At 42.8% G+C, this 57,209-nt stretch carries 58 protein-coding genes (1 of these 58 running past the window's edge); 27 read left to right on the top strand and 31 right to left on the bottom strand.

All coding sequences use genetic code 11. The features are described from left to right. From AB6E30_RS14260 to AB6E30_RS14250, 3 genes are all read left to right on the top strand, one after another. Window positions 1-1,632: the 3' portion of a protein-disulfide reductase DsbD family protein gene (locus AB6E30_RS14260; protein WP_372104049.1), read on the top strand. The gene continues 432 nt to the left of window position 1, outside the view; 1,632 of the gene's 2,064 nt are visible here — the last part of the coding sequence; the start codon falls outside the window, past its left edge; its stop codon occupies window positions 1,630-1,632. Between the two features lie 3 nt (window positions 1,633-1,635). Further along, complete coding sequence (locus AB6E30_RS14255) at window positions 1,636-2,205, top strand: protein disulfide oxidoreductase (protein WP_229647366.1); 570 nt, start codon at window positions 1,636-1,638, stop codon at window positions 2,203-2,205. A 127-nt stretch (window positions 2,206-2,332) separates the two neighbouring features. Then, entirely contained in the window at window positions 2,333-3,052 is a 720-nt protein-coding gene (locus AB6E30_RS14250; RefSeq protein ID WP_372104040.1) for a DsbA family protein, read from the top strand. Between the two features lie 314 nt (window positions 3,053-3,366). Here AB6E30_RS14250 and AB6E30_RS14245 read toward each other — a convergent pair whose 3' ends face one another. Next, the gene (locus AB6E30_RS14245; RefSeq protein ID WP_102398588.1) at window positions 3,367-4,383 is read right to left on the bottom strand and encodes a succinylglutamate desuccinylase/aspartoacylase family protein; all 1,017 of its coding nucleotides are present in this window, start codon (window positions 4,381-4,383) and stop codon (window positions 3,367-3,369) included. A 376-nt stretch (window positions 4,384-4,759) separates the two neighbouring features. Here AB6E30_RS14245 and AB6E30_RS14240 point away from each other — a divergent pair, with 376 nt between their 5' ends. The 3 genes from AB6E30_RS14240 to AB6E30_RS14230 all read left to right on the top strand — a co-directional run bounded on the left by AB6E30_RS14240 (window position 4,760) and on the right by AB6E30_RS14230 (window position 7,490). Continuing rightward, window positions 4,760-5,758 carry a porin gene (locus AB6E30_RS14240; protein WP_102321347.1) on the top strand — a complete coding sequence of 333 codons (999 nt, stop codon included), beginning with the start codon at window positions 4,760-4,762 and terminating at the stop codon, window positions 5,756-5,758. Window positions 5,759-5,913: 155 nt separating this feature from the next. Continuing rightward, a complete protein-coding gene (locus AB6E30_RS14235; RefSeq protein ID WP_017062738.1) occupies window positions 5,914-6,804 on the top strand; it encodes a DMT family transporter in 891 nt (296 codons plus the stop codon). A gap of 68 nt (window positions 6,805-6,872) precedes the next feature. Then, window positions 6,873-7,490, top strand: coding sequence for a glutaredoxin domain-containing protein (locus tag AB6E30_RS14230; RefSeq protein WP_017062739.1), 618 nt, complete (start codon window positions 6,873-6,875; stop codon window positions 7,488-7,490). A gap of 153 nt (window positions 7,491-7,643) precedes the next feature. On the opposite strand, the gene AB6E30_RS14225 is transcribed toward AB6E30_RS14230, so the two are convergent. The 3 genes from AB6E30_RS14225 to AB6E30_RS14215 form a co-directional block, all read right to left on the bottom strand. Beyond that, entirely contained in the window at window positions 7,644-7,778 is a 135-nt protein-coding gene (locus AB6E30_RS14225) for a hypothetical protein (RefSeq protein WP_010431176.1), read from the bottom strand. A 285-nt stretch (window positions 7,779-8,063) separates the two neighbouring features. Continuing rightward, window positions 8,064-8,414, bottom strand: coding sequence for a hypothetical protein (locus AB6E30_RS14220; RefSeq protein ID WP_017057980.1), 351 nt, complete (start codon window positions 8,412-8,414; stop codon window positions 8,064-8,066). A gap of 100 nt (window positions 8,415-8,514) precedes the next feature. After that, entirely contained in the window at window positions 8,515-9,720 is a 1,206-nt protein-coding gene (locus AB6E30_RS14215) for a multidrug effflux MFS transporter (protein ID WP_372104037.1), read from the bottom strand. Between the two features lie 108 nt (window positions 9,721-9,828). Between AB6E30_RS14215 and AB6E30_RS14210 the strand changes: the two genes are divergently transcribed. Then, window positions 9,829-10,725: a LysR family transcriptional regulator gene (locus AB6E30_RS14210; protein WP_017068382.1), complete on the top strand. Its 897-nt coding sequence runs from the start codon at window positions 9,829-9,831 to the stop codon at window positions 10,723-10,725. Between the two features lie 142 nt (window positions 10,726-10,867). Next, window positions 10,868-12,712: a bifunctional diguanylate cyclase/phosphodiesterase gene (locus AB6E30_RS14205; protein WP_104216192.1), complete on the top strand. Its 1,845-nt coding sequence runs from the start codon at window positions 10,868-10,870 to the stop codon at window positions 12,710-12,712. A gap of 106 nt (window positions 12,713-12,818) precedes the next feature. Here the strand turns inward: AB6E30_RS14205 and AB6E30_RS14200 are convergent, their stop codons facing one another. The 3 genes from AB6E30_RS14200 to AB6E30_RS14190 form a co-directional block, all read right to left on the bottom strand. Beyond that, on the bottom strand, window positions 12,819-14,129 hold the full coding sequence (locus tag AB6E30_RS14200; RefSeq protein ID WP_136982191.1) for a peptidoglycan DD-metalloendopeptidase family protein: 1,311 nt from the start codon (window positions 14,127-14,129) through the stop codon (window positions 12,819-12,821). 276 nt (window positions 14,130-14,405) lie between these two features. After that, complete coding sequence (locus AB6E30_RS14195; RefSeq protein WP_009845720.1) at window positions 14,406-14,705, bottom strand: isoamylase early set domain-containing protein; 300 nt, start codon at window positions 14,703-14,705, stop codon at window positions 14,406-14,408. Window positions 14,706-14,829: 124 nt separating this feature from the next. Next, window positions 14,830-15,483 (bottom strand): hypothetical protein, encoded by a 654-nt coding sequence (locus tag AB6E30_RS14190; RefSeq protein ID WP_372104034.1) that lies wholly within the window; start codon window positions 15,481-15,483, stop codon window positions 14,830-14,832. A 32-nt stretch (window positions 15,484-15,515) separates the two neighbouring features. Here AB6E30_RS14190 and AB6E30_RS14185 point away from each other — a divergent pair, with 32 nt between their 5' ends. From AB6E30_RS14185 to AB6E30_RS14170, 4 genes are all read left to right on the top strand, one after another. Further along, complete coding sequence (locus AB6E30_RS14185; protein WP_170926836.1) at window positions 15,516-15,998, top strand: GFA family protein; 483 nt, start codon at window positions 15,516-15,518, stop codon at window positions 15,996-15,998. 175 nt (window positions 15,999-16,173) lie between these two features. Next, window positions 16,174-16,848, top strand: a complete 675-nt coding sequence (locus AB6E30_RS14180; protein WP_372104031.1) for a YoaK family protein — start codon at window positions 16,174-16,176, stop codon at window positions 16,846-16,848. Between the two features lie 227 nt (window positions 16,849-17,075). After that, a complete protein-coding gene (locus tag AB6E30_RS14175) occupies window positions 17,076-18,446 on the top strand; it encodes a YjiH family protein (RefSeq protein WP_372104029.1) in 1,371 nt (456 codons plus the stop codon). A gap of 435 nt (window positions 18,447-18,881) precedes the next feature. Then, a complete protein-coding gene (locus AB6E30_RS14170; protein ID WP_017062748.1) occupies window positions 18,882-20,753 on the top strand; it encodes a methyl-accepting chemotaxis protein in 1,872 nt (623 codons plus the stop codon). A gap of 128 nt (window positions 20,754-20,881) precedes the next feature. On the opposite strand, the gene AB6E30_RS14165 is transcribed toward AB6E30_RS14170, so the two are convergent. Beyond that, the gene (locus AB6E30_RS14165) at window positions 20,882-22,288 is read right to left on the bottom strand and encodes an alpha-amylase family glycosyl hydrolase (RefSeq protein ID WP_017062749.1); all 1,407 of its coding nucleotides are present in this window, start codon (window positions 22,286-22,288) and stop codon (window positions 20,882-20,884) included. A 447-nt stretch (window positions 22,289-22,735) separates the two neighbouring features. Between AB6E30_RS14165 and AB6E30_RS14160 the strand changes: the two genes are divergently transcribed. Together AB6E30_RS14160 and AB6E30_RS14155 are read left to right on the top strand one after the other, a co-directional pair. Further along, window positions 22,736-23,665 carry a hypothetical protein gene (locus tag AB6E30_RS14160; RefSeq protein WP_372104026.1) on the top strand — a complete coding sequence of 310 codons (930 nt, stop codon included), beginning with the start codon at window positions 22,736-22,738 and terminating at the stop codon, window positions 23,663-23,665. Window positions 23,666-23,677: 12 nt separating this feature from the next. Continuing rightward, entirely contained in the window at window positions 23,678-24,241 is a 564-nt protein-coding gene (locus AB6E30_RS14155) for a hypothetical protein (RefSeq protein ID WP_372104024.1), read from the top strand. A gap of 231 nt (window positions 24,242-24,472) precedes the next feature. On the opposite strand, the gene AB6E30_RS14150 is transcribed toward AB6E30_RS14155, so the two are convergent. The 11 genes from AB6E30_RS14150 to ppiC form a co-directional block, all read right to left on the bottom strand. After that, window positions 24,473-24,742: a hypothetical protein gene (locus tag AB6E30_RS14150; protein ID WP_372104022.1), complete on the bottom strand. Its 270-nt coding sequence runs from the start codon at window positions 24,740-24,742 to the stop codon at window positions 24,473-24,475. Beyond that, window positions 24,730-25,128, bottom strand: a complete 399-nt coding sequence (locus tag AB6E30_RS14145) for a hypothetical protein (protein ID WP_372104020.1) — start codon at window positions 25,126-25,128, stop codon at window positions 24,730-24,732. Before AB6E30_RS14145 ends, AB6E30_RS14150 begins: the two co-directional genes overlap by 13 nt. A gap of 105 nt (window positions 25,129-25,233) precedes the next feature. Continuing rightward, the gene (locus AB6E30_RS14140) at window positions 25,234-25,452 is read right to left on the bottom strand and encodes a hypothetical protein (protein WP_372104017.1); all 219 of its coding nucleotides are present in this window, start codon (window positions 25,450-25,452) and stop codon (window positions 25,234-25,236) included. Beyond that, complete coding sequence (locus AB6E30_RS14135; protein ID WP_372104015.1) at window positions 25,452-26,156, bottom strand: hypothetical protein; 705 nt, start codon at window positions 26,154-26,156, stop codon at window positions 25,452-25,454. The genes AB6E30_RS14140 and AB6E30_RS14135 overlap by 1 nt, the downstream gene beginning before the upstream one ends. After that, the gene (locus AB6E30_RS14130; RefSeq protein ID WP_372104012.1) at window positions 26,146-26,430 is read right to left on the bottom strand and encodes a hypothetical protein; all 285 of its coding nucleotides are present in this window, start codon (window positions 26,428-26,430) and stop codon (window positions 26,146-26,148) included. Before AB6E30_RS14130 ends, AB6E30_RS14135 begins: the two co-directional genes overlap by 11 nt. Window positions 26,431-26,705: 275 nt before the next feature. Further along, window positions 26,706-27,290, bottom strand: coding sequence for a recombinase family protein (locus AB6E30_RS14125; RefSeq protein ID WP_372104010.1), 585 nt, complete (start codon window positions 27,288-27,290; stop codon window positions 26,706-26,708). Between the two features lie 132 nt (window positions 27,291-27,422). After that, entirely contained in the window at window positions 27,423-29,267 is a 1,845-nt protein-coding gene (locus tag AB6E30_RS14120; RefSeq protein WP_372104008.1) for a helicase-related protein, read from the bottom strand. A gap of 851 nt (window positions 29,268-30,118) precedes the next feature. Continuing rightward, window positions 30,119-31,570 (bottom strand): hypothetical protein, encoded by a 1,452-nt coding sequence (locus tag AB6E30_RS14115; protein WP_372104005.1) that lies wholly within the window; start codon window positions 31,568-31,570, stop codon window positions 30,119-30,121. A gap of 353 nt (window positions 31,571-31,923) precedes the next feature. Next, on the bottom strand, window positions 31,924-32,919 hold the full coding sequence (locus AB6E30_RS14110; protein WP_372104003.1) for a hypothetical protein: 996 nt from the start codon (window positions 32,917-32,919) through the stop codon (window positions 31,924-31,926). 204 nt (window positions 32,920-33,123) lie between these two features. Next, complete coding sequence (locus AB6E30_RS14105; RefSeq protein ID WP_372104000.1) at window positions 33,124-34,650, bottom strand: recombinase family protein; 1,527 nt, start codon at window positions 34,648-34,650, stop codon at window positions 33,124-33,126. A 138-nt stretch (window positions 34,651-34,788) separates the two neighbouring features. After that, window positions 34,789-35,109, bottom strand: coding sequence for a peptidylprolyl isomerase PpiC (gene ppiC, locus AB6E30_RS14100; RefSeq protein WP_372103997.1), 321 nt, complete (start codon window positions 35,107-35,109; stop codon window positions 34,789-34,791). Between the two features lie 170 nt (window positions 35,110-35,279). Between ppiC and AB6E30_RS14095 the strand changes: the two genes are divergently transcribed. Continuing rightward, the gene (locus AB6E30_RS14095) at window positions 35,280-36,194 is read left to right on the top strand and encodes a chemotaxis protein (protein WP_017062751.1); all 915 of its coding nucleotides are present in this window, start codon (window positions 35,280-35,282) and stop codon (window positions 36,192-36,194) included. A 94-nt stretch (window positions 36,195-36,288) separates the two neighbouring features. Here the strand turns inward: AB6E30_RS14095 and AB6E30_RS14090 are convergent, their stop codons facing one another. From AB6E30_RS14090 to hutW, 4 genes are all read right to left on the bottom strand, one after another. Then, on the bottom strand, window positions 36,289-36,849 hold the full coding sequence (locus tag AB6E30_RS14090) for an ATP:cob(I)alamin adenosyltransferase (protein WP_372103995.1): 561 nt from the start codon (window positions 36,847-36,849) through the stop codon (window positions 36,289-36,291). A gap of 113 nt (window positions 36,850-36,962) precedes the next feature. After that, window positions 36,963-37,493, bottom strand: a complete 531-nt coding sequence (gene hutZ / locus AB6E30_RS14085) for a heme utilization protein HutZ (protein WP_004731858.1) — start codon at window positions 37,491-37,493, stop codon at window positions 36,963-36,965. Between the two features lie 155 nt (window positions 37,494-37,648). Then, on the bottom strand, window positions 37,649-38,170 hold the full coding sequence (hutX, locus tag AB6E30_RS14080; RefSeq protein WP_372103992.1) for a heme utilization cystosolic carrier protein HutX: 522 nt from the start codon (window positions 38,168-38,170) through the stop codon (window positions 37,649-37,651). Window positions 38,171-38,218: 48 nt separating this feature from the next. Further along, entirely contained in the window at window positions 38,219-39,628 is a 1,410-nt protein-coding gene (gene hutW, locus AB6E30_RS14075) for a heme anaerobic degradation radical SAM methyltransferase ChuW/HutW (protein ID WP_372103989.1), read from the bottom strand. Window positions 39,629-39,789: 161 nt separating this feature from the next. Here hutW and AB6E30_RS14070 point away from each other — a divergent pair, with 161 nt between their 5' ends. From AB6E30_RS14070 to AB6E30_RS14045, 6 genes are all read left to right on the top strand, one after another. After that, a complete protein-coding gene (locus AB6E30_RS14070) occupies window positions 39,790-40,581 on the top strand; it encodes an energy transducer TonB (RefSeq protein WP_102321339.1) in 792 nt (263 codons plus the stop codon). Window positions 40,582-40,583: 2 nt separating this feature from the next. Further along, window positions 40,584-41,285: a MotA/TolQ/ExbB proton channel family protein gene (locus AB6E30_RS14065; RefSeq protein ID WP_065583702.1), complete on the top strand. Its 702-nt coding sequence runs from the start codon at window positions 40,584-40,586 to the stop codon at window positions 41,283-41,285. Continuing rightward, entirely contained in the window at window positions 41,282-41,695 is a 414-nt protein-coding gene (locus tag AB6E30_RS14060; protein WP_017062756.1) for a biopolymer transporter ExbD, read from the top strand. The genes AB6E30_RS14065 and AB6E30_RS14060 overlap by 4 nt, the downstream gene beginning before the upstream one ends. Before the next feature lie 148 nt (window positions 41,696-41,843). Next, a complete protein-coding gene (locus AB6E30_RS14055) occupies window positions 41,844-42,731 on the top strand; it encodes a hemin ABC transporter substrate-binding protein (RefSeq protein ID WP_017062757.1) in 888 nt (295 codons plus the stop codon). Window positions 42,732-42,834: 103 nt separating this feature from the next. Next, complete coding sequence (locus AB6E30_RS14050) at window positions 42,835-43,872, top strand: FecCD family ABC transporter permease (RefSeq protein ID WP_372103986.1); 1,038 nt, start codon at window positions 42,835-42,837, stop codon at window positions 43,870-43,872. Further along, entirely contained in the window at window positions 43,872-44,654 is a 783-nt protein-coding gene (locus AB6E30_RS14045) for a heme ABC transporter ATP-binding protein (RefSeq protein WP_372103983.1), read from the top strand. The genes AB6E30_RS14050 and AB6E30_RS14045 overlap by 1 nt, the downstream gene beginning before the upstream one ends. Before the next feature lie 300 nt (window positions 44,655-44,954). Here AB6E30_RS14045 and AB6E30_RS14040 read toward each other — a convergent pair whose 3' ends face one another. Next, entirely contained in the window at window positions 44,955-45,416 is a 462-nt protein-coding gene (locus tag AB6E30_RS14040) for a TetR/AcrR family transcriptional regulator (protein ID WP_004731875.1), read from the bottom strand. A gap of 530 nt (window positions 45,417-45,946) precedes the next feature. On the opposite strand from AB6E30_RS14040, the gene AB6E30_RS14035 reads away from it, so the two are divergent. Beyond that, entirely contained in the window at window positions 45,947-46,246 is a 300-nt protein-coding gene (locus AB6E30_RS14035; protein ID WP_017062761.1) for a YfcZ/YiiS family protein, read from the top strand. 36 nt (window positions 46,247-46,282) lie between these two features. Here the strand turns inward: AB6E30_RS14035 and AB6E30_RS14030 are convergent, their stop codons facing one another. Beyond that, window positions 46,283-46,579, bottom strand: coding sequence for a YnjH family protein (locus tag AB6E30_RS14030; protein ID WP_372103980.1), 297 nt, complete (start codon window positions 46,577-46,579; stop codon window positions 46,283-46,285). Window positions 46,580-46,682: 103 nt separating this feature from the next. On the opposite strand from AB6E30_RS14030, the gene AB6E30_RS14025 reads away from it, so the two are divergent. After that, window positions 46,683-47,282 (top strand): hypothetical protein, encoded by a 600-nt coding sequence (locus tag AB6E30_RS14025; RefSeq protein ID WP_372103977.1) that lies wholly within the window; start codon window positions 46,683-46,685, stop codon window positions 47,280-47,282. Between the two features lie 141 nt (window positions 47,283-47,423). Here the strand turns inward: AB6E30_RS14025 and AB6E30_RS14020 are convergent, their stop codons facing one another. Beyond that, window positions 47,424-48,530 carry a 1-acyl-sn-glycerol-3-phosphate acyltransferase gene (locus AB6E30_RS14020; protein WP_122081188.1) on the bottom strand — a complete coding sequence of 369 codons (1,107 nt, stop codon included), beginning with the start codon at window positions 48,528-48,530 and terminating at the stop codon, window positions 47,424-47,426. Window positions 48,531-48,705: 175 nt separating this feature from the next. Here AB6E30_RS14020 and AB6E30_RS14015 point away from each other — a divergent pair, with 175 nt between their 5' ends. Next, window positions 48,706-49,332 (top strand): hypothetical protein, encoded by a 627-nt coding sequence (locus AB6E30_RS14015; protein ID WP_017067957.1) that lies wholly within the window; start codon window positions 48,706-48,708, stop codon window positions 49,330-49,332. 133 nt (window positions 49,333-49,465) lie between these two features. Here the strand turns inward: AB6E30_RS14015 and AB6E30_RS14010 are convergent, their stop codons facing one another. Together AB6E30_RS14010 and AB6E30_RS14005 are read right to left on the bottom strand one after the other, a co-directional pair. Then, window positions 49,466-49,951, bottom strand: coding sequence for a hypothetical protein (locus AB6E30_RS14010; RefSeq protein ID WP_017067958.1), 486 nt, complete (start codon window positions 49,949-49,951; stop codon window positions 49,466-49,468). Between the two features lie 27 nt (window positions 49,952-49,978). Beyond that, window positions 49,979-50,500, bottom strand: a complete 522-nt coding sequence (locus AB6E30_RS14005) for a nicotinate-nicotinamide nucleotide adenylyltransferase (protein WP_372103974.1) — start codon at window positions 50,498-50,500, stop codon at window positions 49,979-49,981. Between the two features lie 109 nt (window positions 50,501-50,609). Here AB6E30_RS14005 and nadE point away from each other — a divergent pair, with 109 nt between their 5' ends. Continuing rightward, window positions 50,610-51,440, top strand: coding sequence for an ammonia-dependent NAD(+) synthetase (gene nadE, locus AB6E30_RS14000; protein ID WP_372103972.1), 831 nt, complete (start codon window positions 50,610-50,612; stop codon window positions 51,438-51,440). 100 nt (window positions 51,441-51,540) lie between these two features. Here the strand turns inward: nadE and AB6E30_RS13995 are convergent, their stop codons facing one another. After that, on the bottom strand, window positions 51,541-53,397 hold the full coding sequence (locus AB6E30_RS13995) for an MOSC N-terminal beta barrel domain-containing protein (RefSeq protein ID WP_372103969.1): 1,857 nt from the start codon (window positions 53,395-53,397) through the stop codon (window positions 51,541-51,543). Between the two features lie 209 nt (window positions 53,398-53,606). Further along, entirely contained in the window at window positions 53,607-54,371 is a 765-nt protein-coding gene (locus tag AB6E30_RS13990; RefSeq protein ID WP_017062770.1) for an EAL domain-containing protein, read from the bottom strand. Between the two features lie 269 nt (window positions 54,372-54,640). Between AB6E30_RS13990 and AB6E30_RS13985 the strand changes: the two genes are divergently transcribed. Then, a complete protein-coding gene (locus AB6E30_RS13985) occupies window positions 54,641-55,597 on the top strand; it encodes a helix-turn-helix domain-containing protein (protein WP_102321328.1) in 957 nt (318 codons plus the stop codon). Window positions 55,598-55,693: 96 nt separating this feature from the next. Next, on the top strand, window positions 55,694-56,704 hold the full coding sequence (locus AB6E30_RS13980) for a helix-turn-helix domain-containing protein (RefSeq protein ID WP_102321327.1): 1,011 nt from the start codon (window positions 55,694-55,696) through the stop codon (window positions 56,702-56,704). Window positions 56,705-56,959: 255 nt separating this feature from the next. Here AB6E30_RS13980 and AB6E30_RS13975 read toward each other — a convergent pair whose 3' ends face one another. Then, the gene (locus AB6E30_RS13975) at window positions 56,960-57,184 is read right to left on the bottom strand and encodes a hypothetical protein (protein WP_372103966.1); all 225 of its coding nucleotides are present in this window, start codon (window positions 57,182-57,184) and stop codon (window positions 56,960-56,962) included. Window positions 57,185-57,209: the final 25 nt, after the last annotated feature.

The raw sequence follows: 57,209 nt of genomic DNA, 5'->3' as shown, positions 1-57,209 counted from the left end.
ATCTGTGTGTTAACCGATTACGATATCGAACTGCCGATTGACCCACAAACTTTAGCGCTCGATGAAGAAGCGATGTTCTTGTTCAACCAAGGCATGAGCCAATCTCCACGAGAAGCTAATCGCACTTCAGTCAATGGTCTATTTTGGGACAAGAGCAAGCAGCAACTGGTTACTCAGCTGACAAGTAAAAATGGCTGGGATAAGCCGATGGTGTTGATTGACGGGCAAGAAGTGATTGATGACTTCTTCTCTCAACCAAGCGTCCACATCACAGACAATACAATGACGGCCGTATTTGATGTGAGCAACTGGATAGGTGAAGTCGACTTAACGGACCGTAACGTGAGTGTCACCGTTTCAGACACTAATTTCGCCGAAGAGATGACGACCAAAGTTGGCTCAGAACCGATCGCTTACCAAACAAGCAACAACGGCTTTTTGGCGATGATAGGCTTCGCTTTAATTGGTGGTTTGATCCTCAACATCATGCCATGTGTGTTGCCAGTCTTAGGAATGAAATTAAACAGCATCATTCAAAACCAAGGTGCATCTAATCGTCATATTCGACTCTCATTCTTAGCTTCTGCTTCAGGTGTCATTACATCATTTGCGCTGTTAGCCCTAGGTATGACCGCTCTAAAAATGGGTGGTAATGCAATTGGCTGGGGAATCCAGTTCCAAAATGTTTGGTTCATCGGGTTCATGCTGATCATCACTTTGCTGTTTTCGATTAACCTGCTTGGGTTATTCGAATTCAGACTACCATCAGGTTTAAACACCTGGATGGCAACCAAAGGCGATGACTCACATTCAGGCCACTTTGTTCAAGGCATGTTTGCAACGCTGTTAGCAACGCCGTGTAGCGCGCCATTCCTAGGAACCGCTGTCGCGTATGCACTTGGATCAAGCTACCAAGAGTTATGGGCTATCTTCATCACGCTTGGTATCGGTATGAGTGCGCCTTGGTTGATCTTTGCGCTATTCCCAAGCCTAACCAAATTGCTTCCAAAGCCTGGGGCGTGGATGTTCAAAGTTAAGCTGGTATTTGGCTTAATGATGTTCATTACCAGCCTATGGCTAACAAGCCTCCTTAGCCCATTCATTGGTAAATTCCCAACTATCCTGCTGTCGCTATTTATCGTGATTTCAGTATTGATTTGGATTGGCCGTAAGTTGGGTCGCAAGGTGCTTATTCCTATCGTCGCAACCACAACCTTGGTGTTTGGTGCTGCATTGATCGTCGGTAGTGTCACCGCTGATAACTGGGCGACTCCGATTGTTGACGATCTCGCTTGGCAAAAGCTGGATGCGAAGCAAATCCCTCAGCTCGTTGATGAAGGCAAAACGGTGTTTGTTGATGTGACTGCTGATTGGTGTATCACTTGTAAAGCCAACAAGATCGGCGTCATCCTTCAAGACCCTGTCTACAGTCACCTACAGCAAGAAGACATTGTTTTGATGAAAGGTGATTGGACAACACCAAGTGAAAGTGTCACTCAATACTTACAAAGTAATGGGCGATTTGGTGTGCCATTTAATATCGTCTACGGCCCGAGCTATAAAAGCGGTATTCCACTGCCTGTCATTCTCAACAGTGACACTGTCGTTCAAGCCATCGACGCTGCGAGATAACTGATGAAGACTCCCAACAATGAAGATAAATCTAGCACGATTGAAGACGACGCTGTAAAGGGTGAGGCCAAAAAGCCAAGTCGTCTTAAGAAGTGGGGAAAGGAACTGGTTTCAATGATATTGATCGTTGGCGTGGTTTCATTTGCGATGGACTTTTATCACAGCAGAAGCATGCCTCAGGGCGACGCGATTCCAATTGTGGGTCAATCGCTCCAAGGCGAAGATATTGATGTTATCGAGCTAAGCAAAAATGGTAAGCCAGTCATTGTCTATTTTTGGGCGACTTGGTGTGGCGCCTGCAAATTTGTGAGCCCAACCGTCAATAGCTTCAGTGATTCCCATCAGGTGGTTTCGGTCGCTCTATCGTCTGGTCCAGACGAACGTGTCCAGCGCTACTTAGAGGCGAAAGAGTATGACTTCCCTGTGATCAATGATCTCTCTGGATCGATCAGCAGAAGTTGGGGCGTTAATGTCACGCCAAGTATTGTCATCATCAAAGATGGAAAGATTAGCAGTATCGCAACCGGCGTTACATCCCCTATCGGCCTGTGGTTAAGAACCTACTTTGCCTAAATCGCTCACAAAGAAAAACAGAGCAAAGCTAAGTGAATAAACCGACTCAGCCAGTTTAACAAACAATATTAATGTGAGCGCAACCTAATAAGCGCTCACGATTATCACGAATTTGAGAAAAGACAATATGAAAAAGCATCTGATAAGCGCACTGATTATAGGCTCATTAATGAGTACTAATGCCTTCGCAGAATTAAACAAAGAACAAACTCAACAACTTGAAGAAATTAATCAATTCCTGAAGGAAAACCCATCGACGATCTCTGGATTGCATACCAGTTTAGAGCAGTACGTAGCAGGTCAAGAGCAAGCGAAGAAAGCCCAAGCGGAAAGCCATGATTGGTTATACAACAATGACGCTCACCCGATCCTTGGCAATCCAGATGGTAAATCGGTCATCATTAACTTTACCGACTATAACTGCCCTTACTGTAAGCGCTTGGAAAAAGGCTTGGTTCAATTAGCCTCTGAAAACAGCGACATTAAAGTGATCAACGTGTACTTATCGTTTAAGCAACAACAAGTTGCGGGGCTAGACACCAACGCGGCGCTATACGCGATGAAAGTATGGAAAGATAACCCAGAAGCATTCCCTGAAGTTGATAGATTGCTGATGGCGAAAAGCGGTATTCACTCGAAAAGCTCACTAGAAGCCGTTGCCAAGAAGACGGGAACAGAGGCGGAACTAAAAACAACTCAAGAACAAAACCAGGTTCTAACCACTAACCATCAAACGTTCAGTGCACTCGGCTTAACGGGCACTCCAACCATGATGATGAACGGAAATGTTTTACCAGGATATGTGCCTTATGACCGATTAAAAGAGATCGTGGACGACGCTTTTTAATCGACTGTAGATAGAGATAAAAATTCGAAAGAGAAGTGAATAAAAAGCCGACCTGCGTAACTCACAGTCGGCTTTTGATGAGCTTAAGGTAATGTTTTCAATATTATTTTTGAAACAGAAAAGCAGTCGAAGTGTCACTATCTTGCAATGGATTCTTAATCTAGCCTCGCTACTCTAAAAGCAGTTCTCTCGATGAGTCCAAGACGTGCTTACTCTAGACAACTGTCCTTTGACCGAGCCTAGCTCGGTCTTTTTTTACGTGTTTTAGATAACAACACAGTGCATTAACACGGAAACGTCAAACCGACTGAGCCTTAACTTAGCAAACGACAAACAAGCGCACCCGGCTCCCTTAACGCATCCACGTTATAGCTAAGGACACGTCCGGCAGACGGCGCGTGATAACGGCGACACTCATTACCAAAAGCGTCATATTGAATAGCCAACAGATCATCTTGCTCTACGCTCTGCAGAAGCTCAACCTGCGGCAATACGAAACCACCAATATCAGCGCGGATAGACACGACGTTGTTGCCTTCTATCCAGTCCATACTTGGCAGCTGCATTTTCTCGGGATGATTTATTTCAACCTCGAACATTTCATAATAAGATAGCATGTTAAAAACACCGTCTACCGCTCGTTGAATCATGTCAGGCTGAGTAAATTTCCCCATCCCAACTTCCACCGTGATGCTCGGAATTCCACTTCGATTCCAAACCGTTTCCAAAATACCTGGGTCACCAGGGTCATTCAGAACACAATCGGGCTGCATCAGCCTCGCCATCTCCAAACATTGCTCAACTCGGTAATCAGCAAATACATAAAGTGGATAAACTGCGCCACGAGTTTGAGTGTGGAGATCAACGGCGAAGGTGGCATTATGCTTAAGCAAACGCTCCCACAAAGACGCAACAAAGCGCTCCGCTGCCAAGCCATTAGCATCACCCGGAAAGAGTCGATTAAGATTAGCAGGACAAGAGCCCGGATCCGAAGAGATGAAATCACGGCTATGGTTCAGCAAGCCAGACAAATTCACAGTAGGCACAATCGTTACCGTACCTTTGAGCGTTTTACCGACTAAGTCCCTGATAATTTGCTGTGCAGCCAACACTCCGTTTAGCTCATCACCGTGAATACCGGCGGTGATCATCAACTTAGGACCTTCTTGACTGCCTTTGAAAACAGAAACCGGCATGTTCTTAGGTTGCCCTAGCCCATCACTGGTGACTTGAAACCAAAACTGGTGCTCTCCAACGGGTAGGTCTTCAACATTCAAGGAGCCAATAACCTGCCTACCTTGTAAAACATCGCCTAAGTACTCTGTTTTCATCCAACCTCTCCATATTGTTGAGCAGAATCTATTCTCTTCTAAGTTTTTGCATCATAGAGGATATCCTTACCAGTACAAGCAGTTAATCAGATTAACAAGCTCTCAGCGCAGCCAAAATTCACCACCATCGACATACGTGATTCCAAGGTAAAACTTGCTAATGTGACCTTTGAAATACACGCAACTTGTATAACTATTCATAGAACACTCAGTCGCATGAAATAAAAGTGCAATAAAATCAACACTTAAAAAAGTTCCCCATTCACGAAAATGTAATTTTATGGAAATGAAAGCTTAATTTATCTGCTCTAAATTAGCTTCATATCGAAACGGAGAGCACATTGCTCACGGATTTTAAAATACAAGGTAAGTGATTATGAAAAAGGCAGTTCTAGCTTCTGCAGTGGTAGCGGCACTAGTTTCAGGTTCATCTCTAGCAGCAACAGTTTACAGCTCTGATGGCACAGAACTTAAAATTGGCGGTCGTGCGGAATTCCGTGGTGATTTCATTGGTTCAGGTGGTGCTGAAATCGACGGTACGATGAAAAACAAAAGCCGTGTTCGTTTGAATGTGGGTGGTACTACAGAAATCACTAGCGACCTATCTGGTTTTGGTTTCTACGAAGCAGAACAAAGCGTGAAATCTTCTGCTGATAACAGTAAGACTGAAAACTTTAAGCAACGTTACATGTATGCAGGTTTTGAAGGTAACTTCGGCGCAGTATCAGTAGGTCGTCAAGATACAGCTGCAGCTCAAATCTCAGAAATGTCGGATGTTACTATCTACTCTGGTGACCAAAAAGCATTCATCAATGCAGGTGACGAGCAAATCAATAACACGTTTGTATACGCTTACGACGCAGACGCACTTTCTCTTAAAGCAAGTTTGATTGCTGGTGAAGACAAAGATACTGACGGTTACGGTATCTCTGGCATTTACACACTACCGATGGGCTTAGGTTTCGGTCTTGGTTACTCAGGTAACGACAACGGTACTGGTAATGGTTCAGCTACAGCATTGATTGCTGGTATTAACTACAAAATGGATGCTTTATACCTAGGTGCAACCTACACAATGGGTGACCTAGACGACAAAGCAAAAACTGAGTTCTCTGGTGTGGAAGTTGCTGCTAAATACAAGCTAACAGACCAATTTGAACTGGCAGGTTTGTACCAAAAACAAGAAAAAGACGCGACACAGAACTTAACTGTAGACACAGCTGACTTCTTTGAGCTGACTGGTACTTACAAGTTCAACAAATCTATCCGTACATACGTTGCTTACCAATTAAACAATCTAGACGACGTAAAAGTTGCAGGTTTAGAAACACAAAGTGAAGACTCTCTTCGCCTAGGTGTACGTTACGACTTCTAATCTAAATCGACTTTAGATACAGACTAAAAAGGTTGGGCAATGGCTCAACCTTTTTTCATATTCAAATATTCTGACTGACTTCATCAATGCTTTTTCTGGTTAAGTGGTGCTAAATCCGTATCATAGGTGAACCACATCAAATAATTAGAAGCATCATGTCACAACACCATCCGATCCAAGGCGCTAGCTGGATGCTAACCGCAGGCCTAGCCTTTGCCGTTATTAACAGCCTAACTCAAATTGCTAGCATTCATTTCGGACTTACTTCTACCACCGTTGCCGTCATTCAATACGCCATCGCGTTATTCGCTATTCTTCCTTACCTAAAAACGCTGGGTATTCGCCGCGCGCTAAAAACCGACAACCTCAAATTGCACGTATTCCGTGTCTTCTTGTCTGTTATTGGTATTCAACTTTGGATATGGGCACTGGCTTACCCAGTACCAATTTGGCAAGGCATTGCCCTTCTCATGACATCGCCATTGTTTGCAACCATTGGTTCAGGGCTTTTCTTAAAAGAGAAAGTTGGGGCTGCTCGCTGGGGCGCGACCTTAGCAGGCTTCGTGGGTGCGATGGTGATTCTAGAGCCGTGGGCTGAAGATTTTAACTGGGCAACGTTATTACCAGTCGGTGCCGCTTTCTTCTGGGCATGCTACTCACTGATGGTGAAAAAACTCTCTTCGCAAGACAGTCCTTCAACCATGGTGGTCTATCTTCTACTATTAATCACACCATTTAACATCCTGCTTGCTGCGCCAGATTGGCAAACGCCAAGCGGCGGTACAATCTGGGCTATATTGATTGTTATCGGTGTTATGACGGCACTCGCTCAATGGGCGATAGTAAAAGCCTACTCGGTCGCTGATGCTTCGTTTGTGCAACCTTTTGACCACGCCAAATTACCGCTAAACGTTTTAGCAGGTTGGATTGTATTTAGTTGGGTTCCACCGGGTCGTTTATGGCTAGGGGCTGCTATTATTATTGCGTCAGTTGCATTTATAACGCACTGGGAAACTAAAAAACCTTCAAAAGTGAAGAAAGTTTAAGGTTGGTGAAATAAATAGTTCGACAGTCCGTTCTATATGGATAAGAGAATTCAAACGAGGCCGTAACCATGAAGAAACCAGTCAAGATTACACTATACCGTTGGGCAGGCAGCTGGGGTCCATTTAAAGTTAACATCCCATGTGGAGAATGTACCCTTACCAAAGACATTCTGAAGGATACTTTTGAGAATGAGTTGGCCGATGTCGATGTCGAACTGGAAGTGAAAGATTGGTTGTCTCACTGGTGGGAGCCTCTAAAACTGGGCTCTTGGCACGCCCCAATCCTTGTTGTTGAAGGCAAGGTTGTCAGCCAAGGTGAAGCGCTTAATCGCGGTGTGTTAATCCAATCCGTGATCAAAGAGTGGACCAAACGAGACAGCCTAAAAGGCAACATCGTTTATGGTAAGGCGACCTGCCCATTCTGTGTTAAAGCGAAGAAAATGCTGGATGAAGCGGGTGTTGAATACCAATACCACGATGTCGTAAAAGACAGCGCCGCTTTGTACCGTATGATTCCAGAGGTAAAAGCACACATTGGTGAGAAAACACCGGTCACCGTCCCGCAGATCTGGCTTGATGGTAAGTACATCGGTGGTGCCGATAACTTAGAAGCGTGGATGAAAGAGAATGGCTTAGATAGCATCCCTAATAATGTGGTCGACTTATCCAATCAATCTGCTGGCTGAGTTCATTAAAAGCCATTAGTCAGAAGCTTAATTGGTATTTTTTGTGTCCATCCACAACAAAACAAAGCGATAACTTTCACCAATCGCTAAAACGAAAAAGGCCTTAAACTTCATCGAGTTTAAGGCCTTTTAAAATTCCGTTTTTGAAAATGCTTATTTAGCCATTTTCTTCATCATTCGCTTAAAGAACGATGGTTTCTTTGGCTTTGAAGTGCCGTACAATGCTTCGTGCATCATGTTTTTTGCTGCCATTTGACCAAGGTATGCGTGGCCTAGTTCGTAATTCATGCTTATCTCCGCACATAATCAACTTTCTTTAGCGCGGATTCTACACTTAAAACGCCCAAAAACAAGATCTAAATCACACTTTAATGCAATATTAAGCATTCATTTGCAATTAGCCTAATTTTGTCTCTGTGCTAATCAGCATTGTTTTTGTATATCAATGAGTTAACCTAAATTCTGGTTTGAGCTTAATGCTCCATTCCTAATAACAACCCAAGACATTGATTTAGACACTGATAAAAAAAGCAGCTCAATAGAGCTGCTTTCTAAAATGCTTTACTGAGAAACCTAGCTGCGCTTTGGCTGTCTGTAAGTTTTACCGGCAATTTGGTATGTGTCTTTTTGCTTCAATTCAAACATCGTTTCAAAGAACCAAGCTGCAAATTTGATTAAGTCATCGCCCTCATTCATAACATGTTCGATGTACTCTTGCTCTTCGCCTTGTTCATTTTCTTGAAGCGTCACGTGGTAAATACGCTTTTCGCCTTCCACTTCAGCAAGTGCAAATTGACCAGTCAGTGATGCAGCAGCCTCAGCGACTTCTGTATCCTCATTGGATTTCAATAGCTCAAGCGCTTGAGGCAGGCCATCTAGTGCGCAGATAGCTTTTACCAGAACTTCAAATTCATTTTGCTGCATTTTGTTCTTACCTATTCAATGGACCGAAGCATTGTAGAAAACCATCAGCACAAATACAACGTATTAACGATGGTGCGTTAAACGATAGTGAATTTAGTGTTTAGCTATATTCCACTTCAACAGTATCGCCTTTGTTGTTCATTTTGGTTGAAGACCAAAGCACTCCGCCCATGGCTGCGCCAATAATGAGGTAGAACACGCCTAACTGTAGATGAGTCGTGACCCAACTTTCTACCAGATACCCACCCAATAAACCCGCTAAACACATCTGAATAGAGCCCGACAATGCCGATACTGCGCCCGCTTGCTTCTTATGAGGTTCTAATAACATGCTGATTGATAATGGGAACGAAATGCCTTGTGCTATCGCCAACCAAGTAAACGCCCAAACCAAGTTAAAGATGGATAACTCATGAGTAAGAAGCCAAGTTCCCGATGCCAAGATAATCAAAATAGCTAGGCTCATCAGTTGGGGCGTACTAAACCTACGATTGAGTAAGTTTAAAGCGACGCTACCTATCAGTAAGCCTGCCGAAGGGACAATCATCAATGAACCATACTCAGCGGCGGTCAGCCCCAATTGCTCTTGCATTAAGAATGGGAACAAAGATAACGATACCAAACTCGCCATATAACTCATCCAGTTATAACTGGCGCTGCTTATCACTTGGCGATTCGTTAACAAGCGTCCGTAGTTCTTTACCACTTGGCTGACTTCAAAACGGCTCTTCCCATATGGCAGAGTTTCATGCAACACGAAGTAACCCAGTGTGAATATCGCCAGTAAATACAATAGAACGAAAAGGAACACCGCCTGCCAACCAAGGTGGAATGAAATCCAGCCACCAAATACAGGCGCGATGATCGGCATAATCGACGCGGTGATCGAGATATAAGACAACGCTTTGGTAAGCTGTAAACCATCATAGCTGTCACGAAGCACACTTCGCCCAAGAACCGAGGCACTGCCCGCCCCTAAACCTTGCAGCAAGCGACCAACTTCTAGCGCCGTCATATTGTCAGAAAACACAACACAAACGACTGTACCAATCAAATAAACACCCTGACCTAACAAGAAGATAGGTCTTCTTCCCACCGCATCGGACATCGGTCCGTAAAATAGCTGAGACAAGCCAAAACCCACCAGAAACAGCGTGACGAGAAGCTGTACATCTACTTGAGTAGCACTTAAATCAGAAGCAATTAACGGTAATGCTGGCAAGTAGATGCTCACACCCACCTGCCCCGTAGCAATAATCATCATTGCTAAGAGTAACGGTGTTTTTTTAAAGGTCGATTGGCTCAAAAAATTCCCTATTCGTTTGATATTTGTTCATTAGACGAGTTTACATTCAAAACCAATAATTGATAATTAGCTAAATTGGAATTTTATTAAGTCCCAACAGGAAATAATATGGATTGGATTCTTAACGTAAAAAGCTACGTCAGAGTAGTCGAAGAAGGCAGCTTCAATGGTGCTGCTCGAAAGCTGAACACCACCAGCTCGGCGATCAGTAAAAGAGTGAACTGGTTAGAAGAGCGCATCGGCACCCAACTGTTAAAGCGTACCACGCGATCAATTAGCCAAACCGAAGCAGGTGCGCTCTTTTACCTGCGAGCCAAGGATCAGCTCGACAATTGGCAGTCCATTATTGATGAGACTCGCTCGGTTAACCAAACCCCAGCAGGCCTATTAAAGATTGGCGCTACGATTGCGGTTGGCTCTAAGTTTCTGGTGCAATACATGGACGACTTCTTAGAAAAGTACCCTGATATTAAGGTACAACTCATCACCACTACGCCCGGTCAATTACCCGAGCTTGGCTTGGACTTGGTAATCAGTCGTGAACTAGAACAACTCAACTCATTAAGCTTCAAGAAAACACCGCTGTTTGAACACAGAGCCAGCTTCTATGCAGCACCAAGCTATCTTGCCAAACACGGCTACCCCACTTGCGAGCAAGATTTGGAGCAACACAACTCGTTAATTTGGGGAGAGCGTCCGACCCGTGAAGTAGCACTCACCAAAGGGCAGCGAATAACGTTAAACGGTAACTTTGCGACCACTAATCCAGAGGCTTTGTTTCATGCTGCGAAGCGAGGAATGGGCGTACTGTTAACCATCAAAGCGATGATCAAAGAGGATCTAAAGCAAGGGACATTAGTTCCAGTATTGCCAAATATTACCGCCGACGAAGTGATGGTTTACGCGTACTACCCTAAGCTTGATTACTCGCACACGCGAACCAAGCTCTTTTTGGACCATCTGAAAGACAGGCTAGACAAAGAGCGTAGCACGCAAGCTCTGTGAAATAAGTCACGTTTTAATTTGAAAAGTTATACAACACGGTCAATAATAAACTTGACGCATATAGATTATACAAGTTCGCACATATACAAGATAATACGTATACCGCTTACACAGTGAATCTGGTTAACTAGGGGTGGTGGCTATGACTCAACATACGCACAATAGCATGATAGACACAGAGCGCATTGGCCGTTTGCTGAAATTGGAAGGTATCGACCTTTTAGAGTCAGCTGTGCTTACTTTACATCAGACCTTTGATACTCAATACACTAGCATCATTGAGAAGAAGTACTTCCCTGACCAAACCGTTCCTTTGGTGATCGCCCATTCTGATCATGTATTACATGACAAAATCAATGCGCGCCATGGTCACATCTACCAACAAGCCGTCAATCAAAGACACCCAGATTGCTCATTTTCTCAGTACATCGTCCAGTCATTGCCAACATCGGCATTTAGGCAGGAAATCACCTCACAAAACTCCATCGCGATCCCGACTCAAACTCAAAGTGGCGAAGTGATGGGCGTGCTGTTTTCAACGTTCACCTCGCCTCTTAGCCCTGATCAGCAACAAGACGTGGTAAAGCACCATCAATTGTTCGCCGACATCATCATCCACACCTTGCGTGAAATGTGGTTTAACGATCGTTCCGAACAACTTGTAAATCAGCTTAGTTATGAGGTGTCACACGACAGCCTAACCGGGTTACTCAACCGAAGCTGTTTATCAGATACCTTAGAGTCGATTACTCAACAGAGCGTCACTCCTTTTACATTGGCTTTACTCGATATCAATAGCTTCAAAGCCATTAATGATATGCACGGTAATTATATTGGCGACAAGGTGCTGCAGTTTGTCGCAGAAACCTTGCGGAGAACCTTACCCGAAAGCAACCTGACTTTCCGGACTGCTGGCAACGAGTTCGCCTTCATCACCTACCATTCTGATCCGATAGCCGTGTGCGAACAAATACTGGCCAAAATTAAGCAGGGCTACAGTAGCGTTGATATCAAGATAGATTTCGACGTCAGCATCGGTATTGCCAGTTCGGATGGAGACAACAAAGACGTTGAGCAAATCATCTTCAATACCAGCTTGGCGCTTAAAGAGTGTAAACACAGCCAAGATACTCATATTCAATGTTATGACACTCACTTAAGAGTTCGTTACCAAAGAAAAACCGAGCTAGTCGCAGCGCTACGAAGTGAGCTGGAAAACCCAATTTCACAAAGCTATATCCCCGACAGCAATGGAATGTACGTAGTGGTACAGCCGATTGTGGGTCAAGGTGAAACGCAATGGGAATATTTCGAGGTACTGACTCGCTGGAAAACCGCCAGACATGGAGACATCTCACCCGTAGAGTTTATTCAAGTGGCAGAAGAGTCAGGGCTGATTGTCGAATTAGGTGAACGCATTATTGAATTGGTGTGCCGCGCTAAAACCACACTAGAGCAAGGCTTGGGCTACAAGGTTAAACTTGGAATCAACTGCTCTGCGCACGAGCTTACTGATTCGAAACGTTATATATCCTACCTGACTCGAACCATTGAACAGCACCATTTTAAGGCGAATGAGTTTGTTATCGAGTTAACCGAAACCGTTCTGTTATCGCCAACACAAGAGACAAAATCCGCGCTTAACTTTCTGAGAGGACAAGGCTTCACGATTGCACTCGACGACTTTGGTACAGGCTACTCCAGTTTGAACTACATCCACAGCTACCCTATCGATTGCATTAAAATTGATGCGACCTTTATTCGAGACTTGTTAACTAGTTCGACCTCAGAGAGCGTAGTATGGCTGATTGTTCAACTGGCCCATAGACTCGATGTATCTTTGGTTGCGGAAGGTGTTGAGAAGCGTGAGCAATTAGAAAAGCTGCACGCGATGGGATGTGACAAGATCCAAGGTTACCTCTACTCACCTCCAATGCGGCCTGAAGCTATCGTTAGCTATGTCGCGCACTCAGAGCCTTTAGTTTAAACCCTTACCGAACCTTCTATTGAGAACTAAAAAGCCGCAAGAGCATCACTTAACACTGACTGTGCTTTGTGATGCTCTTGCGGCTTTAAAACAGTTTAATGGCTAGCTACTTACTAGCATTATTAACCATTGCTAGATTGCGCGTTTCTAACGCTGCCTTCAATAGCTTGTCGGCTTCATCTCTCGCGGCTGTGAATGTCGCTTTTTCCTTTTTAGGCACAGAATCGGCCATTGGGATATTCGCTTTCATCGCATCAACAGGGCGACCACGTTCGATCAGTTCATAGTGCAAGTGAGCACCTGTCACTCGACCCGTTTTACCCGATAGGCCAATACGTTGACCACGAGATACCGTTTGTCCTTTACGAACAAGGATCTTGCTTAAGTGCAAGTAGCGCGTTTTATAAGTGCTACCGTGTTGAATCACCACATAGTTACCCGCATAAGGGTGTTTACGCGTCATGATCACTTTGCCATCACCCGTTGCTTGAACAGGTGTGCCAATTGGTGTCGCGAAATCCGTACCGTTGTGCGGTGAAATGCGGCCAGTCACAGGGTGTAAGCGCTTAGGGTTAAACTGAGAACTTTGGCGCCAGCTACTGCTCACTGGGTAACGTTGGAAAGCACGTTGTAAGCTATCGCCATTAGCATCGTAATATTGTCCGTCAGTGTGTAAGTATGCTGACACAACGCGGTTACGATTCATGATCTTAATTGCTTCAATTTCACGTTTTCCGGTTGCAACACCATCAACATATTGCGCTTTTTGAAGCACTTCAAACTGATCGCCAGCACGTAGGTCTCGGCTAAAGTTCAGCTTATCTTTAAGAAGAGTCACAATATTGTCAATCTCAAGACTGCTCAGGCCAACCTTGTTCGCCGACATAGAGAAGCTGCCTTGAATATCACCCACTAAAGGTTTTTGCTTCCATTCACCAGGAATAGAGATGTCTTCGAATTCGTAGCTGCCGTCATCAAGTAATCGGTAAACCACTTTATCTGCAACACTAAATTGAAGTTCCATTTTGGAAAGGTCGCCCGTCGCTTCATCACGCCAAAAACGCAATGTGTTACCTGGGCGAAGCGTGTCTAACGCAAGGAAGTTTAAATCGGTTTCCATCACGCTCATCATCGATTTGTAAGAAAATCCAAGCTGAGTGAAGATGCTACTCAAGTTATCGCCCGTTTGAATTTGATACTCAAATGTCGGCGGCTCAATAACGGTAACAGAAGATGGTGACAGAATTGACTCAATAACGGTTGAGTCGGGCAAATCAAGATCGATCGTTTTCGTCAGATCCGATTGTGACGATTGCAAAGCAACACCAATCGCAGCAATAAGTGGCAGTCCCAAAATAGCTACTTTTTTTACAGGTGAAAGCTCAGCAAACGGAGAGGGAAATATTTTTGAATACACGGTAAACAGGTCTTTCTACGATATAAAGGCATAGGATATGCTTTTCAAACGCATAAATCATCAATGCATTGTCATAATATGATGTGAATCTTCCCAACTTAGCCTAAGTCATTGAGTTGCCGTAGATAAAGAGCCACTAGATAAGAAATAAAATTAACCGCTAAATTTAAAAATAAAAAAGCAGAAACGGCTAGTTTCTGCTTTCTATTGGTTGACGTTATTCCGTTTCGAATAATTAATAAACGAAGCGAATTAGTCGCTGGTTTTAAGAAAAGATTATGCGTTTACCGTCGACACTAGGCAGTTGTCTTCACCAAACTCATTTGGGATGTAACGGTCAGCATTCGCATCGTTCACCCATTGTTGGTCATCAACTAGGTAGCGGAATTGAAACTCGCCATCTTTAGGTAGACGAGTTTTAAACTTGTAAACCTTCCCTTTGGCCAGTTTTTTCATTGGGGTGGCTTTCCAATCAAGAAAGTCAGCAACGATGGATACAGAGTTCGCTTCTTGAGCTTCTAGCTCGAAGGTCACTTCAACTTCATCTTTCGTCTTAAAAAAACGTTTATTAATCATTCGCAAGCTCCATTTGTAATAATAAGCGGACACAAAGCTAACTGTGTCTAAATTTCATTCATCTAACTAAGATAATATGTAATTTGGCTCACATAAACAACAGATCCTTACATTCACGAAAACGTTATTGCTTACCAATTGATTGCGTATCAAAAGAAAAACTCATTAACACCTTTTCAGAAGGGGGTTCTGCAAATGATTGTTCCGCAGAATGCTGAGTAAAGCCGATAAAACCTTCCCCAGTAAGTTTATTCTGTGATTGCGAACCTGGCTGCTGAGCTACCTCCAATGTCTGAATTTGTATACGATCACCCAGTAAAAGTTGGTCGACTAACACCACACGGCCTCGTTGCTGGTCATGCTTAAACAGGCCTAGATAATAGAAAACACCGCTGCCTTGGTTAGATATCCACATCGGCGCGACAAAGAAACTCGCCTTGCCCAACGTGGCGGCTGAAAGATTATTGGTGTCTACCGTTACCACACCGCGCTCAACACCTGAGTCATAGCGTCCAAACGCGATGGCTCTAGGCTCATCAACTTCATTGATAAAAGCGTAGGCGTTAGTCTCAGGAACTTTAATTGTCCATGGATTGGTCGTCTTCAAATCAAAAACGGTTTCTACGACTGGGTCATAACTCACTTGAGAAGAAGGAAACTTCGCCAAGATCTCTTCATCACTTAAGCTAAAGCGATAAATACCCGCTACTATCACCACAACCAGCATGACAATTGGAATCAGTAGAATCAGAGGGATAGGTAAGATTTTCTTTTTCATGGGCAATTATATTCTTTTGTTTTCATCCAGTTGTGCAGACCATAAAGGGCTTTAGTATAATTATCAATACAGGGTTAACCAGAAGTGGAGCATGGATGGATATCAATCATATTAAAGATAGAAATATCAGAAGTTGCGAATGCCGCTGTGGAGCAGTCAACCTAGTATGCCGAGGTGAACCTCAACGTACATCTGTCTGCCATTGCTATGAGTGTCAGAAACGCACCGGAAGTGTGTTCGGCGTTCAGGCTCGGTTCCCAATAGAACAAGTTACACTCAGCGGTGAAGTGACCTCTTTTTCACGCATCAGCGATACGGGTAATGAAGTCACCTATCAGTTTTGTCCCAAGTGTGGCACCACCATGCTTTTGCAGTCGGTTGCCGCCGCTGATTTTTATATCGTCCCGCTCGGATTATTTAAAGAGCAAGACTTCCCACTGCCGAGCTTTTCGGTTTATGAAGAACGCAAACACGGTTGGGTTAAGTTCGACCACCAAATGAGCCATTACAACTAGTTCGTCATTGAGCGTTATCTTTATCTCGTTATTGACCGTTATCTTTATATAGCAACAGTATTAAAACAAACTGCAATACTGTTGCCTAAGATCAAATATCAACGCTTCACAGCGCTAGCGTATCTTTTGTCTAGCGTTATAATCTTGCTCCTCTATTTAACCCAGGGTGAACCACATGATTTCTAAGTTACCTCGCTGGGTTGAATACGGCGCCCTTTTGTTAGCTGGTCTTGCTGGCAGTGTTAATGCTATCGGCTTACTTGGCTTCCAACATCAAGCTATCTCCCATATCTCCGGCACCATGTCTTTGCTAGGCAGTAGCCTGCTTACACCGACCTCGGCTTCTGTTCACCTCCTATTGGTGATCATGAGCTTCATGTTAGGTGCGTCGTTCAGCGGGTTCTTTATTGAAAACCAAGCATTGAAGTTAGGACGCCGTTACGGTGTTGCACTATGTATTGAGGGTGGATTGCTGTTTTTGGCGCTGTGGACACTGTTGCAAGGCTATACTTCAGGTCAGTATTTCGCTTCAGCCGCGTGTGGTTTGCAGAACGCGATGATCACCACTTACAGCGGGGCAATCATTCGAACAACACACATGAGCGGGATCATTACCGATCTTGGGATCATAATTGGCGCTCGCTTAAAGGGGATGCCTTTTGACCGCCGTAAAGCCAAACTGCTAATTTTCATTGTGGTTGGCTTCCTGTTTGGCGGCTTAATTGGCGCTTGTCTGTTCCAACGCTTCGAAATCTTGGCATTGGCTTTCCCTGCCTCTTTTGCTTTCATTATTGCGTTTAGCTACTGGTTATACTTGACCTATCGAACTGAAACCCCAGTCAATTTATAAATATCTGGCAATATAACCTCAAACTGCGTAACATCCGCAACACTTTATTCTAAACTCTTAATACGTTGCAGAATAACCAGCATGAATATTTAGCGATATTTGATGAATAGTATTGCAAGCGATATTAATACTGGGTAATCTTGCACCCAATGAGAAAATACGGACGTTTAGTGAATAAAAATGCCAAGGATGTGGCTTTTTACGTGTGGAAATTCGAGAACAATAACATGTCTAACAACACGAATACTGCTCAAACAGAGAAATCTAAAGGCAGTTTCTGGGTTTTCTTAATCCCATCATTGATTGGTTTATTCCTTTTCATGGCGCCAATCAGCTATCAAGGTGATCTAACCATCCCTGTAGCTATCTTAGCCAAATCAATTCAAGCGGTTTTCGGTGAATATCTAGTTCCTATCATCACTGCGATCGTTGCTTTCATGTCTGTAGCTTCAGTTTTAAGCACCATTTTTAAGCCTACATTCATTACATCAAATTCATTTTTAAACGGCCTTTTCAACCCATCTCCACTGTGGTTGCTGGTTCGTTTAATTGGTGGTGCTGCAGCCGTTATGGCTTTCTTCCAAGTTGGGCCTGAGGTTATTTGGGAAGAAAATACTGGTGGTCTGGTTCTAGAAGGCCTGCTTCCGACACTGTTCTCAGTATTCATCTTTGCTGGTTTGCTACTTCCGCTTCTACTTAACTTTGGTCTACTAGAGCTGTTTGGCACGCTACTAAGTAAAATCATGCGTCCAATCTTCAACCTACCAGGCCGCAGTGCTATTGACTGTATGGCTTCTTGGTTGGGTGACGGCAGTGTTGGTATCCTGCTTACAAGCAAACAGTACGAGAAGAAATTCTACACTCAGCGTGAAGCTGCGGTTGTTGGTACGACTTTCTCAGCAGTATCTATCACATTCAGTCTTGTGGTTATTGCTCAGGTAGAACTAGAGCACCTGTTCCTACCTTTCTACGCAGCAATCTGTTTAGCGGGTATTGTGGCAGCGGTGATCATCCCTCGCCTTCCACCACTAAGCATGAAGAAAGATACTTTCATTGATGGCAGCAAGCCGCACAAAGACGCTGACGCGATCCCAGCAGGTCACTCAACGTTCTCTTGGGGTCTTGAGCTAGCGGTAAATAAAGCATCTCAAGTAAAGTCGGCTAAATCTGTATTTGGCGAAGGCGCTCGTAACGCCGTAGATATGGTATTTGGCGTACTGCCTGTTGTTATGGGTTTAGGTACAATGGCACTGGTTATTGCGGAATACACGTCTGTGTTCTCAATCCTAGGTCAGCCTTTCATTCCATTCCTAGAGCTACTTGGTGTTCCTGAAGCGGTTGCAGCATCTGAAACGATTGTTGTTGGTTTTGCGGACATGTTTATCCCAGCAATCCTTGCGGCTTCTATCGACAACGAGATGACTCGCTTTGTTATTGCAGCAATGTCGGTAACTCAGCTGATCTACATGTCTGAGGTGGGCGCTCTACTTCTAGGCAGTAAGATTCCAGTGAACATCTTAGAACTGTTTATTATCTTTATTCTACGTACGTTAATTACGCTTCCAGTTATCGCTGGTGTAGCGCATCTAATATTCTAAATTAGATACTACTTATGTAACTCAATAAAGATTCAGTTTATAAAGCCTCACTTTTGTGGGGCTTTTTATTTGCGAAAATATATACACAGTATTATTTGGAGTTCAATTAATTTATAAGCTCTGCATGTCATTTGATTTCATATCGTTTGTTCACCCCGCCTCTTTTTAATAGAAAACTGAACGCATAACTATCAAATTAATACATTCTTAATTCCTCCTTAAACTCCGTCTAGCCCCATTCCCCAACTCATTGAACCAAATACTAAAAGCAACAAATATGCGCTTTAGTGAATTTTGCATTGTTTAGGTTGTTGTATTTTTGTAGTCTATTTTGTGAAATTACATTCAAGTAAAATCCAATCTAGTCGATATATATAATTACAAAAACACGATTAACTTTAGTCTTCGCAAAGCCTGTGAGAAGGGGAAAACTCAATGAAATTTAGCCATAAGGTGGTTGCTGCATCATCAGCCTTGCTGCTAGTGACAGTATCATTGCTTTCAATACAACAACTTTACACTGTAAGAAGTGCAGTAGAAAACCACGTCAATGCGAGCCTGAAAGAGATGGTCTCGGGCGTGAAAAATACCGTCGTATCGGAGATGAACGCCAAGAAAGCGTTGGCTCAATCGACGACTGAAGTCATCGAGATCAACCCTGAAGATCGCGCTTACGTTAAAGAAATCTTAGAAAAGCCAAAGCTTAAAAACAGCTTCCTAGCGGTTGGTTTTGGTTATGAAGCAAACGGTTTCGTTATTGAAAATGATGATGGTTGGGATGCCGGTCCAGACTACGACCCACGAATTCGTCCTTGGTACATTGATGCTAAATCCAAAAACAGTTTAGTTGTTACCGCTCCTTATGTGGATGCATCAAGTAAGAAAGTCATCATATCAGTAGGTACTCCAGTTAAAGACAACGGCCGCTTTACTGCGGGTATGTTCTACGACCTAGAATTGACGAACCTTGCTACCTTGGTCAACCAAGTGAACTTGTTTGATGCGGGTTACCTGTTCCTAGTAACAGCCGACGGCACCACGATTGCTCACCCAAATGCGAAAAACAACGGTGAAACGCTATCAAGCTACATGCCACAAGCGACTATTCGTGAAGGCTCTCAAGAAATTGAAGTCGACGGCAAAATGTTCCTAGTTAATTTCACCCACATCCCTAGTGAAGATTGGTATATAGGTGCCATCCTGGATGAAGAGATCGCGTTCCAAACCGTTGAAGAATTGAAGAACAGCTCAATGATCTACTCGTTGATTGCAGTTATTCTCAGCATCATTGCACTGACTGTTCTGATTCGTGTGTTAATGCGTCCACTGGATGCGCTTAACCAAGCCATTCAAGATGTGGCGAGCGGTCAAGGTGATTTAACTAAGCGCCTAGATACCAACACAGACCAAGAGTTCTCTGACCTAGCGAAAGGTTTCAACACCTTTACTGAAAACCTGCAAAATCAGATCATTCAATCGAAAGCGATTGGTGTTGAAATTAAGCGTGGTACTGAAATCACGGTTAAAGGTGCAGGCGAATCAGCGAAAGCGATGAATACCCAACTGGAAGAGCTTGAACAGTTAGCGACTGCAATGAACGAGATGGCGGTTACTGCAACTGAAGTTGCAAACAATGCTCAAGGCGCAGCAGCGGCAGCCCGTGAAGCAGACGAAGCAACGCTAGACGGCACATCTGTCGTAAGTGACACCACTCAAGCGATTGATAACCTTTCAGCACGTATCGACCAAGCGGTTGCCGAAGTACAAGTACTTGAATCAGCAACAGCCAACATCGAAACAATTCTAAAAGTAATCAACGATATTGCAGACCAAACCAACCTACTGGCATTGAATGCGGCTATTGAAGCGGCGCGTGCTGGTGAATCAGGCCGTGGTTTCGCAGTCGTTGCCGATGAAGTTCGTACTCTGGCACAACGTACTCAAGAATCAACTACGGAAATCCGCAACATGATCGAGCAGCTCCAAGCGGGTGCAAGCTCAGTATCGAACGCGATGAACCAAAGTAAAGACACAGCCACTGACGCCGTTGAACGCGCTCAGCAAGCGAACTCTTCACTTGACCGTATCCGTGACGCGATTCAACGCATCTCAGATATGAACATCCAGATTGCTTCAGCGGCAGAAGAGCAGAGCTTAGTAGCGGAAGAGATCAATAACAACACTGTTAAGATCAAAGACCTTTCAACACAAGTATCAACAGCGGCCCAAGAAGCGAATACCGCAATGCAGCAGCAAACTGACAATGTTCGCCAACAAGACGAGCTATTGAATAAGTTTACGGTTTAACCAAGGTTTGGCTCAGTTGCCGTTTGGCTGAGTCGCCATTTGGTTTAGTTACCGAGCAATAGCTTAAAATAAAAAGCCCCGATTACTGATTGCCAGTAAGCGGGGCTTCTCTTTCTAGTCTATCCAAGTTAACTCGTGACAGGCTTCAATTCATTCGTCGTTAACATCATGCATTGGTTCGATTCCACCTTGATGGTTAAATCCTTACCAACACATTCAAACACATCATCCGACAGTAAATCGGTTACCGCACCAGTCCAATTTAATGAGGCTGTTTTGCTTCGCTTCGACTTGTTGATCACCACAATGCCTTTATCGCCACGGACAAACACCAACAAATCATCATTCGCTTCAACCACACGCATCGCTTCGCCATGAACATGGTTATGGAATTGAATCATGCTTTTCATGTAAGGCGCTTGCCAGTCGTTAAGCCAACGAGGCTGACCGCTCTTGTCCAGAATACCGCTGGTGCTCAGTTCACTGTAAACAAGCGGCACACCGCCGTCTCGACCAAGAATGAAAGCATGAGCCAATCGCTCATCCACTTCATCCATCACATGCTCCAAAAACACCTCGTTATTGGGAATATCATGAGTGACCGCAAACGTGATCGCTCGCATATTCGACAGAGCCTGACCAAAACAGTATGGGTTAATCAAAGACTTAAAGCTGCCCTGCTCTTCAAATGCTTTGAAGATGGTGTTGAACAACGGGAAATCGTAAGCGCCTAAGCGAGTGTGTTTAAGATAAGGCTCAAGGAACAGCTCATACTCTTCTTCTGTCGCGCCGCCATCGGTAATGATCTCACCGAAGATGTGCATTTCTTCGCAGATGTCATCCGTCCACACCTTGCGTAGGTGTGCCAGTGTCATATGCTTTGCCGCATCAATGCGAAATCCTTTCACACCAATCTCTTTCAGTGCTTTTAGGTAGGCTCTTTGTTGTGCCACCACATTATCGTTATCGAGTAGCGTTGGCAGGCCAGGGTCGCTCGCGCCACCGGTAATACGCCCGTTTTGCACTTCCCACGTGTCTTTCCAGTTCTTGATACCAAACGCTTCCACGAAGTCGTTCTCATCAAAAAGAGGCTCAGAAAGGTCACCAAACAAACGTATGGATTCATAATAGTCAGCATCTTTTTGATAAGACGCCATGTCTTGCTGATTGGGATACGTTAGATCACCGCGGATACCCGATTCGTTGGCCATGTGGTTAAACACCACATCCACATAAGTACGAAGCCCATGTCGCTTTAACGTGTCGACCATCGCTTTAAAATCTTGTGTGTCACCCAACTGATTATCGATCACACGATAGTCTTGGGGCTGATAGCGTTGCCACCATTGAGTACCAGAATTTCGATCGCAACCTTTAGGGCCGCGCAGCGATTTCATCGCCGGTGATACTAAAACAGATTTATAACCCAACTCTTGGATCAGTGGGGCGTTCTTCATTACGTCAGCGTAGCACCAGTCAAAGGCATGCAATATGACATCTGTCGCTGGTTTGCTTAACATAGCTGAACTCTCCATGTTGTTCTCCTACCAAACTCGTTTACAGCTTTTTAGAAAAGGCAAAGGCTAAAAGGCAAAGCTGCAATAAATTTCCTCAAGAATGGCATTTATTATATGAGTTACTCATTAAAAACCCTCCTCCTCCTACCAATTACTCACGGTGGATGGTTGAGGGCGTAGCACCAATTATCGCATAACGTCTGGGATGAACACTCAACCGTAGTGCTTTAAAACGCGCACAAAAGTCACAAAAAAGGAGCGTATATACGCTCCTTTTATTCAATCTAACACATATTTATAACTAAGTTCTGTAAAGAACCTTAGTAAGCTGCTTATTCTAACACACTGCCAGTTATAAAACACATTAAGCGCCTTCACAGTTCAAATGCATTTTGTAGCATTTAATTGAGATAACGTGATACCATTTTTGTAGTTAACTAATTTTAAAAGAATTCATGTAGCGAAATGGCAAAAACCTTCGAACAAGAGCAGCATGCTCTTACGCCTTATTCATTCAGGGTTTATAACAAGAACCTTCAAGGGCGTAAGGATGAAAGATATAGTGTACTAGATAAGATTTCTGGTAATTTTGACTTGCTGAATATGCTTGAACAGTTCATGCAATTGAACTCGACTCAGTACCAAATTCAGGAAGAATCTAAGCAGGTTTATTGTTTTAGTGACGTAACTTTGGATGCCGTAAAACGAGAAGTTTACGGCTGGTTCAACGTTGGTGTCTACGGGATGAAAACAGAAATTATCAATATTGAGACTCAAGAAGTTGATTTCGAAAAAGCCCAGAATAACGCTGAAATTATCAAGCACTATGTCCACTTTCGTATACCTCTTAATGTAGATGAAGGCATGGCGTTCTTACACACTTATCGAGGCAATGGGATTAAGACGCTGTTCCATGACTTGTTTGGTGAGTATTTTAAGCAACACGCAAATCTTGTTTTGCAGATGCATCCTTTAGCCTACGACAATGCTATAAATGCGTGGTTGGATGCGCCAGCTAAAGAAATAAAGCTGACTAAATTTGTCGGCGTGGATGATGTGGCTGACAAGTTAAACAAGCTTGGACATCACGAGCAGGAGCTTATTATCAAACCACCAAGAAAAGGAAATCTTGGAAAGCTGAGAGATTACTTTAGTAAGGGTAATGACCACCATGAAGCGGTGGTTGAACTGACAGGGTTTGGTAATCAAGTGAAAACCGTTGTAGAAATGAATGGTAAGAAACGCACATTCAATGTCGGACATAATACCTCTAACGCCATGTGCGAAATAGAGCTGGATGAAAATGTCATAATGGATGAAGGTGTGCCAGACTTTAATTCGATGAATCGATGGGTTGAGCAGATAGCAGATGAGTACGCTCAGACCATGTACTAACGGGCCTTTATTATGAGTTCAAAGATAAATGTTTTCGGGATTATCTCAGGGCATTGGAAAACGCTAGAGCACAATGGAACCAAGAAGGTAAGCAAAGGTGATGTATTCACTTTCTTTCTGTTTCCTTTGTTTTTGGCAATATTGACGGTTGTATTTAAGTTCAAATATACAACTGACTTAACGTCTTTACTGGTTAACTTTGGGGCCATCTTCACGGCGTTGCTGCTAAGTGTTCTAGTGTTGGTATATGACCAAAGCACTAAGCTGGAAGAAAAACCTGATGCTGTAAAAAAAGCCGACGTTAGTTACAGCACGAAGCGCACTATTCTAGACCAGTTGTACTTTAACATCTGTTACTCAATTATTGCTTCGATAACGTTGGTTGTGGCTTGTTTCATCGAGTCAATTTGCAGAGGCAAAGTTAAGGCCGTCACACTGCCGTTAGAAGACCCTGTGTCATTCTGCGTTGATGTGAACACCTACTTTGCCACTCCGCTTGTGACGTTTGTGACTGTAAACTTAATCCTTACAATCCTAATGATTGTTAAGAGAATGCACGCTTTACTTACAAACTAAACAACCCTCCAAGTAGCCTCTGGTAAGCCAGTTTTCATCGCTAATTTAAGAGTTTCAAACACGAAGCCATTAGCGGTGATACTGGCTTTTGTTCTTTTCATTACGCTACTTAACCTTAAAGCTCGAATTATTAAATCCGGTCACAATGATACTGTTATTGAGATATCTGGTTTCAGGCCAAAACTCACGACGAACCAAAGAATAATTAAGCCTCTCCATGTGCTCCAGTCCCTACTCTATCCCATGCTTTAGATTCACTATCGCATCACGATGATATTGATACTCAAGCCCACGCAGTAATGCCATTGGGTTATCAGATTTCATAACAATGTCTTTGTATTTCTGAATTTCATCATCGGTCGCGGTGGTCTCATCATTACCTTTGATATGGTATCTAAACGTTCTTAGCATCATTTCAATGTCAGTTGGTGTACTGACACATTCAAAAATCACCTCTGTATCATCGGCTTTCTTGAAAAACTCATCTATCATTGTGCCCAAAGTCGCATCCTCATTTTGTCGTCGTCAGTCAAAACAATCAGACCCTCGTCTATCGCTTTCCAGATATCCATTGGTTCTGTAAGTGTTTTGACATTACTGGTGGATTCAGTTTCTTGGTTTTTAAGCTCGTCTAACTCAGCCTTGAGAATGGTTAACTCTACAGCGTTGTTGTGTCGTAGCTTAGTAATCAATACGTCTTTATAAACGTCGGCCAACACACTGCTATCGATGGTCAATCCACTTATGTCAATGTCGTGATTTAGCAGTTCTTTTAAAACTTTATCACCGTCTTTAAGTAGCTCAGCCTGTAGTGCCTTTCTACGGTTGCGAGACTCTACACTTTTCACTTGCATCTGCCGTGCCGTTTCACTTGTTATCTGGGTCATATGTACCTCTTAATGGGTTTGGTTATTATATTTATGATTAGCGGGAATATTAGCGGGGGTTAGCGAGAAATGACGGGGGAAACAAAAGTGCATAGGTATTAAAACCTATACACTTTGAACCTGAAATACATAGTCCAACACCATGCCAGCAGTCATATGCGTTGGGTAGCTATCTATATCATCTAGAACGCTCTGTAATAGCTCTGGCGTGTTTGCCTTAATCCAATCTAGCGATACGTATTGCATTAAGTGCTTACCGCTTTTAGGACGCTGGCCTTGCATTGTAAACCGTGTATCTGTAATCGTGTTTCTTAGGTAATACATTAAATTCCGCTCCTTTGAACGTATCTAAGCGCCATTTGAACCATACAATCTACTGGTTCTGGTTGTGATTCACTAATCACTGGTTCGTCGTCTACATCAAGTGCTTTAAACTTGTTGGTTAGCTCTAGCAATGTGCGTCCGTTCAGACTCGCATTGTCAACATAAGCGACTATCTCTCCGTCATCGTTTTCAACCTCATTTACTGTAAAGTCAAAGTGCGGTAGACCATCGTCTAAAGTGAACTTATCACCACTGATATGCCCAATAGTGAATTCGTGCTGTAGTGCATTAGTTGTGAACACTAAAGGTATGTAACTATCACTATCATTACTCTCCGATAAATGGATTAGAAAGTCGTCCTTTGGTAGATAACCAATACTCTCGTCTAGTGCATTTTCATTGAAATTGACGTGTTCGTACTTTTTCGTTGAGCCGATCGGCTCAACGAAACTAACGTTATCAATCAAATCAGTTAGGTAATAATTGCCGTCTGAGCCTTTAGCAAGATGGATAGCTACACCGTTGTTATGTAGTGCCAGATACTTTTGACCAAGCGACCCGTCGGATAGAAAACTAGCTGTTTCCTTGCCGTCGAATCTGCCTAGTACTTTAGTGAGGTCTTTTCGCTCTAGGTCTGCCAATGATTTGAATATAAGCTTGCTATGACCTGCAACTAAAGAAGGTCTAGTTTGTTTAATCTGCATTTTTCAATCTCTCCACCAGCCATTGTTTAAAGTCCATTTCTGATTTGCTACGTCCGTGCTCGCGGTAAAGCAATACCATGTAATCAGCTTTAATGCCGAACTCTGGTAATAAGCTATGCAAGTATTTTGCAGTCTCTAACTGCTTCGCTGTTGCGAACTCTGCCAATAGCTCATTGAAATTTTTCTTTGCTGCCGATTTCCTACTTGCAATTCGACTGCGCTCCAATATTGCAGCTCTGTGCCTCCGGTAATAGCGTTTATCTTTATCTGCCATTTTGTTTGTCCTAAAAATGCACTGACCGCGAATTAGGTCGGCCAGTGAAAACTCAAATTTATTGCGTCTAATTTCGGAATTACGGGGAGACGCAACAACCCGCACAATGTTAGGTGTGTCAAATACCCCATTGCTTACATAATCTATTTAGTGGTGTTGCCAGTCGTAAAATTGCGACTCTCAGACATAAAAAAAGCGACCCGAAGGCCGCTCTGAATTCACAAATAAAATGCCTGTAAAGGTTGTATGTGGGTTCACTACGTCCACATCAGTATTTATGTGTCCTGATTTAGTGCTCTATAGACGGTAGCAACTCCGATTCCTGCTGCCTTTGCTGCCTCTTGTTTAGTAAGACCATTCTCGCTTATGAGCTTTAAAGCGTGTTCTATCTGCTTAGTTTTATGAGGTCTACCGCCTTTCATCTTGCCTTCTGCTACCGCTATTGCCATACCCGCAGCTGCTTTCTCTCTCTGGATATCACGTTGCATTTGTCCGACTGCCGCTAATACAGTGAACATCAAACAGCCCGTTGCTGTGTTGGTGTCTACGGTCTGACCACCCAAATCATGAACAATTAGGCCAATATCTCGCTTTTTCCAATCATCAACGAGATTTAGCAAGTCTGCTGTATTTCTACCTAGTCGTGATAAGTCGTAGACGATAACAGAATCACCACCAACGAGTTTGTCATTTAGTTTGCTGAACTCTGGCCGGTCATCAACTGACTTAACACCGCTAATTTTCTCACTTACCAACTCTGCATCGGGGTAATGTGCTTGCAAATCAAGTTGAGTTTGCAAGTTTTGGTTTTTGGTGCTTACTCGCGCATAAATGTATTTGGTTGGTCTTTCTTTTTTCATCACGACACTCTTTTTTATCAAAACTAGGGTTACATGATAATGCTACCATCTAACCTGCACAACTGTATGTTTTGATAAACTTTATCATTTTATCGTCTGACTGTAGTTAGATGATAGGAAGAGCGAGTCGCACTACATCGAACCGATGAGTTCGCTTAGTTGTTTTTTACTCATATGTGCAATTTTATTTTGGTTATTATTTGTCGCATTGCAAATCTCACCAATTGAAAGATTATTCTCTTTCAGTGTTTTTTTGTGCCTCGATAACTGTTGCTGCTTTTTCCTATCAACTTTTACTAGCCACCACTCATCAATAGAATCATCAACAATATAAACGTTATTTGACTTATCAAGCCTGTAGCCTGCTAACCAACGAAAGAGCTTTGAGCGAGACTTGTTTGCGCCATCTTCCAACCAAGAGTCAGAACCATCTGCGTTAAAATTACCCCAAAACCAATCAGACACCTTGTCTAATTGCTCTGGTGTTAAGCGTGGTTTCCTTTGTCTAATTTTTTCTATTGGCCCTCTAAAATTATTGATGTCATCATCATTAATTGAAAGCATGTATATAATTGCATCGCCACTCAAATTCTCATACGCATCTAGCCAACGCTCCGACTTCCCCAAGCTAATTGAATCATATTTTTCTTTGAAGCTTTTCGCCCTCGATATTGCAACATCAATAACTACTCGCCCAATACCCTGTTCAATCAACTCATCCAAATTTGCACACTCAGTTTTAAGTAGCTCAATTATTTGTGACTTCTTTATCTTGGGTAGCTTAACTTCACCTTGCTTCTCGTACTCATTAATTCTTGTCGTATCAATGGTGTAGCCATAAGACTCTAGTTCCTTAATAACTTGAAGGCCATACTTTGGTCTTTGCAATCTAGTAACCTGAACTGAGCGAGCGCAACAGCAATCTCTAACCTCTTGCACCTTTATGCCATTTTCTTTATATCCAATTCCATAAGACTGTCTAGATTTCTCTTTATCAAACCCGTCACCTATTGAACTTTGTGATATTGACATTGCCTTACTGTCTGTAATCTCGCCATCTCCAATACCACATATCAGCACATATGTAGCTAAGTTCGCATTTCTCGCCCTACCAAATTGCTGAACTAACCTTTCACCCGCAGTCTGAACAGATATGACACAAACGCTGTCATTGACGTTTATGCCCTCTTCTAACGCACTTGTTGCCAGTACAACATCACATTCCATATCTTTAATGAATTCTTTTTTTGCAAGGTCTTGGAATGGATGGTTAGAGTCACGAACTGAATCTCTATTAACTGCGACACTACGGAGGTTAAACTCCTTAAGTAATACTTTTGCTAATTCTTCATTTTGGTGATGGTTATTATTGAAAAATAAGACTGGCTTACCCGACTCTTTGAATTGATTATTAATGCAATTAACCAACAACTCATTAGTGAAGCCATTATGACTTTGCGTATCTGAGTCTTTTTTTGCCGTGGTGTGAAATAATACAACCTCTCTCTTGGGTGGGGTTTTATTAACATCAACCCATTGAAACTCAATAGGTGACAACGGTTGCTTGTATGTCCCTGAATAACAATATACGGGAAAGTGCTTAGATAAGCGCTTCAACTGATAATAAAGACCAGACACGGCAACATCTCGATAACCACACTCATATATTAATTGTATTTCATCAACGTGAATCGCCTTACAGCCCATAGCGATAAAGTCATTAACACCCTTGCTAATGAAATGCTCCAACTGCAACAAATTAAGACTTCGCCCTTCTTGCTTCGCTTTAAGCTCTTGCTGAACTAGTATCGACTTTTGAGGAAAAACGACGACATCGTTGTGAAGGTGACTTTGATTAGTCATATAAAATGTCTTACCAACGCCAGTACCTGCATTTATAAGGTACAACCCACTAGAAGACGGCATTAAATCTGCTTTGTCTGAAAGGTATTCACTTGAAGATAGGTTTATTTCCATCACGCTCACATGACTTCGATTTTAAAATCAATATTTTAACACCACATCAAACGAAAAGCCCCCTGAAAATGGTTACAGATAGTGAAAAACCACAATCAGCACTTTCAGTGCACAATATCAAAAAACACTACGTGTAACATTCACCTTAAATTGACCATTCAAAACGTGTTACAGTTAGTGCTAAACCTCCACCTAAGCTTTTAGTACAAAAACAGACAACGCACTAACTGTAACGCTATTGAGTGAAGTTTAACGGCTTTGCCGTGCAAGCTAGCTTGCTAAAATGTAATAGACGTAATGGTCACGTTAGTATGAGATTGTGCGCTCACGCGCTGTTTCGCTACGCTCAACGCAGTGTTTAGTCTCATTAACTGAAGTTTTAAAATTAAATTGTTTGGACGAATCGAGTGGCCTCGCCACGATATTTGGACATTCACGCCACTGCGTGACTGGTTACGCTCAACGTGATTAATCAGTAAAACTACATCAGATTACGTTTATTACGTTTTCAAATATAAAGTTACTATATAGAAGAACTTTAAGTTTGAATGCCGAAAGTACAGTACGACGCCAGTCGTACACGCGTAGCGTGTTAAACACTGCATATGAGATTAAACGTAATACTCACGTTGGTATGTGATTGTGCATTCGCTGCGCTCATGCTGTCGCTACGCGACGTAGTGTGTGAAATCACATTGAATGAAGTCCTTTAAACGTGATGACGATTGAGCCGATGCCCCGTCGGTGATTGAGTGCAAGCGGTCAGCTTGCTAATACTGCATACAAGAAAGTGTCCAATTCAACTCTTATAAGTACTTTATAGGATTGTTTGGGACACTTTTAATTATCGCTTAAGCGAGTTCACTCACATCAAAGCTAAAGTCTTTCGGTACTCGTCCCATTGCTAAAGCTTTTTTAAGCCTAAGCATGTGTTTAGGTTCATTCGCATCAGGTTTAAATCCATTTGCATTCTCGAATTTCTTAACCAGTCGTCCCGCTTTCTTTCTGCATCCGCCTAGTGTTTTAATCACGGGACAGCCTTTACCTTTCGCATTTGTATTGCCTTTGGGTGCTCCAATCTCATCAAATAACTGAATAGCTTTTGATTGGTCAATACTTGCATTAGGTAGTCTTTCTATTAGAAAGTTAGCTGCCCTCATGTCTGGTACGAAGAACACGCAATCTCTCTTATCATCTGGAACTCTGATGCAGGTTCTAGTCACTGCTTGGTAAACCACGTCTAACACGTTCTGATTCACGTATGCATCAGTCAAATAGCTTTTGTCATACCCTAATGCTTGACTACATTTTTCCATAAACGGGATTTGATAAGGGTTAGGATTCGCGCTGTAAATGACCGCTGCCGTTGTTTTGTGCTTATATGCGTTAAGACCATGTGCTTTAGTCGGGATAAGCTCTAGAGGTTCTCTGAGTGCTTTCTGTCGCTCTTTGTTAGTAATGGTTATGATATCGTCATCAACATTCTTTTGTACGATATCAACCATAGAATCGAAATGCTTTTCTAGTACCTCGCGACTAATGAAGTCGCGCTCTGAATCACAATAGACCGCTAGCGGGTAGATAGTTACCTTATTGTCCATTTGGTTACCACGAACTAGAAATTCATCATCACACGACGTACCTGCCTCATATCCGCACATCTTTGTAAAATATAGATATGGGATAGTGTCTTTTACCGTCGCTGCCATTAAGTGGATTTGTGAAAAACTCTCGAATTTCTTAGGGTCAACATAGTATGCATAGTGATAACCCACTTTCTCTTTACCTTGACTGCGTTCTAATGCGAACTCACTAGAAAGGTAAGCATCTAGCAGTTCTGCTTTCTCGTCTGACAGTTCACTAGAGCCTTGTTTATATTCAGCCAATCGTTTCTCTACTTGCTCACGACTACTCATAATCAGGTCAAGGAATGATGCATCTGCCTGACTCGTCCAGATTGATTTGAACTGTAAAATCTCTAGCGGTAGTTCATCTATGATAAGTGTACGGTCGCCGAAGTATTCGGTATGACGCAACAAACTACTATGAGTTGTTAAAATCACTCTAGATTCATCTATGCAGTCTTTGTTATGAAATAGGTACTCACTGACCGATTGCCCTCTTGGTGGTATCTCGTTGGTTATCACCATGCAATCATCTAATAAGTTCTTAATCTCATAGACTAGTTTCAAAGTCGGTACAGCGAACACTACACGACAATCTGATTGTTTAATCAGGTCTGTCATTGCAAAAGTCTTGCCCGAGCCTGGTGGATGTTCGTGAATATATAGCTTATTTTTCATCTTGATTTCCTTTTCTTTAGACGTGCAAAAACCATCACCAGATAAGGGTGATTAGAAAATCTTTTAAAAATTTGGGTATTTGAAAATACAGGAGTTTTGAAAAGACCGATTTGCAGTCGGTTTATTAAAATTGTTAGAGGTGCTCACGTCTCTGCAAATCAGTGAGCGATAAACCCGTATTTGGTGCTAGGAAAGCACCTCTAACAACTCTGTGTGTATTTATATCGTAAGATTATGACCATTGTAACATCGAAAATCAGGGCTATAAACAATGTGTTTTATATGCGCCTTAGCATAAGAAAGGGCGAACCTCACTTGAGGCTCGCCCTTTAAAAACCATTTTCACTCAAATATTAAACGTCAATTCCACTGAACTTTTTGATTTTTTTAATTACCTCCTCTAGAGGGAATGCGAATACCTCGCCGTCAGCCGAAAGAACATAATAAGGATTTTTACCTTTAGATGACGTTACTAGCCCTTCATTATCCGTGCTGCTATAAAAAGAGTCACCATCTAGTCTAATCTTAATTATATTTTCCACAGGATACTTGTATTCCTTCCCATGATGAAATTCATACCTAAACACCTGATAATCACCGACATAAAGCCTAATATCATTCGCCTGTAGAGAATGAGTCATAACCTCACTTCTTCCTGCAACTCTAATTGATAGACTCTTCTTTTTGAATAAACCGCCACCCTCTTCTTCTGCTTCAAGAGGAGCAATAGGAAGATTAACTAGTTCGTTCTGGCGAGTCGCTAGTCTCTCTTTTTTCTTTTCCGCCAACACTATTCTGACATCCTGTGGTGCATTTCGCTCAAGTTCTGCATTATTACTGTCTAGAATTTCTTCAGCCTTTCTATAAGCCGATTCGCTGATTTTTATATGATTAGTACATTTTTCAATTAATTTCGTGGAACCCGCCAAACTAACTTTTTTAAGTTCTCCATAATGAAGGATTTCATAGCTGTTATGAGACTTCAATTTATCCAAAAATCCATCCTGATTATAGTGAATTTCGGAAGCCGCATTAACCACATCTTCGCCATCAAATTTGATTCTTTTATCTTCCAGATTACGACTTTCAACTTTAATCTTAAATGCGCCTGATAAATTATCATTTTCGCGGGTGCAAAATATTCTGATAGTGTTTGACGTATTGGTATCGTATCCCAAAAGTAAACTTATAGAGTCTACTGCTACTTTTTGCGTAAACTTATCCTTTATTACTAAATGGGTCATTTTCGCATTGGTACTGTTGTATAAGATGGTTTGTGTTCTAGTTTCTGCAAAAGCACTACAAGAAGATGCAGCTAACATTGCCATGATGAATATTTTATTTTTCATTTATTTCTCATATAGTTACATTTGATATCTGACTGTTAATAACTGTAATCAGTTAGCCAGACTCAATCAAACAAGTTGCCCTTTTCCGTGAGCCCTTTAACACTTTGTACATATGATATGAAAGGGCGAACCTCATCTAAGAGATTCGCCCTTATGCGTTTACGAGTCCGTTACGAGTGGAAACTTCGACAATCGCAGCTGTATTTAGTCATCATAAAATTCATAGTCTTCATGAGACCCCACCTCCATTGCTTTTATCTCGTTAAGCAACTTCTCACTATCATGAGTCCCCATCAATCTATAGTTACCAAAGCCATGTCGTTGCTCTAATGTTCGTATAATTTTATGACCATTAGCTTGAATACAAGTTAGTTTAAAGACAGCACCCGTTTTACCGTATTTGCGCAAAAACAGAACCTCAACCTTATCAATCAGCTTCTTGAACATGGTGTTTTGCTCTGGCTCAGTTGGCAAATCGAAAATGCTTTTATACTCAACTTCGACTTCTGACGATTGCTTTTCATCATTCTCTCTAGATTCATCCAACTGAATTTCTAACTTACTAATCTCAGCATTAGCCCTTTTAGCAGCCTTTAAGTCTCTGTTCTGTCGAGCGTCAATCAGTAGCTCTTTTTCAAATTCTAATGCCGCTAGTAGCTCTGGCGTTTGACTCTTGTAATCTTGAGATACTGTGTACGTCATACTAGACAGCATTTTGTTTAAGATAACGTCAGGCTCTCTAATTAGATGAACGTTATGACATCGGCCTTCCGTAGCACCAATACACTTGCGATACATTAGCTTCTTACCTTTGTAGGTATTAGTTCGCTGAACCATACCAGAACCACAATGACCACACTTCATTAATCCAGTGAATGCACTCTTTTTCGACGTTCGACCTTTACGCCTCTGTTGTAAGCTTTCCCAAACATCAAAATCTACTAATGCAGGGAACATATCAGGCACTTTTTTAATCGGTGTTAATGTCCTACCATCCTCGCCAGTGCTGTAATAAACCTTTGCCCCGTATAGAGCGTGATTCTTTATAGTCTGACGTACTATCGAACCACCCCAGCCTTTACCTGATAATCCTTTGGGATTCATAGCATTAAGCTGTTTTGCTACTGATTGATTTGACTGTCCCTTTAGCTTTCCAGACAACATAAGCTCGGCATACTGTGCTTTATCATTCAGAACTGGCACATCATTTTCTAGTGAAACCCAAAAAGGCAATTTCCCTTTGATGATATTGCCATCGACAACTTTAGCTTTTGCGCTTTTGATTAGATTCGATTTACGCAAAGATTCATTGTAGGCACGGTCAGCATCAAACAACAAAGGGAGTATTGGAGTAAGACCATTTCCCATCGTCGATTTGTCGTAAACATAACGCCCATCTAAAATAATGAGACTTACACCTAAGCCAACCAATTTGTTCACTAACTCTAGCGCATGAGCATAACCACGACGTGTAAGGCGGTCTGCGTTTTCAAATAAGCAGTAATCGACACTTAATTTTCCAGTTTCTATGACATCGATTAAATCAGCTAAAGCAGGACGTTTGCCTCCCTCCTTGAATGCAGATACACCCAAGTCGTGAAATCGATTATCAAGCAATTCGACATTGTTATCCTTACACCAACTTTCTGCCTTTTCCGTCTGTCGTTCAACACTGTCGCCAAGCTCTTGTTTTGCAGTGGAGAAACGGACATATAAAAGTGCTTTTTTCATGTGAGATTAGCCTTAGTACTGGTGTTGTGTAACACACTATATTGAGTAGAAAGCACTATCAACGAAACTTGCATACAGAAAGCAAAAACCCTCGCATACGCAAGGGTTTTGGATGATAAACACACAAATAAAAGTATGTTAGTTTCGCCAAAGCACTTTCACGACGTGCCAGCCAAATTTTGTTTTCACAAGGTGTGGTACAAGCGTCTCGCCAGAGAAACAAACCTTATCAAACTGAGGCACCATTTGACCTTTTTTGAACTCACCTAGGTCGCCGCCCTTTTTACCAGATGGACAGGTTGAATGTTTCTTCGCTAGCGTTTGAAATTTAGCGCCCTTTTTAAGCTGCGTCATGATGTCTTCTGCTAGTTCTTTATGCTTCACCAGAATATGAAGCGCTGCTGCTGTTCTTGCCATGATAATTCTCAGTTTGTTGCTGTCTGCTTGTCGACTAACCATCGACAGCGAGTATTTAGCGTGATTTTAACCCAAGAACCGCTATTCTTCACTCTATAACCGAAAACAACTGCCTTAAAGGCCATTAAAAACCGCATCGCGACTTGCTGCGGCTTCCATTTCCCTTTAAATTAATCCTTATAAATTAAGCGCGTATTAAGTAGGAGCCACTTATGGCCAAACCGATCAGTAAAGCGAGTCAGTCACAGGGAATGTTGATGTTCAAGTTGTCCCTCACTCAAAGTTTTGCGATTGGCACGCTTAAGGTCAGAGAAATCGTCCCTTTTCAGCCGATGACTCAGATCCCCTACTCCCATCATCACGTGATTGGTACAGTGACTATCCGCGACCTTACAGTTCCTGTGATTGATATGTCCGCTGCGATTGGCTTCCGTCCGATAACACCCGCTGAATACCAAGATTGTGTACTCATCGTTACTGACTGTTTGAGAACAGTTGTGGCGTTCTTGGTTCGTTCAATTGATAAAATCATTGAATGCGACTGGAAGAGCATTGAATCTCCACCCACCAGTGTGGGTCGCAATGTGTTTGTAACGGGTATTACACGTTTTGAAGACCGTATTGTGCAAATGCTCGATGTGGAACTGCTGCTTTCTAAGATCTACCCAGCTTATGAGAATGCTCATATCCCGATGCTGACCGATGTAGAGAGGGAACGCCTCAAAGCATTGAACATCTTATTAGTGGATGACTCTTTGATTGCACGTAAACAGTTATCTGATGCCTTAGACAGCATCAACATCCCTTACAGCATATGTAACAACGGCTTAGATGCCATCGACCTAATGCGACGCCAAGCCAGCGCTGGCAATGCCATTGATCTTCTGGTGAGTGATATCGAGATGCCGGGATTAGATGGTTATGAGCTTGCATTTGAAGTGCAAAACGACAGCGCTTTAAGTCACGCTTACTGTATTTTGCATACCTCACTGTCCAGTGAGATCTGTGTCGACCGTGCTAATCAGGTGGGGGCGCATGAAGCGCTTGAGAAGTTCAACGCGGGTGAATTAATCGAAGCTATGCTACGCGGCGCAAAAGTCTTAAACGGCGCCTCTACGGCTGCTTAGGCTCTGTTATAGAAGCTAAACCTGGCATAGTGCTCAATGGTTTAGCTTCTTAGTCTCTTCTTTCTTCAAATCTTAATAAGAATAGAGCTAACCGTTAGTCTTTGTTTTCTGGCATAGACTTTTTCGGCATAGAGTAGCTCTTACTCACAAATTCCACTTCCTCGACTTCATTCACATGATTGGTAAAAGAGGCCAATGCATAGAGAGTGTTCGCCACTAGGTTTGCGTATTTAAAAAGAATCGGGGCTGGCGACTTTTTGCTTTCATGATGTTCAATACTGACCAGCGATCGCACGACCTTTTTAGCCTGACAACGACACAAGTGAAGTTCACTAGATACTCGGTGTCCACCGGGTAAGACAAAACCTTTAAAACCACCTTCTAGCTGATCGCGGATACGATGATAGTCTTGCTTGAGCTCGACCAATTCAGACTCGGTGATGGCAAGCTTACCGCGCACAGAGCCATTCAAATGGTAGATGTTTGGCTGCAAGCGTTGCAGGATCTCACGAACCTGAGGCTCTAGCTCTAAAGACAACACCAATCCAACTCGGCAACAAAGTTCATCCGACAAAATCTCAAAATCACAGATAGGACTGTCTTCATAGATAAACGGATAACAAAACTCGTCCCAATCTCGACTTACTGGTTTCACGTACCGATCCTTACACATAAATAATCATCAAACGCCAATATACCAAACTCTTTGATTTAGACATAAAAAAGCCCTCACATTGGAGGGCTCCTGAAGAAATCGGTTAAACGAGATTATTCGTTAGACACTTTTTTGTGGCCTTCTTGTAGGTGAACGAAATCCACCAGATCGTCGCCTGACACTTGGTATGCTTGACCAAAGCCTTTAACGAATAGGCCGTTCTCTGCTTTAAGGTTGAATAGAGAGAAGTCTTGAAGTTGGCTCAAACCATCAATGATTTCACCAAAACGCTCTTGCATCTGGCCAATCACTTGAGTCCAAAGCTCTGTTTCACGCTCCACAACACTTGCTTGAGCATCAAACGTTAAACGTTTACGTGCGTAAAGTTGCTTCGAGCTCTCTTCGTCTTCAATCATCATCAAAGAGACTTGAGGGTTCGCTTTCAAGTTACGAGCATGACGAGCAATATCAGAAATTAGAACAAAGTAACCTTCTTGGTTCTGAACGAAAGGTGCGTAACTTACGTTCGGGCGACCTTCTTCATCAACCGTTGCAAGTTGAAGGGTACGGCGCTCTTGGCGAAACTCTTTGATTTCTGGACCTAGGCGACCTTGTAGACGTTCTTGTTTTACTTGCTGTTCCATGGGTAATTCCTTTCTTCACTTTCTCTGATTTATTATTTTTGCCCGAGGTTGAGCGATCATTAGCGAACTAAACGATCCTCGAGCATTGATGTCTTGTTTAAGCCAGTTGGCAACCCTATGTCAGATTGCTGCTGATTATTTACTATTGCCTGTACTTAAGCTTGTTCTTTTAACGCTTTGAAGCGTTCTACTTGGTCGGCAATAAGCTCACGCTTTTCGTTGCGGCCTAGGTAAATCTTAAAAATGTTCTCACCGGTTTCACTGAAGAAGCCGAAGTAATGACTTTCACGACCCATGAACGCCTTGCTCACCAAACCGATATGTTTAACGTTATCAAGTTTAAGGTGACCATGAAGCTCGCCCTCTTCGCCCATTAGGTTGTAGTAACCACGCGCTACCTTACCTTTCGGGAATGGCGCTTTTACTTCAAAGATAGAACCAAATGAATGCACGATAGTGGTCACAGGCCCCCAACCCACTAAACCTTCTAGAATCTCTTGAGCACGGCTGCCATCTAGCATTACCGCCATGTCGTTTGGAAAAGCAGCAACCACTTCAACCTCTGAAACACCTAGCTTCTCAGCAATTGCTGTTGGCAGTAGTTTTGGCTCTTCTTCTAAAATTAGAGCTACGCGTTGTTCTAGAGTTTCTGTCATTTCTAATGTTGTATCTGTCATTGAATATGTTCCGTATAAACGAGTAAGTTATAAACTAAAAATTCGATATTAAGCGTGCTTCAAACTTGCATGCGGGTGTACGCCCGAACCTGACGCTTTAGGCGCTGGGTGCATAGCTTGGTATTCAGCGTTAAGCACTTGAATCACACTCTGCGCTAGGCTTACCGCCCAAAAGCTGCCAGCAATAGTCAGGCTCAGATAATCTTCCGAAAGCTCAACTAAACCGTTCTTTTCCCAATGCGCGAACAAAGGCTTGAGGTAGTCGAACGTATCTTGCCCCATAAATCTCGGTAGCGTACTTCTTCTAACAACACCAGAATCGAAACCTGCCTTTAATGTTGAGAAGATAGGCTCTAATGAGCTTTGCTTAGTCATCATGGCAATAGGTAATTGACCTTGCTTTATAGACTCCATGTAGCTGTCTAAAGTTCGATGCTGCATCACACCATGACCGCCGATGTTGCCACCAGCGCCACAACCAATGGGTAGAACTTCGGCATAAGTTTTCGCTAAGCTGTTGTAAATGCTGCGTTCGCGGTTATCACGAGTCCAGTGGTTTACGCTCAGTTGCTTGACCTTATTTTTTGCCATGAACTCCACACCCGCCAAATACATGCTTGCCTTATCTGGCGTATTCGCAGGCGGTGGGATTTTTCCTTTCTCAACAAGATTAAGCATAAGTGCATTGCCCGCAACAATCAGTTGGTAGAGGTCAATGCCGTGTGCGCCAGTAGACATGTAGTCTTCTAAATCTTGTTGGAACACTTCCATAGATTGGTGTGGTAATCCGTATAACAGATCAAGAACGATTGGCGCTTGCTCGGTGCGGCTTAGTGAACTGATACGTTCTAGCACAACCTCTCGGTCATCTAGGCGCTTAGCACTACGTCGAACCTGAGTATTGAAACTTTGAATACCGAACGAGAAACGATTGAAGCCACCTTCAAGCGCACGATCAAACATCTCGTCACCAAATCGATTGATGCGCCCTTCCAATGTCATCTCAACATCGTTTGCTAGTGGGAAATATTGACGAATCGCTTTACCCAGCTGCTCAACTTGTTGAGACGACAAATCGGTGGGAGTTCCGCCACCAATATAGACGGCGTGAAATAGTCCAGACTGAGCCCAAGGTGTTTTGGCTTTCTGCTTTAGCTCGACCATCAGTGCATCGAAATACTCATCCACTAATTTACGGCTTGCGGCATTTTGGAAGAAATTGCAGAACGTACAACGCACACGACAGAAAGGAATGTGGATATACAAGCAACGCTTATCCTGTTTTTTCCCTTCACTCAGCATCAGTTCGTCAAAGAGTTCTAACTTCTTACTGGGGTCGACCGGAATTGAACTTCCTCCGGCGTGTGCAGAATGCTTTTTCGCAAACGCAAAACGAAGCGGATCAGGGCTAGAAACGCCCAAGATTGATTCGTCAAATTTATAAATATTAAGACTCATATAATCTCTCTAAACACTTACATAGCAAAGTCTGGAAGACTATTCGCTAAAAACTGAGAGAATCATAAATACACGTAAATGATAATGCAATTGATAATTGATCTTATTTAGATTCTAAGCAATAATCCGATACAGAATTTTGATTTGGTAAAGGATTGATTGTGAACGTTCCTAGATATGTTATTGCAGGCGGTGCATCGTTAGTGATTCATGCCGCGTTGTTGTTTGTCGCTCAAGAATCCAAAGTATTTGCGATGCCTGCAGGTAGCCAATCGAACACGGTATCGATCAACTTCACTCCGAAGAGCGTTCCTTCACAAGCTCAGCAAAAAACAATCACAGAGCCAGTTAAACCTGAGCCAATAAAAGAAACCGTCTCACAAGCCGAACCAAAAACGGTTGAGCCAAAGCAAACTAAGCCAACCCCAAAGAAAAAAGCGATCACCAATAAACCTCAACCAAAGAAAGTTGAGAAAAAAGTGATTGAAAAGAAGGTTGTCGAGAAAAAGCCTGTTCAAAAGAAACCAGTGACTGAGAAAAAGGTGGTGAAGAAAGAACGCCCAGAGCCAGCCACTCAACCAGAGAAACTGGCCGACAAGAAAGTCGATAAGAATATGGACGAATCTGCCAACCAGTCTCAGGAAGTAAACCAAGGCGTATCAAACCAAGAGCCGGTTTTAGTCACTAAGCCTTCGTTCTCTGCGCGTCCTACCCCACCGAATTACCCTCGCCAAGCAAGACGTCGTGGCGTTGAAGGTGTCGCGACTTATGAGATCTGGCTAGACGCTGAAGGCAAACAAATTAAACAAGCATTAGTAAATTCATCAGGCGCGCTAATGCTCGATAACGCCGCATTAGATGCCATTAAACAATGGAAATTCTCACCTCACACTGTCAATGGTCGAGCGATTGCTCACCGAGTACAAATACCTGTTCGTTTTAGGTTGGATTAATCATGCAACAAATCAGTTACTTACAAGATCAACTTGGCTTAATGACTTGGCCTCTTCTTATCTGCTCAGCATTAACAGCAATGATCATCGCTGAACGTGTCTTCCAAGTCATGCTCAGCATTGGTGTGGGCAAACGTGCCATTCGTCGCGAGTTAAACCAAACCTCACCAACCAACAGCAAAGAGATTGAAGCGCTTGCTCAGTCGATTTCAGGTAAACGCCCGCTCTTGTACAAGGGCGTGTCAATGTTGCTTGCTCACCACTCTTTCTCAAAAGGGTTACGTGAAGATGCCGCTGGGATCTGGCTACAAGAAAAACGCCACCAGCTTCATGCAGGTTTAAGACTGCTTGGTTTGATCGGCGTGATCAGCCCACTCATCGGCTTGCTTGGTACGGTACTTGGTCTTATTGAGATGTTTAAAGGCGTTGCCGCGACAACAGGCAGCATCACGCCTAATGATTTGGCAGACGGTCTTGGATTAGCAATGCGAACCACAGCAGCAGGTTTGATGATTGCGCTTCCTGCTATTTCTGGTGCTCAGCTACTAGGGCTATGGGCCGATCGAGTGCTGGCTCAATTGGAGCATACATTGAACTATGTGAATGTGTGGCTAGAAGGCATGTCGATTCAAACCAATCAGTCTGATGATACTCAAGGTAAGCCTATCAACAAAACCTCTATCGGTGATGTGAGCCAAGCATGATTAAAACGCCCCACTCATCTCACACACAGAGCCTAGCGCCAGACTTAACACCGCTGCTCGACATCATTTTTATCGTGATGGTTTTTCTATTGCTTACGGCATCGGTAAAGCTGGAATCGCTAGAAGTTGAGCTGCCAAGCTCGGATGTTAAAAACGTTTCTGAAGTCCACAAGGATTCAATTAGCGTCAATATTTTAGACCGCGAACCCTACTGGGCAATTAACGGCCAAGAATACATCGACTGGGAAAACTTCAAGATTGCGCTGTTAGAAGAGACTGGTTCAACGGATAAAAAACCGATCATCATTGGCGCAGATAAAGCCGCTAACGTGGAGAACCTAGTGAAGTTGCTTTCATTCCTTCAAGAAAACGGAATACCAGCGACTCAATTGCTCACGGACGATGGCTAGAGCGACACTCAATTTTCACGAGGTTTGGCTTCTGGTTGATAAAACTAAACAAGCAGACTAAGCCTCTCTATCGATTCGAACTCACAATGCGAACGGACTGCTCACTGAGTATCTTCGCGATACAAAAAGAAAATATAAAGAACTTATTATGAACAACTTAAACGTGCTCAATAAATTAAAGACCAAGACACCTCTTCTTTCATTAGCTGCAATCAGCCTGGCACTTAGCGCACCCGCAATGGCCAACGACGCTGAACAACCTCGAATCATCAGTGCTGGTAGTGCCGTTACTGAATTGGTTTTGGCATTAGGTGCCGAAGAGCAGTTAGTCGCGATTGATGTGACCAGCCACTTCCCTCAAGGAGAAAACCTGCCAAAGATTGGTTATCACCGAAACCTGTCTGCTGAAGGTCTACTCGCCCTAGAGCCAACCACATTGATTGGCTCGGATGAAATGGGACCAGACAACGCTATCTCTCAATTAAAATCGGCAGGCGTCGATGTAGAGATTGTTAACACTGAAGCAAACGTGGAAGGGCTATTAAAGCGTATCGACCAAATCGCAAAGATCACCCATACCGAAGACCACTCGCAGCAAGTGAAAACCGATGTGAATCAAAAGATCGCAGCACTGAAAGCGAACCAAGTACCAAGCAACGAAGCGAAGAAAGTTCTATTCCTGTTGCTGCATGAAGGTCGCCCTGCCAACGTTGCTGGCGGTGAAACATCACCAAACGCAATCATCGAGTTAGCTGGCGGTATCAACCCTGCCGCTCAGAGCTTAACGTCTTACAAGCCACTTTCAATGGAATCACTCGTTGAGATGCAACCTGATGTCATTTTAGTAAGCGGCCGTAGTTATCAAAAAATGGGCGGCGCAGATGCCATCCTGAAATCACTGCCTATGCTAGCGGCAACGCCTGCAGGTATGAACAAGCAAATCATTACCGTAAATGGCAGTGCTTTGGTTGGCGGACTTGGCCTAGAAAGCCTCTCTGAAGCAAAGCGTCTAAACGCACTTATCTACCCGCTATAACTCAACCACCCTATTTCTGCTATCGCTAATTCGCTTCCCTCACCAACTGACTCACGCTGTTGTTGAAGGAGGTCGAAGTTAGCGATAGATATTGAGGCCCTTTATGTTGTTACGCTCCGTCCCACTGAAAACATCGATGTTAGGCCTAGGTGCTACCCTAGTCTTCGTCGCACTGTTTTCAATCACCGTTGGGCCAATGAACATTAGCTTGGCTGACAGCGCAGCGAGCTTACTTCAGCCAAACAATGACTTAGCACCCCACATCAACTTGGTGATTCAAGAGATTCGCTTACCTAGAACCATTTTGTGTATGTTGATTGGTGCGATTCTCGCGTTATGTGGTGCAGTGATGCAGGGTTTGTTTCGAAACCCACTTGCAGAACCTGGCATCATAGGTGTGTCTGCGGGCGCAGCATTAGGTGCTGCACTGGCTATCGTTTTGTTCTCTGAGCTATCGCTTCAATACCCTGCTTTCATGAACTTTGCTGCGGTTCCTGTGTTCGCTTTTCTTGGCGGCGCTTTAACCACGCTGCTGGTGTATAAGCTGGGTACAGGTAAATTCGGCACCTCTGTCACCATCATGTTATTGGCGGGTGTGGCGATCAGTGCGCTCTCTGGCGCAGGTATTGGCTTCTTGAATTTCATTGCTGATGACCAAATGCTGCGCGATCTTTCATTGTGGTCGATGGGTTCATTGGCGGGCGCTAAGTGGTCAGGCATTTTGCTGGCAGCTGTCACGCTCGTTGGCTTGTTTGTTGTTTTCTACCGCCAAGCGATGTCTCTAAATGCTCTATTACTGGGCGAGTCAGAAGCGCAACACCTTGGTATCCCAGTTCAAAAGCTGAAACGAAAGCTGATTCTACTGACGGCTGCGGGCGTTGGTATCACAGTTAGCCTGTCTGGCATGATTGGTTTTATTGGATTGGTTATCCCACATTTAGGTCGCATGTTGGCAGGCCCTGACCACCGAGCTCTGTTGCCACTATCAGCGGTACTAGGCGCACTGCTGCTAACCGCCGCAGACATGTTCTCACGTGTGGTACTTGCTCCGGCAGAGCTACCTGTAGGTATTGTCACTGCGATTATCGGTGCCCCCTTCTTCTTGTATCTACTATTTCAACAGAAAGGGAGAATCCTTTAATGTTTCCTTCAGCGTTAAAAGCGACCGATATCGAAGTGAAGTTCGGCAGCAAAGTGATATTAGATGGCGTTTCTATTGAGATTGAGGCTGGAAAGGTAACCACACTGCTTGGGCCAAATGGCGCAGGGAAAAGCACGTTACTTAAAGCCTTGTGCCAAGAGATATCAAGCAACGGCGATATCCAATATTTTGGACACACCAAAGACAAGTGGCCTTCTCAAAAATTGGCGAAGCATCTGGCTATGCTACCTCAGCACAGTACGTTGACCTTCCCATTTTTGGCACATGAAGTTGTCGAGCTTGGTGGTATTCCTCTGCAAGAGTCCAACAAGAACCTCACCAACATCGCTAGTCAAAAAATGGATGTTGCCGATGTGACTCACCTGAGTGAAAGGCTCTACCCTTCGCTATCCGGCGGTGAAAAACAGCGTGTTCATTTGGCTCGAGTGCTAACCCAGCTTCACTATTCTGGTGACCAATGTATCTTGATGCTTGATGAACCCACATCAGCACTGGATCTTGCCCACCAGCACAACACCTTAAAGATTGCGAGAGAATTAGCCGATAACCACAATGCCGCGGTTATCGTGGTTTTGCATGATCTCAACTTAGCCGCGCAGTATTCCGATCGATTGGTGGTATTGAAAGATGGCAATTTGGTGTGTGATGGCAAGCCTTGGGATGCACTGAAACCTTCGATGATAGAAGATGTGTATGGTTACAAAAGTATCGTAGAAAAACACCCAACCATGAGCTTCCCTCAGGTTCACCCCGCACAATAAGTCCGATTAAGGAGCGACTCGTTTTGAGTATTCGTTCTTGATAACAATGACATAATCCTAAGCCTCGATTTGTTCGGGGCTTTTTATTGGCTCACAGCCACTCTCTCGGCTTAAACTCAATTTTATTAATAACCACAACAGCAAGCACCAAAACGACTCACCTTGAGCATTTGAGGCTCTAGAAATGAACTCTACTTGTTAGGGTTACTTAGCTTTTAACACTGAAGAGAAAAACGCACAAGAAGTGAAACGGCAGGCACAAAAAAAGCCCCCGCAGGAGCTTCTTTTATTGAGTGCTGATTATTGGCTCATACGAATCAATGATTTACCAATCAACCACTCTAGTTCTTTACCGCTAGTATCGCCAAACTGAGTTTCAGTCAGCTTGTATAGACGATCAATACCGTTTGCAGCGAACTCATGTGCGCTCTCAGCAGTAACGATATGATGGAAAAGTAAACGTAAGATTGCTAGGAACTCAGCGTCTTCAAGTGCTGCAACCCAGCTAGCTGAAAATGCGTCAAGGCCATTTTCGAAGTCAATGTGTTCCATGAACATCTTGAAAATACGACCGTCTAGAGCAGCAGTAAAATCCGTTTTCTTTGGAAAGTGATGACTTATACCTGTACGAGAAACACCCGTTTGTTGACTCAACGTCGTGTATGACATCTTGTCGTAACCCAATCTTAGTAGCTGGTCTACAACGGCATCCATGATTTTCTGGATCGTGATTTCTGTATCTTCTTTACTACGCTTTGGCATATTCAGGCTCTTCTCTTTGTAAATCCATCTAACTCAATCAAATGAAGTCAGAATGAAAATCGTTATCAGCATTATGTGAGCAAGGTATTTTTTCGCAAGTATTTATAACTAAATTCACACAAATACTATGTACGAACAATTTTACAGTGATGCCTCTTTGGACACTTTGTCTAATTATTCTTCGAAAATCACCTTACAATCCTAAGTCGATAAGTTTAAATAACTACTTAGAATATGAAATACCCAACGAAAAATTCATTGTATAAATACTTATCAAGCGATAGATAGTCTTATAAAATCATTTCTGGCGCAACTAAGTGAATGATATTCTGACATATTAATAACATTCCTTTTCAACAAAACGTGAGGTAAATCACATACATATTTAGCGGCGCGAATGTAGATATTCATCAAACACCTTAACAAACAACATAGCATACCAGTATAAATTAGTTCAAAGGTTTTAATTTTTGTAGATACAGTTCAAATTGCTCGTTAGAATAACCTCAGACTTTGTAAGAGGATTATTTATGAGCCAAGATATTGGTAACAACGATGTATGTGAGGCTTGCGGCTGTGCAGGCGAAATCGGGTTCATCATTAAAGAAGGCGACGATGTTGCTGAAGTAACGGTTTACGGAAACTCAAAAGCACTGATTGAAGCTGAGTTTGCTAAGTATGTTGAACTTGCTAAACAAGTGTCTAGCAACGTTGAATTTGAAGCGTCAGAGATGACAGAAGAAAGCACGGAATTGCATGCTCGCTTTAAATTTGAAGTTAGCGCTGAGAAGATTATTTTTGAACTTAAGACTCGCTCTCTAGCGCGTTAATATAAGCATTTATATTCTTATCAAAAGACGAGTGAATTACTCGTCTTTTTTTAATTGAACCCAAGCCAGTGACCCATTTTGCTCAAAATCGTTTTCGGCAGCGCACTGAATCACTACGCCCCCCACCTCTAACACTGCCCCAATGCTATAAGCCTTATCATCGTAATAACAAACTCGTTGCTGTTGACCGCCTTGTGTCACCACCACCGCAGCTTTACCGGGCGTTGAAATTACTTTGTTGGCACTCGCAGACATTGAGCCAAACATTGAAGCGGCTATCAGAAAGACCTTAATAATTCGTATATTTGCTCTAATCATTGATTTGCCTGCCATCTTTGCTCCACTCCTCGTTAATCTACCGCCAAATGGGTAAAACACTATGCGAGATTAATTTTTCCATTATAGTGTAAGCGTCTATCGTAATAAGAAGCTTGTTATGCTCAGAATAATTGCACTTATTATTGGTTCCTTAACCATAACAAATGTCAGTGCTGAACCACTCGATCACTATCAAATATTGAACCATCTCGATAATTACGGAAACTTATATCTACGAAATAAGCCTTATACATCACTTCCAACTGGCTTGGTGGTAGATGGTAATCTCAATATAGAGAACACGGCGATCACACGCCTACCCAAAGGGTTAGAAGTGAACGGCAGCCTAAAAGGCTCTAACAGCCAACTCGCTCGAGTCCCGAGCGGGGTTAAGATAAAAGGTTACGTCGACTTGATTGGCAGCCAAATCACCAGTTGGCCAAGAGGTGTAAGAGTGGGCGGCTTTATTAACCTCACCGATACTCCACTGGAAAGGCTACCGAATGGCTTTAGAGTGAAAGGCGATCTGAGTGTGATCCGCACTCCTTTGACTGAGCTACCCAACGGGATCGTGATTGATGGCGACCTTTATATAGGCGGTTCTGGGATTACAACATTCCCCGAAACCATGACAGTCAAAGGCAACATCTATCTGGGCGGCAACACCGTAACCATATGGCCAACCAATCTGGAACTCGGTGGCGCAGTCGCTCGTTAATTCAGACTGAAGCTCTAATGCTCGAATACGTTAATGCTCGATCGCAGCAAAAAATGGCGATTCAGAAACAAAAAAGGAGCCCAAGGCTCCTTTTTCAATTCAATCAAGTTGCTAATCAACTAGCAAGCTAACTAACGCTCGTTAACCAATGTTCTTCACTGGGTTCGCGTAGCTATCGATCAAGTACTGACGCGCGCCTTGTGGCAGGCTCGATAGTTTAGCTTCAAACTCTTGTTTAACGGCCGCTGTAATCGACTCATCTTCTTTTTCTGCTGCCAGCAAGTTTACTGGGAACAGTTTGTAGTTATCGTGGATCTGACGATCGATCTCTTCAGCAAGCGCTTCAGGGGTATCAAAATCTTGATCGATAACCTGACCGAAGCCAACGTGAACGCGTCCTTTATTACCGATAATGCCTTGAATGATACTTTCGATATCTTCAAACTCACCCTTTTCGTAACTGCCGTTTACGTCTTTCTCGAAAAGCTCTATCGCTTTAGCTGTGTCACATGGGTCGTTCTCGTAAGAAATAGCCACAGGAACAATCTTCAATGACTTCACGTATTCAGGGAAAGCAATTTTTTGCTTACGTCCTTCAACGTGGAACATTTTCAAAATTGCTGGCTCAGTAAAATCGTTACCGTCTTTCGCACGACCTTCCTTTTGAGCGATCCAGATTGAGTTGCCCGTTTCTAGAGAGTGCTTAATGTAAGAAGACAACTGCCCTAGCGCTTTCATCATCTCACGCGGTCCTTTCAAAGAACGCTTTACGATGAAGCTCTTGTTTAAACGCATCAATTCAGTCGCACATGGCTTTTTCAACAGGTTGTCTCCAATAGCGATACGACAAGTCTGATGATTATTTTGATGCAGAGCGTAATTTACCAACGCAGGATCCATAGCAATGTCACGATGGTTTGATACAAACAGATAAGCTTGGTTCGCATCCAGTGACTCGATACCAGTGTACGTCACACCGTTAGTGGTTTTCGCTAACGTGTCGCGTAAGTACTTTTTCACTTCAATCTGAATGGATTCAACGCTAGTCAGCTTGCTCCACTTCATTTTTAAGTACACACGCAAAATCGGGCTCATTAATACTTTGAACCAAGACGCATGGTTTGAAAAACGGTAGTGCAAGATTGCACTGATAAATTCTTCATCATTAATAAGACGGTTTAGTGCCGCTGGAATTTCATCATCGCCGTAAGGACGAATATCAACATATGGATCGGTTGGAGAGGTCATTTTTTAATTCATATAATAAAAAGCTAGCTCATTCTACGCGTTGTTTTGACTTCTCGCAGCTACAGAGCCCATACTTTTGACAAGGTCAGACCAGAAACATTGAAAATCCCCTGTTATTGTTGGCATTCTTTAAGATTAACGGTAATCTTGACGCCCCAAAATTAAGGTACTATCTATGAACTTCGCTATTGAATATACATCGGCTTACTTTTCACACTTGGTGATCACACCACGCAAGAAAGTACTTAAACATAGCCTTGTATCGGTTCAAAGTGGCTTGGTTTTGATTAAGTTAGGCAAACAAGAGTATGCCGTTGAACCAGGACAAAGCGTCTGGATTCCACACGACTGCCTAACGTCACTGACCTACTTTCCAAACACTCAGGTTAACCGCGTCGACTTTTCTGTTCGTTTGACGGATTCATTTCCAAGACAAGCGGGTTACATCACGCAAACTAACCTCTCTTCGGCACTACTAGAAAAGCTAGAACAAACCAAAGCTCGTGCTTCCAATGCCAATAATACGGAACAAGCGTTTAAAGATATGCTTTCTGTCTTGAAGCAAGAAGTGTTGTCGTTTAAACCACTGCTTTGTGAAAGTGCTCTTTCTCAGCGATTCAATCAATGGAACATTGATGATTCAAACCTGCCACAAGAGCACACTCTGGTGATGGTGATGCGAGAAGCGAAGAAGCGCATGCAGTCAGGTCAAAAACGTTCACTTGTGATTGATGATCTGTTCTCAGGTAAAGAAGAAGAGTTCGAGCAACTGTGTATGCTTGTTTTTGGTGAAGATTTATAGCTTGGCGGAAAGTGAGTGCTGGTATTAAAACTCGCAAGCCAGATACTGAAAAGCCGCAAAAACTGAGTTTTTGCGGCTTTTTTAATTCTTACTATTTAGACGTAGATAGCAATCTATCTGTGTATCTGCCTGTCTAAAATGGCAACTCAACCTGCATCATTAGGTCGGCGTCACGTGAGTCGTGCCAACGATAATCAAAGCGCATACGCGGCTGCCCTTCGACTTTCTCGCCAAAACCGATGCTGAGTTGAAGACCATGATTCATCAACCACTCTTCAGTCGACATATCATACTGCTCATCTTCAAGGTCTTCTGGAAACCACATACCCAAGCCAACATAGTTTGACTCAATGCTTTGTGTCAGCAATGGCGAGTCTTTGGTTTGAAGAACCCAGTCAGACCAATAGTCCGGTGTGCTTTCCGGTTCATCATCGCTCAGCCCACTGATTTCCATCATACGTTGGCCAAAAGAATCAATGCTGGTCGAGAAATCTAGACAATTGTCATCTTCATCAGAAGTCAGCATGATTGAATCTAAGCTAAAAAAATCACACTCAGCATACGCAGGCATACTACATGCTGCCATGATCAACGTCGCTGGTATCGCGCTCTTTAGCATAGTCCTCTGACCTCTTGATTAGTGAACTTATATTATCTGATACAGTCCACTATCTTGCAACATCTTTGTAACTGACTTTGTACTCAGTTTTGCCACATCGCTTCCACTTATCAGTGCATTACGTATGTCTGTACTGCGAATTTTCACTTTTTCAGGGCAAGCCATTACAGACCACTGCTCAGTAATCTCATCTGATTTATAGAAAGATGAGAACTTAAAGAAGTTATCTGGGCCAATAACAAACGTCAGTTCAGCGTCACGATGTAACTTTTGCAGTTCACTGAGTACAGCAAAAGTCGTCACGCTTTCGCCGGGTGTAAATAAGCTCTTTTCGATCAACGAAAGCTCAACTTGATCCAGTGAAAGATCACTGATAAATGCATTAACTAACTGACATCTCGTATCAAAGTCTAGCATCTCTTTTCCCCAAGCATGGGCAATACTTGGAACGAGTAGAATTTTGTCAAAGTGAGCCAACGAATCAATCACACTTTTATGCCCTAGGCTCGGTGGATTAAACGCACTACCGAAAATGGCTATTTTTTCCATTGTTTATTACTGCCTTCTCTTTCTAAGCTTGTGCAAAGAGGTTTTTAAATCGGATGATTTAGGTATGATAACACTAGATTTTTAATTTGCTTGCAGGAAAGGAATACGAATGGAACAGTTAATTCGTGACGAAATGCGCGTACTACCTTCAATTGACCCTCACTTCGAAGTGACTCGTCGTGTGGACTTTATTAAAACGAAACTTCAGCAGTCAGGCTGCAAGTCTCTGATCCTTGGTATCAGTGGCGGTGTAGACTCAACGACCTGTGGCCGCTTGGCACAAATGGCCGTGGATAGCCTGAATGAAAACTCTGGCAACAACGACTACCAATTCATTGCGGTTCGCCTACCTTACGGCGAACAAAAAGATGAAGATGAAGCACAACTTGCTCTCTCTTTCATCCAGCCTTCTCAATCTGTTTCTGTAAACATCAAAGCGGGTGTTGATGGGCTTCACGCAGCATCTCACGTTGCACTTGAAGGTACAGGTTTACTACCAACAGACTCAGCAAAAATCGACTTTGTTAAAGGTAATGTGAAAGCTCGCGCTCGCATGATCGCGCAATACGAAATTGCAGGTTACGTTGGCGGCCTTGTAATCGGTACTGACCACTCAGCGGAAAACATCACTGGCTTCTACACCAAGCACGGTGACGGCGCATGTGATTTAGCACCGCTGTTCGGCCTGAACAAACGTCAAGTTCGTGAACTAGCAGCAACACTGGGCGCTCCAGAGCTACTGGTTAAGAAAGTACCAACTGCTGATCTAGAAGAGCTTGACCCACAGAAAGCCGATGAAGCAGCATTGAACCTTTCTTACGATCAGATCGATGATTTCCTTGAAGGCAAAGCCGTTTCTCAAGACGTATCCGATCGTTTAGTGAGTATCTACAAAGCAACACAGCACAAGCGTCAACCTATCCCAACGATCTACGATTAATTAGTTTTTGAATTAGTCTCAGAATCAAAAAGGCCGGAAGCTCATTCACGAACTTCCGGCCTTTTCTATTTAGTGCTTTTCCTTTTGACCGAACGCGTCGTTAATCAACAACTTCGATATCGGTTTGAGGCACACTACAACACGCCAGTATCTGACCCATATTACGTTCATGTTCTTGCAATGCAGGCACATCCGGCTGGTGAACTTGCCCTGACTCAAGGGTCACTTTACAAGCGCCACAGAAACCAGCACGGCAACTTGAAGCGATAGACACACCCGCCGACTCAGCTTGCTCTAGCAGGGTTGATTGGTTATTACCTTCAAACAGGTAGCCGTTCACACTTAACTGCAGCTGCTTCACCGCCTCTTCGGTAGACTGAGCAACACCAAACGCTTCTTGATGATAATGTTGAGGGTTAAGCCCCATTTGAATCAGTAGTTTCTTGGCATTGTCCATAAAGCCGTCAGGGCCACACACGAACGCTTGACGCTTGTGTAGCTCTTCAATTTTAGCGACATGCGACACGCTTAGACGCCCAGACAAACCATCCCACTCTTTGGTTGGTTGGCTTAATGAATAGATCACACGAAGACCCGCGTGCTCACTGGCGATCTTATCAATCTCAGCTTGATAAGGGATATCTTCTTCGCTGCTGCATTGATGATAGAAAACCACATCATCAATTTGACCATGGTCTGCCAAGTAACGAAGCATCGACAACATAGGGGTAATGCCGCTGCCTGCAGACAACAGCAGTAATGGGTGAGTTGGATTCGCTTCTAAGTAGAACGCACCATCTGGGTTTTGAGCAACTAGCGTATCGCCCACTTGGAAATGATCATTCAACCAATTAGAGATCTGGCCATCGTCCACTCGCTTCACTGAAATCGCTAAACGACCCGCTCGTGAAGGGCTAGAAGATAACGTGTAACGACGAGAAAACTTCTCGCCATCAATCACCATCTCAATCGGTAAATGTTGCCCTGGCTGATAGCTTGGTAATGAATGGTTCTCTTTCGCTGGCTCTAGCCAAAAGGTTGTGAAGTCGCGAGCGATCTCTTCACGCTCGACGCAAGTTAAGTGCAGTGATTCTACCCAAGTGTCTTCGTAGTGCTCTTTCTCTTTGGTTTCAAGTACCTCAACCACATCACCCGCTTTCACCAGACCTTCATTTTTCGCCACTAGATTCTGGCCAAAGAAGACACCACCACGCTCGTTGGCTCTGAATGTAGAGAAGGTATTAAGCGGCTCTTTTGTTGATCTAAATTCGCCACTCTCAACATCGACTGTCGTCAGGATACAGCGCTCACAAGGCTTCACCGCTTCGAATTCAACCTCACCAATTCGGATACGCTTCCAGCCGTCTTCGGCAAAGGCTTCTGTATTTGAAACAACAAAGTTAGTGCGGAACTGATCCATTGAATGAACTTCAGGGCTGCGGCGATTGAGCTCATCTAGAGAGGCTTGGCTAATCACCAACATTGGATAGCCGTCAGCGAAACTGACATTCTGACCAAGCTTTTCTCGAACACGATTCGACTGCTCACCACAGAACAGCAGTTCTACGCGAACACCAAGCACATCGCTGAACCAATCATCCGCCTCGTCGTTGGTGGTATACGCAGTGAAGCTATCTTTCCACACCGTTGCAGGCGCTTCTTGCATCTTGAAGTTTGCATATTTCAGACGCAGCGGCTCTTTACCTTCATAAGTAAAAATCAAGCCGTCTGGCTGCAAGCTAGAAGACACCTTGACCATTTTAGGGTACTTACGCGCCGTCACCATTGATCCGTCAGCCAACGCCAACATAAAACGTCTGTCGAAGGTAAGGCCCTGTTTTTCGACCCAAGCAGAAGAGAGTGCAATCCCACCTACTGATTTAACCGGAAACACATTAATTTGAGATAGAGAAGGCACTTGCTGTGAAGCCTTTTGATCTGACGGTAGCTGCGACATAACGATTCCAATGTTTTGTTGTTTGTCCCAATGCTAACAAATGGTTATAAATAGATAAACTGGCAGGCATTAAACACTTGATACTAAGTAGGCATGATTAAACTAATAGAATGGCATTATGTTCCGGCAAACCTAAAACTCTTGAAACTAACGATGATGCTTTACACACTAAAAGTAACCCGAATTTATTCACGCTATTTTTAAGTAGATCAGCAATATGCTGCACCTTGTTTCGACAATTGACTCAATGAGCCAGGTTTGCCTAAGTGATAGCCCTGAAAATAATCTATGCCCTGCGATTGTGCAAAACGTAAATCTTCATGGTTTTCTATACCTTCAGATAACAATTCAATCTGATACTTCCGAGCTAAAAATCTAAGACGCTCCCAAAAGGTCGAATTATCACTCCGGTTTCTCATTAACGACCGATCTATTTTCACTATGTTCGGTTTAACAACCCTAATCAGTGCTTCACCAGTGTTATAACCACTGCCATAGTCATCTATCGCGATTTTAATTCCAAGACCACGACATACTCCAAACTGGGACATCATCCTTTTCTCGTCAATGCCAACCGGGTATTGTTCATTCTCAGTAAGCTCAATCCATAAGGTTATACCCAACTTATTACATGCTTGCCAAATTGGGGAAATATCACGTAGAAAAGTGAAACTTAAAACGTGATCAGGGGAGATATTAATAGTCAGAAAATCAATCATTTTCTTCTGAGACAATAATTCCTCGGACACTCTTAACAAGAATATTTGAGTAAACCATGCAATCTTCTTAGAGTCTAACAGACAGCGAATTGACGATTCAACATCGTGCCCTTTTTCCCAACGTAACAAAACCTCAGCACCGACAGTTCCATTGCCATTAGTTATCGGTTGAAAAACAGGATAAAACAATCCCTGATTAACATCGTCAATAAGTGCTTCGGCTTGTAAATTTTCAGACAACATATTCGTATTCATAAACAAACCTCTTTTTGTGATTAATCCATACTACAGATCAATAACTAGCAAGGATTAGCATGAACAAATCATATGTAGCTTTACATGCCTACTTCTTAACCGTGAAGACAAACTGCATAAGTAGTTAAACGAACTCCTGTACAAATACACAATGCCGTTTCAAAACGGTAATCTCGAGTCTGTTACATTTAGATAGGTTATTAAAAACGCCATAAACTATCATAGATGACTATACTTCAAATAGATCAAATTACGCTTAGGGATAATGTATGTTTGGTGACTATTTAAAGGAATTGAGAGTCTCACTAGGTCTTACTCAGAGTGAGCTTGCTGTTAAGTTAAACCTTGCAAATGAAGAGTTTCGCTCTGTAGACGTGGTAACTCTCAGTCGTTGGGAACGAGGAAAAACCAAACCAACACTTGCAAAATGCCTAAGAATCTTGCGTTGTTTACAGGTTGACCTGAGTGACTTTTATGAATTAATACCTAATCCAAACGAAACAAAGCTACTAGACGAGGTTGAACAACTTCGTTTTAATAACAGGGTAACGAAGCTTTCATCATTAAGTTATGAAGAGCCACAAGAGCCACAATCAACTTTAATTACTGAGATGCCACTTCTTTTGAAAGATGATGACAAGATACTATCTAGCCTTAAAATCTTTTACGAAACAGCCATCCATACACCGAAGGGTTTTTTCGACATTAATCTATATGACTACCAACAAAACAAACGAGCTATTTTAAAAAGATTTATAACAGAAAGCGGGCAGTTGGTAGGTCACTCAATTAGTTTTATATTCGAAAGTGACTATTTTGACAAAGTTACTCATTCAAAAATCATTGATATCGACCTGACAAAATCTGTCAGTTATAAAAATTCGACTAAGTTATCGGTTTGTAATTATAATCGTTACTCTTCTAATTTCCAGATATTTCGATGTATGTTAGTTTCTCAATTTATAAACCTAATTCACTATTCAAATGTTCAACGTTATTATTTCTTTAGTGCATGGCCTGAAATCGGACAAATTTTAGAGCAACTTGGATTTAAGAAAATAGCATTTGATATTGAGTCAGAAAAAGGAGGTTTTAAATTAGGCAACCGCTCATTCGAACATTGCTTATACGAAATTGATACAGCGACACTTCTTTCTCAACCCGAAATAATAACCCTCATAAAAACAACCCAGTGGGATAACCAATACTCAATCAAAAATCATTAGGCATAGCCAAACAGACTTTAAATTAAGATGCCTACCATCTTAAGTTTCTACACATAATAATACTTCGCCTTATGCAAAAGATTGGAGAAAACTACTGTGTTTGGCGAATACTTAAAAAAATATCGAATCGCGAATGAACTAACACAAAGTCAAGCAGCTACAAAGCTCAACTTACTCGGAGGAGATCTATCGAATATTGATACCGTTACACTTAGTCGATGGGAAAGAGGAACAACTAAACCAACTCTTAGCCGTAGTATTCGTGTTTTGCGAGAATTTACCAACGATCTTGAGCCTTATCTATCTAAAGTTAGTCATTTACAACATCAAGACCCTAGTTCTAAAAATAGAGTTGATCAATTCAATACTCTGATGGAAGAGAAATACCGTAGTTTAAATAACTTGATCGCCAGAGCAAATTATCAGTCAACATCGATGATCGAACACAATCCTGTTTGTGAATATCCGATTGGAAATTCTAATGATAGTGAGATTGTAAATTCTGTACTTGTTTTTCATGAGAAAACCTCTGATGAGAATATTAAGCATGGACTCTATAAAATCGATTTTTTAAAATATTGCAATGAAAAACGTTTCATTGCCTATAAATATGTCGACAGCGTCACAGGGGAGCTATTAGGACATAACATAGGCACTATATTCACGACTGAAGGTATGATCTCCGAAATTGAAACACTTTCTCAAAAGTCGATTGATGAAATAGATTTAAGAAAAACCGTTCCTTATAATAAAAGACGAAAATTAGCTTATTTTGCGGTGAGCCATCATTCGCTGTACGAGCGACCTTTTCGTCTACAATTAAATAGAGAATTCAGGTTTCTAGCAAAACACGCTAACATTACCGACTACTACACAACAGTTGCTATAAAGAGCTCAGCAGAAGTACTCGAAAAAATGGGATTTTCTGTTGTTTCGTACGAGAAAAAATCAACCAACGGTGCAATCAAAATTGGTAAACACTATTATTCTAAAGCTTTAATGCACATAAAAACAAGCCAGCTATTTACTCAACCCGAGTTCTTGAACTTGCTTACAGGCTGTCAAACCTGTTCAAACCCATGCTCAATTAGCTCTCAGTGTTGCTAAGCGGTCTCTTTCCGCGCACATTAACAGGAGTACCAATCCATCGAAAGATAGTTCTGATGGATGAACTCCTGCTTGCTTCAATCTTTCAAAACACAGCTCTACAGTTTTGACATTCGTATTCGATATTATTGAACCAATATACCTCATTATTTTCCCACTTAAATTATCAGTACAATCTATATACTATGTAATTAAGCGATTGAGTATTAAAGCATATGGTAAAAAGTTAGAATCTAATATGCTATGTTCGCTTGACTACATGTCAACCTCACGAACAATTACATCATCTACTTCATTGTTTAGTAATGTTACATAACTGCTCTGAGTCATGCCTCTTACAGCTTTCGTGTTTTGCATGCCATCCACATTCGTTAGACTTTTGTCAGAATAAATTGCTCGTATATCTCCATCGACTCGGCCTGAAAACGTGACATCATCAGCACTAATAGATGCATATTTCGGAGCATTCCGATCAGTCATTTCGGGATTATCCGATCACCCATTT

Origin of the sequence: Vibrio sp. 10N.247.311.12, assembly GCF_041467515.1 — a bacterium.
Lineage (GTDB): Bacteria > Pseudomonadota > Gammaproteobacteria > Enterobacterales > Vibrionaceae > Vibrio > Vibrio crassostreae_C.
The sequence above is the reverse complement of the archived record's forward strand: the minus strand, read 5'-3'. Positions and strand labels throughout refer to the sequence as shown.

Excerpts from the sequence above, each read along its gene's own strand:
- AB6E30_RS14255 (WP_229647366.1), top strand. The coding sequence starts at position 1,636 with ATGAAGACTCCCAACAATGAAGATAAATCTAGCACGATTGAAGACGAC.
- AB6E30_RS14250 (WP_372104040.1), top strand. The coding sequence starts at position 2,333 with ATGAAAAAGCATCTGATAAGCGCACTGATTATAGGCTCATTAATGAGT.
- AB6E30_RS14245 (WP_102398588.1), bottom strand. The coding sequence starts at position 4,383 with ATGAAAACAGAGTACTTAGGCGATGTTTTACAAGGTAGGCAGGTTATT.
- AB6E30_RS14240 (WP_102321347.1), top strand. The coding sequence starts at position 4,760 with ATGAAAAAGGCAGTTCTAGCTTCTGCAGTGGTAGCGGCACTAGTTTCA.
- AB6E30_RS14235 (WP_017062738.1), top strand. The coding sequence starts at position 5,914 with ATGTCACAACACCATCCGATCCAAGGCGCTAGCTGGATGCTAACCGCA.
- AB6E30_RS14230 (WP_017062739.1), top strand. The coding sequence starts at position 6,873 with ATGAAGAAACCAGTCAAGATTACACTATACCGTTGGGCAGGCAGCTGG.
- AB6E30_RS14225 (WP_010431176.1), bottom strand. The coding sequence starts at position 7,778 with ATGAATTACGAACTAGGCCACGCATACCTTGGTCAAATGGCAGCAAAA.
- AB6E30_RS14220 (WP_017057980.1), bottom strand. The coding sequence starts at position 8,414 with ATGCAGCAAAATGAATTTGAAGTTCTGGTAAAAGCTATCTGCGCACTA.
- AB6E30_RS14210 (WP_017068382.1), top strand. The coding sequence starts at position 9,829 with ATGGATTGGATTCTTAACGTAAAAAGCTACGTCAGAGTAGTCGAAGAA.
- AB6E30_RS14205 (WP_104216192.1), top strand. The coding sequence starts at position 10,868 with ATGACTCAACATACGCACAATAGCATGATAGACACAGAGCGCATTGGC.
- AB6E30_RS14195 (WP_009845720.1), bottom strand. The coding sequence starts at position 14,705 with ATGATTAATAAACGTTTTTTTAAGACGAAAGATGAAGTTGAAGTGACC.
- AB6E30_RS14190 (WP_372104034.1), bottom strand. The coding sequence starts at position 15,483 with ATGAAAAAGAAAATCTTACCTATCCCTCTGATTCTACTGATTCCAATT.
- AB6E30_RS14180 (WP_372104031.1), top strand. The coding sequence starts at position 16,174 with ATGATTTCTAAGTTACCTCGCTGGGTTGAATACGGCGCCCTTTTGTTA.
- AB6E30_RS14175 (WP_372104029.1), top strand. The coding sequence starts at position 17,076 with ATGTCTAACAACACGAATACTGCTCAAACAGAGAAATCTAAAGGCAGT.
- AB6E30_RS14170 (WP_017062748.1), top strand. The coding sequence starts at position 18,882 with ATGAAATTTAGCCATAAGGTGGTTGCTGCATCATCAGCCTTGCTGCTA.
- AB6E30_RS14165 (WP_017062749.1), bottom strand. The coding sequence starts at position 22,288 with ATGGAGAGTTCAGCTATGTTAAGCAAACCAGCGACAGATGTCATATTG.
- AB6E30_RS14160 (WP_372104026.1), top strand. The coding sequence starts at position 22,736 with ATGGCAAAAACCTTCGAACAAGAGCAGCATGCTCTTACGCCTTATTCA.
- AB6E30_RS14155 (WP_372104024.1), top strand. The coding sequence starts at position 23,678 with ATGAGTTCAAAGATAAATGTTTTCGGGATTATCTCAGGGCATTGGAAA.
- AB6E30_RS14145 (WP_372104020.1), bottom strand. The coding sequence starts at position 25,128 with ATGACCCAGATAACAAGTGAAACGGCACGGCAGATGCAAGTGAAAAGT.
- AB6E30_RS14140 (WP_372104017.1), bottom strand. The coding sequence starts at position 25,452 with ATGTATTACCTAAGAAACACGATTACAGATACACGGTTTACAATGCAA.
- AB6E30_RS14135 (WP_372104015.1), bottom strand. The coding sequence starts at position 26,156 with ATGCAGATTAAACAAACTAGACCTTCTTTAGTTGCAGGTCATAGCAAG.
- AB6E30_RS14130 (WP_372104012.1), bottom strand. The coding sequence starts at position 26,430 with ATGGCAGATAAAGATAAACGCTATTACCGGAGGCACAGAGCTGCAATA.
- AB6E30_RS14125 (WP_372104010.1), bottom strand. The coding sequence starts at position 27,290 with ATGAAAAAAGAAAGACCAACCAAATACATTTATGCGCGAGTAAGCACC.
- AB6E30_RS14120 (WP_372104008.1), bottom strand. The coding sequence starts at position 29,267 with ATGGAAATAAACCTATCTTCAAGTGAATACCTTTCAGACAAAGCAGAT.
- AB6E30_RS14115 (WP_372104005.1), bottom strand. The coding sequence starts at position 31,570 with ATGAAAAATAAGCTATATATTCACGAACATCCACCAGGCTCGGGCAAG.
- AB6E30_RS14110 (WP_372104003.1), bottom strand. The coding sequence starts at position 32,919 with ATGAAAAATAAAATATTCATCATGGCAATGTTAGCTGCATCTTCTTGT.
- AB6E30_RS14105 (WP_372104000.1), bottom strand. The coding sequence starts at position 34,650 with ATGAAAAAAGCACTTTTATATGTCCGTTTCTCCACTGCAAAACAAGAG.
- ppiC (WP_372103997.1), bottom strand. The coding sequence starts at position 35,109 with ATGGTTAGTCGACAAGCAGACAGCAACAAACTGAGAATTATCATGGCA.
- AB6E30_RS14095 (WP_017062751.1), top strand. The coding sequence starts at position 35,280 with ATGGCCAAACCGATCAGTAAAGCGAGTCAGTCACAGGGAATGTTGATG.
- hutZ (WP_004731858.1), bottom strand. The coding sequence starts at position 37,493 with ATGGAACAGCAAGTAAAACAAGAACGTCTACAAGGTCGCCTAGGTCCA.
- hutX (WP_372103992.1), bottom strand. The coding sequence starts at position 38,170 with ATGACAGATACAACATTAGAAATGACAGAAACTCTAGAACAACGCGTA.
- hutW (WP_372103989.1), bottom strand. The coding sequence starts at position 39,628 with ATGAGTCTTAATATTTATAAATTTGACGAATCAATCTTGGGCGTTTCT.
- AB6E30_RS14065 (WP_065583702.1), top strand. The coding sequence starts at position 40,584 with ATGCAACAAATCAGTTACTTACAAGATCAACTTGGCTTAATGACTTGG.
- AB6E30_RS14060 (WP_017062756.1), top strand. The coding sequence starts at position 41,282 with ATGATTAAAACGCCCCACTCATCTCACACACAGAGCCTAGCGCCAGAC.
- AB6E30_RS14055 (WP_017062757.1), top strand. The coding sequence starts at position 41,844 with ATGAACAACTTAAACGTGCTCAATAAATTAAAGACCAAGACACCTCTT.
- AB6E30_RS14050 (WP_372103986.1), top strand. The coding sequence starts at position 42,835 with ATGTTGTTACGCTCCGTCCCACTGAAAACATCGATGTTAGGCCTAGGT.
- AB6E30_RS14045 (WP_372103983.1), top strand. The coding sequence starts at position 43,872 with ATGTTTCCTTCAGCGTTAAAAGCGACCGATATCGAAGTGAAGTTCGGC.
- AB6E30_RS14040 (WP_004731875.1), bottom strand. The coding sequence starts at position 45,416 with ATGCCAAAGCGTAGTAAAGAAGATACAGAAATCACGATCCAGAAAATC.
- AB6E30_RS14035 (WP_017062761.1), top strand. The coding sequence starts at position 45,947 with ATGAGCCAAGATATTGGTAACAACGATGTATGTGAGGCTTGCGGCTGT.
- AB6E30_RS14030 (WP_372103980.1), bottom strand. The coding sequence starts at position 46,579 with ATGGCAGGCAAATCAATGATTAGAGCAAATATACGAATTATTAAGGTC.
- AB6E30_RS14025 (WP_372103977.1), top strand. The coding sequence starts at position 46,683 with ATGCTCAGAATAATTGCACTTATTATTGGTTCCTTAACCATAACAAAT.
- AB6E30_RS14020 (WP_122081188.1), bottom strand. The coding sequence starts at position 48,530 with ATGACCTCTCCAACCGATCCATATGTTGATATTCGTCCTTACGGCGAT.
- AB6E30_RS14015 (WP_017067957.1), top strand. The coding sequence starts at position 48,706 with ATGAACTTCGCTATTGAATATACATCGGCTTACTTTTCACACTTGGTG.
- AB6E30_RS14010 (WP_017067958.1), bottom strand. The coding sequence starts at position 49,951 with ATGCTAAAGAGCGCGATACCAGCGACGTTGATCATGGCAGCATGTAGT.
- AB6E30_RS14005 (WP_372103974.1), bottom strand. The coding sequence starts at position 50,500 with ATGGAAAAAATAGCCATTTTCGGTAGTGCGTTTAATCCACCGAGCCTA.
- nadE (WP_372103972.1), top strand. The coding sequence starts at position 50,610 with ATGGAACAGTTAATTCGTGACGAAATGCGCGTACTACCTTCAATTGAC.
- AB6E30_RS13995 (WP_372103969.1), bottom strand. The coding sequence starts at position 53,397 with ATGTCGCAGCTACCGTCAGATCAAAAGGCTTCACAGCAAGTGCCTTCT.
- AB6E30_RS13990 (WP_017062770.1), bottom strand. The coding sequence starts at position 54,371 with ATGAATACGAATATGTTGTCTGAAAATTTACAAGCCGAAGCACTTATT.
- AB6E30_RS13985 (WP_102321328.1), top strand. The coding sequence starts at position 54,641 with ATGTTTGGTGACTATTTAAAGGAATTGAGAGTCTCACTAGGTCTTACT.
- AB6E30_RS13975 (WP_372103966.1), bottom strand. The coding sequence starts at position 57,184 with ATGACTGATCGGAATGCTCCGAAATATGCATCTATTAGTGCTGATGAT.